The sequence below is a fragment of the Paenibacillus sp. 01T424 genome, assembly GCF_056398745.1.
The window spans coordinates 1-50,824 of record NZ_JBFTPZ010000050.1; the positions used below are offsets into that span (position 1 = coordinate 1).

The following is a 50,824-nucleotide window of genomic DNA, read 5'->3' on the forward strand; positions in this document are numbered from 1 at the left end:
CAGCTCATTCTCATCAAAGCCGTCCGTAAGCGCATGCGTAGAGCTATAAAAAATTTCCCAAGCCGTTTTACATATTATAATACCTACAGCTATTGCCGCTACAGGATCAAGCCATGGCAAGCCAAATTGTGATCCTATAATACCGATAGCTGCCCCTATGCTCACAAGAGCATCTGACAAGTTATCCTTAGCTGCCGCTAATAAAGCTTGATTGTTAATTCGGAGGGCCAGCCTTCGATTATATATATAAACCCCGCCCATACATGCCGCAGCAAATAAAGCAATCCATGCTGTCATTAGATTAGGTATATGATGATTAGCAGCAAACAATGATTTTACAGCACTGATCAATACTTGGATGCCCACCGTCGCCATAATGAACGAAGCGATAAGTGCTGCAATGGTCTCCGCTCGAAAATGTCCGTATGGATGATCCTTATCCGGCGGCTTCTGTGAAATTCGCAATCCAATCAGTACGGCTACTGACGCAACAATATCAGTAAGGTTGTTATAGCCGTCTGCAACGAGTGCTCCAGATACGAACCAGTAGCCTGCTCCGAGTTTGATGGCGGATAATCCCAAATAAGCGCCTATACTGACCCAAGCACCCTTCTCGCCTTGTTTAATCTCATCATACTGATTCAGCTTAAATACCCCCCAAGCAATAAAAGTATGTATTTTTGCACCCATGCAACAATCCAGTGTATCGATTCGAACGATCATATCCTAATTAACTTACCCGTTATTATAAGAAAAAAACAGCCGGTATAAGAACCGACTGCTTTAAAAAGCGACTATTTAGTTAATTTCATAAATCTTATAAATTTCATCAAGCATTAGATTAGCTGCAATGACGCCGCCGGCTGTATTCCAGATCGCATCGCTCACTCTAATCGCTTTATTATTTTTTACAACTTGAAGGCTTTGCCACAAAGGATCCTTCAACATTTCTTCTTCCATCTTCGTTCCTTTGCCATCACCCGTTTCATAAGTGAAGTAGAACAACATGTCAGCATCTACTTCCGGCAAACGTTCTTTCGTAATTTCCTCAACGAATGTATCTTTATATTTTTGATTGTCTGGACGTGTAATTCCAAGCTTCGAGAATGCAATCCCTGTAAAAGTATCCTCTAAGTAAATGCGCGTTTTGCCCGCCATAAACCGAACGACTGATACCTTCTGGTTGAGCTTGTCGCCAGCTTTACTTTTAAAGTCTGCTGCACGGTTGTCATAGTCGGCAATGATTTTTTCGCCATCAGCTTTCTTGCCGATCGCATCAGCATATAGCATGAAATTAGACTGCCAAGCACCACGAAGCGTTTCAGAAAACACAGTAGGTGCAATAACCTTAAGCTGATCATAAACTTTCTCTTGGCGCAATTTATTACCAATAATAAGATCAGGTTTTAGGCTTGCAATCAGCTCGATGTTAGGCTGACTCTCTTCACCTACAACGGTAACACCTTCCATATCCGCTTTTATGTGGTCATACCATGGGTCGCCTGTCCAAGATTTCACCGCGCCTACCGGTTTAATGCCAAGTGCCAGCAACGCTTCTGTTCCTTCGTTAGATAATACGACGATACGAGTTGGATTGCCTTCTATTTTGGTCTCGCCCATTGCATGCGTAATTACTCTCGTGTCTTCTGTCTTTGACGCGTTTGTTCCTTCTGTCGCCGATGAATTGCCTTCGTTATTTTTTGAACCGGATTGGCCGCATCCCGAAACAATTACGGCTAGTGCAAGCAATAGGGCGGATGCTGTCCAAGTAAATTTCTTCTTTAATACATAAGACATTTTTTTCTCCCCTTCATGTTGAAAATCATTCTCAGTTTTATTACAAACGAAACTATACCAGCCATATAAAACAAAGTCAATAACTGTTGATAATGATTTTCAACTTCATTGACACTATGTACATGATCCCCTAAAATGTTTTAGTAGTCCTAAATCATGAATACCCTTCACAATTGACATCAAGGAAAGAGGAAATTATGAGTACATTATTACATACACGAGCCCAGAAAATAATAGGGCTGATAACCGGCTTGCTCCTCTTTGCTGCTGGTATCGTTTGCAGCATAGCATTTGGAGTAACGAATATTAGCTGGCGCACGATTTTAGCTTCATTTACCGCATTTGATGGCTCTCAGGAGCAGCTCATCATTCAAACGGCAAGAGTGCCGCGCGCGTTTATCGCAGCCGCAGTCGGAGCGAGTCTAGCTGTAGCAGGCTCACTCATGCAGGGAATTACCCGCAATCAGCTTGCTTCTCCGAGCATATTCGGCGTGAATTCAGGAGCCGCTTTCTTCATCGTCATCGGCTCTGCCTTTTTCGGAGCTAGCGGCATGACGACTTTTGCAACTCTGGCGTTTGTAGGAGCAGCCTTTACAGTGACTCTCGTTTACTCGCTTGGCTCGATCGGCAACGATGGTTTGACTCCGCTGAAGGTTACGCTTGCTGGCGCTGCTATGACTGCTTTCTTCTCTTCGCTCACGCTGGGCGTATTGCTTACAAGCGGCCAGACATTTGATCAGGTGCTTTATTGGTTTGTCGGCTCCGTCTCAGGACGCGACATGAACATCTTTACAGCCGCTGCTCCATATATGGGTATTGCCTTGATAGCGGCCATCGTGCTTGCAAGACATATGAACGTGCTGGCGCTTGGAGAAGACGTTGCTGTAGGATTAGGTCAAAAAACCGTCTATATCAAATTAGCAGCTGGAATTATTATCGTTCTGCTCGCAGGCGGCTCGGTCTCTATGGCTGGCCCTATTGCTTTCGTTGGCATTATTATTCCTCATCTAATGCGTTATTTAGTTGGCATTGACTACCGTTGGGTTATTCCATACTGCGCGGTGTTTGGCGGCATATTGCTGCTTGCTGCTGATATCGGATCAAGATATATTTCATTTCCGAAGGAAGTTCCCGTGGGAATCATGACAGCGATTATTGGTGTTCCTTTCTTCGTGTTTATCGCTAGAAGAGGAGGCCAATCCTAATATGAATAAATGGATCACACTCAGGGGCCGCAAACACTCCTTTCAACTTGACCGCCGAACATTAATGGTGATTGTTATGTTGCTAATTGCCAATTTAGCAGCAGTCGTCATTTGTGTTGGGCTTGGCAGCAAAACCATTAATCCTATCGATGTTTTACTTACTTTTGTGGGACAAGGTGATTCGTCAGATGCGATGATTATTTTTTCACTTCGTCTGCCACGCGTGTTGATTGCTGTAATGGTAGGCTCAGCACTCGCTGTTTCAGGGGCGCTGCTGCAAGGTATTGTGCGCAATCCTTTGACATCTCCCGATATTATCGGCATTACGGGCGGAGCCTCACTTGGCACCGTTATATTCATTTTGTATTTTTCGCATATAAGCATCCGGTTCATGCCGATCAGTGCTGTTATTGGAGCTTTTGCCGCCGCGTTCCTCATTTATTTATTTGCTTACCGAAAAGGAATCACGCCGCTCAGGCTCGTCCTAATTGGTATCGGAATGGCTACCGCATTAACTGCGGTTACCTACATGCTTATCCTTACGTCATCCTTCACGCCTACTGCGGTAGCCGTCAAAGCCTTTACTTTTATGACTGGCAGCATCTACGGCGTATCATGGAACAGAGACTTTTGGACTTTGCTTCCATGGCTTGTCGTTTTGTTTCCAATTGCGCTTATCTATGCTCGGCATCTTAATGTCCAGGAGCTTGGCGATGAGGTTGCTACAAGCGTTGGCAGCTCCGTCCAAATCAAAAGAACGATACTGCTCATCATCAGCGTTGCGCTCGCAGGTGTTGCGGTTGCTATAGGTGGTGCCATTAATTTCATCGGGCTTATGGCGCCACATATTGCCCGGAAGCTTGTTGGCCCGTCTTATGGAGGCGTAATACCTGTGTCCGCTTTAATAGGGTCGCTTGTATTGCTGCTCTCTGACCTTATCGCAAGAACTGCGTTCCTTCCGCTAGATATTCCAGCAGGTGTCTTCACTGCAGCGATAGGCGCACCGTTCTTTATCTATTTATTGTATCGCCATCGCAACCGATCATAACGCACTGCGCGTTTATAATTAAACAATAATAAGCAAAGGGGAGAGATTATCGTGTCCTCCATTCAAGCGAAAAATCTTACGTTATCCTACGGACAAAAAGCGATTTTCAATAATCTTGATTTGCTGATCCCTCCCGGCAAGATCACAGTATTCATTGGCAGCAACGGCTGCGGCAAGTCAACGCTGCTCCGTTCCCTTGCCCGCCTTTTAAAGCCGCAAGAAGGCTCTATTCTTATTGATGGCCATGAGATTGCCAAACTCTCTAGCAAGGAAATCGCAAGGCGCCTAGCGATCTTGCCTCAAGGTCCAATTGCACCGGAAGGCTTAACCGTCCATCAGCTCGTCAAGCAAGGCCGTTATCCTTATCAAAGCTGGCTGCAGCAATGGTCGCATGAAGACGAGAAGATGGTCAAAAAAGCACTTGAAGTGACGCATATGGACGAACTGTCCTCGCGCTCACTGGACTCGTTATCCGGCGGTCAACGTCAACGTGCTTGGATAGCAATGACGCTAGCCCAAAACACACCGACTATTTTGCTTGATGAGCCGACAACCTATTTGGATATGGCCCATCAGATCGAAATTCTTGATTTGCTTTTTGATTTAAACGAGCAGGAGAATCGTACGATTGTGATGGTGCTGCACGACATTAACCTAGCTTGCCGATATGCTGATCACATTGTAGCTGTGAAAGACGGCCAAATACATGCGCAGGGCAAACCGGAAGCCATTATGAACGAACAGCTTATACGCACCGTGTTTGATATGGAATGCCAAATCACAGCAGATCCCATATTTGGCACTCCCCTTTGCATCCCTTACGGGAAAGGCCGCAAGCTGCCATTAAAGCAAGAAAGCGTGCGTTAAGCACATAATAAAAAAAATGGTGGGGCAGGGTTTATTCTGCTCCACCATTTCTTTATAATCGCACGCTCACGCGGAATTAGGTGATTACTTCATAGATTCGCGCTTCAAATGGCCTCAGCTCGATGCTTCGCCCTTCGTCATTCCAAGTGCTTAATGTATTCTCATACGTACCAAGCACCAGCTTCAGCTTCAAAGCTTCCTCTCCAAAAAACGAATCCGAGAACGTAAAAGTTTGGGCCTCTTCTCCGTGATTCAAAAGCACAACCCATTCGGTTCCTTCCAGCTCTCGTACATAAACATATAGATTAGGATCATCTTCACTTATATCGGTAAAGTCGCCATAAACCATGACTGGATTGCTCTTTCTAAGCGCAATGAGCTTCCGATAAAAAGCTAATACTGAATTTGGATCTTTTTCCGCTTGTTCTACATTAATTTCTTCATAATTTGGATTAACCTTAATCCATGGCTCGGCGCTGCCAAAACCTGCATTAAGCTCCGTATTCCATTGCATTGGCGTTCTGGAGTTATCACGGCTAAGCGCCTGCAATGAACGAAACACTGCGGCAGGATCTTGGCCTTTGCCGACTTCCTCCACATATCTGTTAATCATCGCAATATCTTTATAATCGCCGATCGTTTCATACCTTACGCCTGTCATACCGATTTCTTCGCCTTGATAAATGTATGGAATGCCTGGAAGCGTATGGACCATCGTAGCAAGCAGCTTAGCTGATTCTTCGCGGAATTCCTTGTCATTCCCATAACGGGATACTTGCCGCGTATGATCATGGTTATTTAGAAACTGCGAGCCAAACCCTCGGCCAGCCAAAGCCTCCGCCCACTGCTTCTGGATCCGCTTGTAACGAACCATATCCCATTCCGGCATTTCATCCGCAACTTCAAAATGGAACAGCGTATTCAGCTCCATACGCTCCTCTTCAACGAACAAAGGACCTGTCTCCGGTGTTGCGAACGCGATTTCGCCAACGGTCATCATATCATAATGCCGGAAAACCTCACGGTTCATTTCCTGCAAATAATCATGCAGTCCCGGATTATGTGTTAAATACCTGATGTCATGTGGATCTTCTACATCGCTGAAGCTGTTTGGCTTAGCCAGCAATGCCAGAGCGTCGAGCCGAAGCCCGTCTACTCCTTTATCCAGCCAGAAACGCAGCATGTTGTAGATTTCCATTCTCATTTCTTTGTTTGCCCAGTTTAAATCCGGCTGCTCGATCGCAAAGGAATGCATATAATATTGCTTCGTCGTCTCATCAAATTCCCAGCTTGAAGGGTTAAAATAAGAACGCCAGTTGGTAGGCGGCTCGCCCTCTCTACCATCCTGCCAAATATACCAATCTCGCTTCGGATTATTGATCGAGGAACGAGATTCGATGAACCAAGGATGATGATTCGATGTATGATTAACGACGACGTCCATCATCAGCTTCATGCCTCTTGCATGCGTCTCCGCAACGAGCTGATCAAAGTCCTCCATCGTACCTGCCTTTTTCATTACCGTATAATAGTCGGACACATCGTAACCATTGTCCTTGTCTGGGGATTCATTAAATGGATTAATCCAGACCATTGTCACACCTAACGATTGAATATAATCCAGCTTTTCAATAACACCTCGAAGATCACCAATACCATCCCCATTTGTATCTTTAAAGCTGCGCCAATAAACCTGATAAACAACTGATTCCTTCCACCAAGCCGGTTTTATCTGCACTCTAAACTCTCCTTCTCTCTATACAAACAAATGGCGCGCGAGGGGACACCGTGTCCAGACGCTTCGCCATTCTTTTGCTGCTGTTAACCTTTGATGGAGCCGCCAAGCATCCCGCGAACAAAGTATTTTTGAAGTGCAAAAAATACGGTGAGCGGCATGAGCATCGAAACAAATGCTGCTGCTGTAAGCAAATGCCAGTCATTTCCTCTGGAGCCTACCATGTTTGCAATATTCATTGACAATACTTGCACTTCAGGCTGGCTTCCGAGAAATATAAGGGATATCAAATAATCATTCCATACCCATAAAAATTGGAATATGCTGATCGATGCTAGCGCAGGGACGGATAGCGGCAGGATGAGCCTGCTGAAAATTGTAAAATTCGTTGCCCCGTCCATAAATGCCGATTCGAACAAATCCTTGGGCAGCTGACTAATTGATGTGTACATAAAATATGTGATCAATGGCAAACCAAACGCCGTATGTGCAAGCCAGATCCCAAAGTATGTGCCGTTCAGTCCAAGCGATGTATAATCGCGCAAAATCGGAATGAGCGCTACCTGCAAAGGCACGACAAGCAAAGCGATGACAATAACAAACAATGTCTTTCTCCCTGGGAACTTAAGCCAAGCAAAAGCATAAGCTGCAAAGGATGCGATGAAAATCGGAATTACGGTAGCTGGTACTGTAACCGCAATCGTATTCCAGAAGGAACGCGACATACCGCTGCCCTTCTCTGTCTTGGTCGTACCATCTGGCATCGTGATGGAATATGTTTTTCCACCCAGCACCGTCTCATAGTTCTGAGTTGTAAAATTTGARATGATCGTCCACTGCTTATCCTGTACGTTCAGAAGTCTAGCTCTCCGGTTTTCCCAGATCAATCGTTCGCCGTTAAGCTCCACACCCGCACGCAGCTGATCATCGGTAAACGTTGTTCCATTCACCTTAATTGGCTCACGAAGATCGGTGTCCTTGGGCAGCTGAATTTGCTCTGTTGTGCTCCAATCTCGATGAGGCAGTATATTCCACCAGCCAGTAGATAATATATCTGCTGCAGGCCGGAAAGAGGAAACGAGCAGACCGAGCGTCGGGATAGTCCAAATGAGACATATGACAGCTAGCACTGTATTCACGAGCCACTTGGACTTACGGGATTTTTTGTTCCTGCTCATATTAGAACCCTCCTTCTCTACGGAACTGCCGCAGATTGATTATGATGACTGGAATGACAGCAACGAGAAGCACAATGGCTAAGGTTGAACCATAACCTGCATTTTGGTACATAAACAGCTGGCGATAGAACTGTGTTGCCACAACGTCCGTCTCATATTGTCCGCCTGTCATGATCATAACAACGTCGAAGATTTTGAGTGTAAACACAATAATCGTTGTTGTAACGGATAACAAAGTTCCCGCAATGTAAGGAATCATGATTTTGAAAAAAATGCGAACCTCGCCTGCGCCATCCATACGAGCGGCCTCCAGCATATCCTCTGGGATGCTCTTAATCGCAGCTGAGAATATAACCATCGCAAAACCTGTTTGCATCCAAATGAGAATAACGATAAGAAACAGGTTATTCCACGGCTGAATCATACTGAGCCATGCCTGCGGTTCCCCGCCAAATTTCACGACGATCGCATTCAGCAGTCCAATTTGCTCCTGGCCTGGCTGATAGTAATAAATAAATTTCCAGATAACACCTGCCGCTACGAACGAGATCGCCATCGGCATAAATATGAGACCCTTAGCCAGCTTCTCGAAGCTGCTTCGATCAGCAAGTATCGCAATTAAAAGACCTAAGCCAACACAAGCCAGTGTGCCAAAGAACACCCAAAGCAAGTTGTTGCGCAGCGCCATGATGAGCAGGCGGTCCGTAAATACAGCTACATAGTTGGCGAAACCGACAAAATTGACCGAGCCGGCATCAAAAAAGCTTAAGTATAGCGTCCGCAATGTCGGAAAGACAAGCAGCCAACCAAGCAGCAGCACCGCTGGGCCAACAAATACAAAAGGCAATATTCTCCGCTTCCATTGATCCGGATACTTTTCAACTACCCAGTTAAACGAATAGTATATCGAATAAATACCAACTGCTCCCCATATGACTGCAAACACCGCATTGAGGATAGGCGGAAGGTTGGAGTCGCGGAAAAGTATAAATATGCCCCCGTGAATGACAATATTGATAACTGGCACGAGTATGGATAACAACAGTAGCCGCAGAGCATTGCCTTTCCTAGCCTGTAATTCCATATGAATCCTCCTCCAAGGTTTGCGAAGCAAACCTTTCTTCGTAAGCGTAAACTTAGGTTTGCGTAGCAAACCTATCTTCGTAAGCATAAACTTAGGTTTGCGTAGCAAAACTTTCTTCGTAAAAGCCACCAATTTCTGCGCTGATTATAGAGGGGCTTTCCCCTTGCGGCGAGAAGCCCCCGAATCACTCAAGCAGCAGTCAATTATTTTTTCCAGCCAGCTTGAATTTCTTTTAGTGCTGTATCCAAATCTACTGTTCCACTTACCCAGTCTGTCATACCTTTCCAGAATGTACCTGCGCCAACTGCGCCTGGCATAAGGTCAGAACCATCAAAACGAATCGTTTCTGCTGTTTTCACGAATTCTGCCATTCTGCGTTCTTGATCGTTCGGGTACCATGAAGGATCAGCATCATTCATAGGAGCTGTTACGCCGCCTGTTTGAATCCAAGCTTTGAGCGACTCGCCCGTTGTGAAGAATTCCATTACAGCGCGAACCTCTGGACGATCATTAAACATAGCATAAATATCTCCTGAGATTAGAGCTGGTTGACCATATTTCTCATCAATGGCTGGAAGTGGGAACCAATCGTAATCATCAGCTGTCAAGCCTTCTGGGAAGAAGCTTGTAATAAAGCCAGCTTGACGGTGAAGCCATGCTTTTGGCGGATTATCGAATAGCGGCTTAACTGCATCACCAAACGATGTTGTAGCGATCGATTTTTTTCCACCGTACACATAGTCCTCGTTGAACCAGATTTCAGCCATTTTTTCTGCTGCATTTTTGACTACAGGGTCTGTGAATGGAAGCTCACCCGATACCCATTTGTCATAATTTTCAGGCGTAGTCGTGCGGAGCATAATATCCTCCATCCAGTCTGTAGCCGGCCAGCCAGTCGCTGTACCGCTCTCGATGCCGATGCTCCAAGCTGGATCGCCGTCTTTCGCGATTTGATCAGTCAGCGCCATAAGCTCTGTCCATGTTTTTGGAACGGTATAACCTGCTTCTGCAAATGCTTTTTTGTTGTACCACACTAAGCTTTTTACGCTGCTGCGTGCCCAGATGCCGGACATTACGTCTCCGCTAGTACCTTTCATCGTAGCCATGTCAAGCCAGCTTTGGTTGTATTGTTTCTTCAAATACTCATCGCTAAGGAATGATTTTACATCAATTACCTTACCAGAGTTCACAAAGCCCTTCAGCAAACCCGGCTGCGGGAAATCCGCAATATCAGGAGCGTTTCCGCCGTTTACACGTACCGAAATCGTTGCTTCGAACTCTTTAGAGCCTTCATACGCGATGTCGATTCCAGTCTTATCTTCGAACGCTTTAATGCTTTCGTTAAATTTCACTTCATCCGCATCCGTAAACGGACCGAACATCGTAACCTTTTTACCTTTAAAATCGCCGTTTAATGCTTTAGCCAGCGCGCTGTCGCCCGCCCCTGCTCCTGCATTCGTTCCGCCCTCTGCTGGCTTCTCTGTCGGCTGGTTCGTTGTATTATTATTTTTCCCTCCGCAAGCCGTAATCGTCATCACAAGCGCTAGCGTTAGAATAAAGACAGTCGATGCTTTTTTTGTTTTTCTCGTGTACATAGACCTCATCCTTTCATGTTTAAGTAATCAGTAATTAAATTACACTTACTCGGCCCTTTTGAAACGTTAAATTAACGTCAGATAACAAGTTGTTGCCTCACCTCCTTTAAAGTGCCAATGTAGGTTGTTTTTATGCTCAACAGGTATCGAAAACGAAATCTTTTAAATAGATAACGCTTCCATTGCTCTGAAAAGCTTTTCAGAGAGGAGTTAAAGCGAACGACCAAAGCCAAAATTTAGAGGCAAAGCCGTTTCGCTATTAATATTCTAATCTAAGTATTATCGTTTCACGCCTATGATGAATAGGACTTGGTTGACTCCCGTACAATTAAATGATGTGGAAGCTTTTCTCTGAGCACTTCAACTTTCCCCGTTGTAATCAGCTCATGCAGCTTCTCAACGGATCGATACCCAATATCATAGGTTGGCTGGTCTATCGTCGTTAGCTTAGGTATAAACATATTAGCCATTCGGATATTGTCAAAACCTACGACAGACATTTGCTCAGGTACGGATTTGCCATTGTCGCGCAAATATGAAATCGCACCCATCGCGAATTCATCCGAAGCTGCAAAAACGGCCGTTAATTCGGGACAACGAGTGAACAGTCGTTCAGCTGCATCATAAGCATGCTCAAATCGATGTATAGCAAATTCAATGCAATTCTCGTTCTCTGAGAGGTTATATTCCTGAAGCGCCTTCTTAAAGCCCGTATATCGCGGCTCACCGGAGATTGTGATTCCTAAAGGAAAACCAATCATACCTATGCGGCGATGTCCTGCTTCAATTAAATGTTTGACCGCATCATACGCACCCTGCTCATCATCAATATCAACGGAAGGAATATCATACTCCGGAGCATTGGTAGAAGCTAGAACGAATGGCAGACGATAGCGCTGCATCTCCTCGTAATATTCTTCATGCAAAGAATCACTCGTAAATATGATGCCATCTACCTGCTTCTCAAAAAAGCTTTGCACATAGGCGATCGTCCGCTGCTTGTCGCGGTCTGTATTACAGATCATCAGACTATGGTTCAGCATAACAGCCGCATCCTGCATTCCGCGTATTAAGCCGGCATAATACGGATTTTCTATATCCGGAATCATAACGCCAAGCGTGTCTGATTTTTTGTAAATCAAACCTCTGGCAAATCCATTCGGCTGGTATTGAAGCGCCTCAATAGCTTCCAGCACCTTGATACGTTTCTCTTCCACTACAGTTTCCGGCGCATTCATGACCCGGGATACGGTGCTTATGGACACGTTAGCGTATTTTGCTACATCGCGTATAGTCGATTTCATAATGGCACGCCTTTCTTGATGAGTAAGAATGATGTAACATGCGCTAGTTTGAATTTTATTATAATGAGTCATGTTTCACATTTATGAAAGTGCTTACTGAAAAGCTTTTCTGAAAACCTTTTCAAACGTAGTATAACTCCCTTTTGCGCATAAATCAACCTAAAATTTTGCATGTTTGTCCATTTTATTTATGCCAATTGTTGCATAACTTTAGATAAGACGGCTGCTTTCGAGCTTAACGGTATCTTTTAAAATAGTCATTAATGTAAAGCTTCATGCTGGTTATCTTAAGCAAGTGGCTAGACATTTAAACTAAATTTCATAACCTTATCTAGACAAAAAAAGCGTCAATCAGCGAGACTATCCTCACTGATTGACGCTCTATAGTAATTAAACAGCGTACATACGTTCACGAAGCGCTTTAACCTCAGCACTTTCAAGGTACTCGTCATAAGTCATCATCCGGTCGATTACACCGTTCGGCGTAATTTCAACGATGCGGTTAGCGATCGTTTGTACGAACTGATGGTCATGCGAAGTGAACAAAACCGTACAATCCGTATCTGTCAAACCATTATTCAGAGCCGTAATGGATTCAAGATCCAAGTGATTCGTTGGCTCATCCAAAATAAATACGTTCGCGCCCTCAAGCATCATCTTGGAGAGCATGCAGCGAACTTTCTCGCCTCCGGACAACACGCTTGCTTTCTTCATTGCATCATCGCCCGAGAAGAGCATACGGCCAAGGAATCCGCGAATAAAGGTTTCATCCGGATCTTTTGAATATTGACGAAGCCATTCCACAAGGTTCAAATCAACACCATCAAAATATGGTGAGTTGTCTTTCGGGAAATAAGCCTGCGATGTTGTTACACCCCATGAGTAGCTGCCAGCATCCGCTTCAACTTCACCAACAAGCAATTGGAAAAGCAAAGTCTTAGGCAAGCTGTTCGGTCCAACAAATGCAACTTTATCGCCTTTATTAAGAGCGATCGTCAGATTGTCGATCACTTTCTCGCCGTCGATCGTTTTGGTCAAGCCATCAACAAGCAGGAGCTGCTTGCCCGCTTCACGCTCACCTTTGAAGAGGATAAACGGATATTTACGGTTAGATGGACGAATATCATCAAGCGAAATTTTCTCAAGAAGCTTCTGTCTCGAAGTTGCTTGTTTCGCTTTCGATTTGTTCGCACTAAAGCGTTGAATAAACGCCTGCAATTCCTTGATCTTGTCTTCCTTCTTCTTGTTCTCACCGCGCATCAACTGCAAAGCAAGTTGGCTGGATTCGTACCAGAAGTCATAGTTGCCGACATACATTTGGATTTTGCCAAAGTCGATATCCGCAATATGTGTACATACCGTATTCAGGAAGTGCCTATCATGGCTGACTACGACAACAGTTCCTTGGTAATCGGCAAGGAAATCTTCCAACCAGCGAATGGACTCAATGTCCAAGTGGTTGGTAGGCTCATCGAGCAATAGAATGTTCGGTGTGCCAAACAATGCTTGAGCCAGCAATACGCGGACTTTCTCATTGCCGCTTAGCTCAGCCATTTTCTTATCATGCAGGTCAGGAGTAATACCAAGTCCATTTAGCATCTCTGCTGCTTCAGACTCAGCTTCCCAGCCGTTCATGTCTGCGAAGTCAGCTTCAAGCTCACCTGCACGCATGCCGTCTTCATCAGTGAAGTCTGCTTTTGCATACAAAGCGTCCTTCTCCTTCATTACTTCATAAAGACGCTTGTGACCCATCATTACCGTCTCAAGTACAACGGACTCGTCGTATTCATAATGGTTCTGCTTTAGAACGGCTAGCCGTTCACCCGGCGTTATATGCACTTCTCCGTGCGATTGCTCAACTTCACCGGATAATATTTTCAAAAAGGTCGATTTGCCCGCGCCGTTAGCGCCGATCAAGCCATAGCAGTTGCCTGGCGTGAACTTAATGCTAACATCTTCAAAAAGCGCCCGCTTCCCGTAACGGAGCGTTATGCCACTTGTACTAATCATTCGTTTAATCCCGTCCTTCACTACAAAATCACTTTATCTTGATCTATTATACCACAGTATGCAAGGAAACCGAACCTTCTTTTGCCTTTGCCTTAGCATTTGGATAGACAATCCAGCAACGAGGATTACTTTTAATTCATAGATCTCACGATAAAAAAACCTTCCTCCATGCGACTTTGATACAGTTGTCGCATTAGGGAAGGTTTTTAGCAATACACTATGAAGCAGTGATGTCTTTTTTTAAAAGATTAATCCCACTTCAGCTTAACTTCATTGCCCGTGCGGGATGATTCATATATTGCGTCAAGAATACGGTTATTTGTATAACCTGAAAGTGCAGACGTAATCGGCTGCCTGCCTTCGCGAATGCAATCGACAAAATGACGGCTCATTAGAATCCGATCCTCTTCGCCCTCTAGCGGAGTGATGTCGCTTTCAACGACTTCATTGTTCTCATGCGTAACATACTTGCCGTTATTGCCAATGATCGCTACGCCGCCCTCTGTTCCCATCAAATGAATAAATGGATCTTCCGGCAGGAAGGCTGAATGTGCAGCCCAGCTAACCTCAAGCGACAAGGTTGCTCCATTATCAAGTTTAATAAGCGCCGAGGCAAGGTCCTCAACGTCATAGTACCCGTCCCAATTTGGCGTACCCCATGTTCCTGTACCAAGACGGTTAGGACCAAATTCTGCATAAGTCGATCCGTATACGGAAACAGGCTTCGGATTGCCCATGAGATAAAGCGAAAGATCGAGCATATGAACTCCGATGTCAATTAGCGGGCCGCCGCCTGCTTGGTCTTTGCGAGTGAACCATGAGCCCCAGCCGGGAATGCCCTTTTTGCGGAACCAGCCTGCCTTTGCGTTATAGATGTGGCCTACATCGCCGTTATCAATTCGCTGCTTAAGTGCGCGGCTTAGTCCAGTCCAGCGCATTTGATGCGACATCATTAGTATTTTACCTGATTTCTCAGCTTCCTCTACGATTAGCCGCGCTGCTTCGGAATCAATGGCCATCGGTTTCTCCAGTAGAACATGCTTGCCTTGCTTCAGTGCTTCAATAGCAAGCTCGGCATGAAATTGGTTAGGCACACCAATAACAACTGCATCGATCGATGAGTCTTCAAGCAGCGATTGCGGGCTTGGATGTACCGTTTCAATACCGTACTCAGCAGCACGCTGCTCAGCAAGCGGAAGGTAAGCGTCCGTTACAGCAACAACATCGATACCTTCGACTTTATTGAATGTCTGCATATGTATACTACCGATTGCACCTGCACCGATAACGCCTAGACGAATGTTTGCATGAATCATTCCTTGCTCCTCCTTATAGGTACCTTGCTTCGTAAGATAAGCTTAGATTTGCGCATGCAAACCTAAGCCCCCTAAAATTATTCCACTATGCATACTTATACTTAGCAAGTATAACGGGTTCTCTTACCGTCGTCATTGCTCGAATTTGGCAAACCTTTGTCCTCGTTTGTTATTTCCCGGACATACGCCAAGTCTCGCCATGCGGCAGAACTAGAATTCGCTCGTCAGAAATACATCGTTTTCTGCGTTCAGCCTCCAAGCGATCAAGCGCTTCACGAGGCGTATCATCCGCAAGCTTAAACGCACCATAGTGCATGGGAATAAACCACTTGGCATCCAAATCATCGAAGGCTTGGAGCGCTTGCTCCGGCGTAATATGCTGCGGCGCCATGAACCATTCCGGCTCATAAGCTCCAATCGGCAATAACGCTACATCAACCGGGAAGCGGCGGCCGATCTCCTTGAAGCCTTGAAAATAACCGCTGTCCCCCGCGAAATAAATAGTCGGAAAATCAGATATGACTGGCCGCTCGACGGAAGCTGTACCACTAAAAAACGGACAACTCCGAGCAGCTGCCGGCTCGGACGCGCTTGCGATTTGCGCTCGCGACTCTGCAGCTGATTCCATTCCGTCACCGGCCTCAAAAGTATCACGAACATGACTTACAAGCTTCTCGCTGCGTGATGCTGGACGCTCAATGACAAAGCCTCCCCAATGCGAGCTATTCGTATCCCATGGATTGCGGCGAGTCGAATGCTGTGAAGGCACAAAAGTGAATTTTACGCCGTTATACATAACGGATTCCCACCAGTGCAGCTCCTTAATTCTAAGAAAGCCCTTCTTGCGAAGCTTGGCACCTAGTCCTGCAGGCACAAGCAATTGTCTAGCGCCAACCAGCCTGCGCAGCGAATTTATATTTAAATGATCATAATGAGAATGCGATATTAGCACGATATCAATAGGCGGAACGTCCTCTACCTTGATACCCGGCGCTGAAAGTCTTTTTTGAAATGCCATTTGAGTCGACCACACAGGGTCTGTAATAATGTTCAATCCGCCGAACTGAATAAAAAAAGTGGAATGCCCTACCCAAGTAATAGAAGGCCATTTTCGGTTATTCTCCAAGTATGCGATGTCAGGTTCAACATTCGGAACGGTGAATGAATAATCTTTCATTCTCAGCTTGCGAATGCGTTCCTGACGCCATCTTTTGAACTGCTTCATTGAAGTGTGCTGCTCGATAGGATCTATATTAGCAAATCGTTTTAACTTCAACCGTCCATCCCTCCTTCGCATTCATTTCTTGTTTTATTAAGATACCAAGCCAGCGGTACTCAATGCAAATATGTTATTTATGCGAAATCATCCACGCACTCGTATGACAGTCTATCCAGAAATGTGAATTAGAGACAATCTCTCGTTTCATCGTTCGCATCCTAACATAAAATCAGTTACACTTGGTTATAAAGCATTTACACATAAGATTACGCTTTCGACGCAGCATTTGTTACATAAATGAAGCAGATGAGCGTCTAAATATCAATTAGCCCAGGAGGTTTCCTTATGAAACTAATTTCAATAGAACCAACGCCGAGTCCCAATTCCATGAAGCTGAACGTCGATGAGATGCTCCCTCGCGGACGCAGACTCACCTACAAAGCGAATGAAGCAAGCGACGCTCCTGAGCTGCTTCAGCAGCTTTTGCAAATAAACGGAGTGAAAAGCTTATTCCGTACAGCTGACTTTATTGCGCTTGACCGCAAGCCTGGAGCAGATTGGGCAGCTATACTCGCTGAAGCAGGACAATTGCTGCAGAAGGTTGCTGATGGCGACAACGGCGAGAACAGCGGGAAAGGACCTTCAACAAGCTTTGGCGAAGCACAGGTGCTCGTTCAAATGTATCGCGGCATTCCGATGCAGGTGCGCGTAAGAATGGGAGACATTGAGGCACGTTCAGCGCTCCCGCCACAGTTTGGCGAGGCGGTTAACCTTGCCGCTGGCTCTGGCATGATTCGCGAGCGCAAGCTGGAGGAGTTTGGCGTTCGCTACGGAGAGCCCGAGGAAATTGCAGCTGAAATTGTACGCGAGCTGGAAGCTTCCTATTCGAGTGAGAGATTGGACACTCTTGTGCAAGCAGCTATTGAGCAAGGGAATGCTGGTGCTGAAGGAGAAGCTCCAGCTGTCGTAAGGCCAGCTCCGCTAACTTTTGAACAAGCGCAAGAGCAGTTCGCCTCACCGGATTGGCAGGTTCGTTACGCAGCATTGGAGCGATACGTTTCCGCTATAGAAGGTTTGCCTCTGCTTGCACAAGCGATAAAGGATGAGAACACATCCATTCGTCGTCTTGCCGTTATCTATCTTGGCGATCTGCGAGCGCCTGAAGCGCTGCCGTATTTGTTTATGGCGCTGCGTGATTCCTCAACTTCCGTTAGAAGGACGGCTGGCGACACGCTGTCTGATCTTGGTGATCCCGCTGCGGTTGGACCGATGATTGAATCGCTCCGTGACAAAAACAAGCTTGTCCGCTGGCGCGCGGCACGCTTCCTCTATGAAGCAGGAGATGAATCTGCGATCGATGCGCTGCGTGAAGCTGCTAACGATAATGAATTTGAAATTCAGCTTCAAGCCAAAATGGCGCTTGAACGGATTGAACGCGGTGAAGAAGCAGCCGGCTCTGTATGGCAGCAAATGACCGCGGCGAGAAAAAATGAGCAATAATTGATTTACTCCAATAGGAAAGGGGGTGCAGAAATGCACCCCCTTTCCTATTGGAACAAAATGAGGTGCAGCCCTCTGCACCTCATCCTATTATTTCGTATATTCCAGCTGAAGATTAACAAGAAGTGATTGATCGCCAGCATAAGGCTCATAGCTTGCCCGATAGCCAACTGCTACGTTTATACGTTTGAAGGCAGCCTTTAAAGCTGCTGGGAATTGATCACCTTGCTCATATCTGAATGACAGGCTCCCTGCCTTGGAATCAAGCGCCGATTGTATAACTTGATTCAGCTGCGCTGAGCTTGATACCGTATATTCCGGTTCAAGCCAGTGCAAGCCAAGTGCGATCTTCAGCCTGCTGAAGCGGCTGCGCTCCGCCTTTCCCCCTTGCTTCTCCAACTCACGAATCGTATCCGCATAGGAGACGTTTGCAGCAGGATAAGTTCTAGTCCACTGGTGATCAACGCGCAGTTCCTCATCCGTTCTCAAATAATAGTTATAACGAATCGTACTCTCGCTTGGCGAAACTTTTTGTGCCGTGATTTGGCTTCCTGCTGATGCTGCTGCGACCGGATCATCCCAGGTTAGATCCAAATGGTACCAAACACCGTCTACCTGCACCATATTCCATGCATGCTCGCCCGTATTCACAGTACCCTCTGCGATTAAAACCGTCAGTCCCGCTTGCTTCAGCATTTTATAGCCTAGCAATGAGTATCCTTGACACACGGTTTCTCCGAGTGTCACCGCATCATAAGCAGTGTAATGCTTCAATGTTTTATCATACTCCACATGGCTAACGACCCAGTCGTGAATGGCTTTTATTTTCTCATGCTCATTCATTCCCGGCTCTATTATAGATTGGAGCGCCTTTGCAACGGTGCGATCTACAACTGCCGTTTGTTCCAGTGTCTCGCGGTATCTGGCTTCCAGAGCAATCGTCGATTTATTTCCCCAGCTGCGAATGGTGTAGATGTAGGATTCAAGAATGTAGGCTGAATAATCATCATGCTTTAAAGCAGCACGAATGACCTCTGTCATTTTCTTCGATAGTTCCTGCTTGTCCCCCGTGTATGTCACTGAAAACCGCTCGGACCTGGCTTTGAAATGTTTAGCAAGCTCGAGCTCCAAGCGCTCCATCTTATTCGTTTCATCCAAGGCGGCCACCTCCTCCGACTCTGCTGCCGCCGGAAATAAATCCAGCTTGAGGTCAAGACAAAATGCAGCTACTACGATAACGACAACCACCAACAATTTAGAAGCTACTCTACGCATTCGAACCTCCTTAACAATAAGTGAAAGAAAGCAACCATTTATCGGAAACTTCTTCACATTTATATTTTCAACTAGAAGGGATGCCCGCTTATAAGCTAGCAGCCTTGTAATCAAACTGTAATATTTCTCTCATCTTGGTTTCATCTTATGCTTATATAATAAATTCATGACCCCCCTTTATTATATATTCTCTCTTGAAGCCTGCAGCCTCGTGCCGCGGGCTTCCTTTTTGATAGAAGCATACTCCATGGATTCCAGCAAAAAAGGGATAACCTTCTCCCAAAAGCTAGAATCTTGCTCGGAAGTGCTATGTCCTTTGGTCGATACGAACAGTGTTTGAATCAGATGATCTGGCAATTGCTCTTTCAGCTGCTTCAGATCCTCCGCACTAATAAACTCATCACCATTCGAATGAACCATCATAATCGGTGTACGGCCAATGTCGGAGCTGCCGGCATGTTTAGCTATTACAGCAGGAATGCTGGCCTCTTTAAACTGCGACCACGATATGCGTGAACGAATAAGCCATATCATCGGAATCAGATAGGCTAGCGGGAAAAGCGGCAGTTTTTTGCGTCGCAATTCCGATTTCATCATCGTATCGAAATGGACGGGCATTGAATCCGTTACGACCGCTCTCACCTTCATACCTTGATCAAGGGCAAGCAGCGCTCCAAATCCGCCAAGGGAATGACCTAGTATAGCAATTCGGTCTGGATCCATACCTGGCAAACTTTTGGCTGTATCAAGAGCAGCGAGCACATCATCCCGAAACATGAGCGCGGAAGGCGCAGAAATCGAATCGCTGTTGCCGTGGCTGCGTGCATCATACATCAATATAGCGAACCCTGCTTCATAAATCGGACGCGTATACCTAAGCACTCTCGTCCGATTCGATCCCCAGCCATGCGCAATAATAATTAGAGGTGCAAGTCCGTTCTTTAACAATTCGTTGGAAGCAGGCTGAAGCAGCCAGCCTTCCAGCTTAGAGCCATAATTAGTGAACGTTAAGGATTGCCACTGCGTGTCGACAAGAGGAGTCTCCGCATTCATAATCTTTCGAGGCTTCTGGCTGCGCGCGCCCATTTGCCAGATTAGCGCAGCAAGCAGCAAAACAATAATAAAGAAGATGATAACGATCCATAAGACAACGTCCATGAGATAACCTCCTTGCTCTATAACTTGCTTACGATATCTACGAATTGCCGTGCTCGTTCCGTTACTTGAGCGAATTTCCCTTCGCGAACCCATTCCAAATTAACGAGCTTGCTGCCCATTCCAACAGCATTTGCTCCTGCTTTAAAATAATCTGCAATATTATGTAAATCCACTCCGCCAGTAGCAATCATCGGAATATCGTTTAAAGGTCCGCGAATTTCCTGCAAGTAACCTATGCCGAGCGTGCCCATTGGAAAAATTTTTACAGCATCCGCTCCTGCCTTCCAAGCTTTCACAATTTCAGTCGGTGTCATAACACCGGGCCATACAGAGAGGCCGTGCTCGCGGCCATATGCAATAACTTCCTCATCTAGGTTAGGCGATATGAGATATTGGGCACCTGCCGCCACAGCCTCCTTAGCAAGGTCTACATCCGTTACTGTGCCGGCACCTACTGCAGCTTTTCCATCAAACTTCGAACGCCAACGCTCTATCATAGCCGCTGCTCCGCCCGTGTTCATCGTAATTTCCATCATATGAATGCCGCCGTCTATTAAAGCCTGCGCTGTATCATCTGCATGCCGATCTTCAATTCCTCGTAAAATGGCTACAATTTTGTGCTGCAAGAGCAGCTCCAGCATATTGCTCATTTGCTTCTCCTCCGACTCTTATAATCATTTATTCCCAAAATTGCTTTAAAATGCGCAAAAATAAATTCGGAAACGGCAGCGTGTCCATATCTTCCTTTGAAATCCATCGGTAAGTGCCCGGCTGCTCATTATGTTCCTCAGTAGAAACATCTATAGCTGCCGCCTTTTGATTCCCTTCATAAGAGGACGCTGCCTCCGCAGCAATAGCTGCGCTGCCCGATGCAGCTGCGATGTCTGCGTCTAAAGCTGAATAAGACGTTTCACCCAAATCGGCTAAATAAAAACGCATTTTCCAATGAATATGACTAAAAATATGATCAGCATCTGTAAACCAGCTGCGCGGACGAATAAGAAGTCCTGTGTCCTCATCAAGCATGCGGCTGATCATCTCGGCGAGCTCGCCCTGCTCCTTCGGCGCTGTTTCATCCAGCCAGTTCACCTTATCCGGCGGCAGCAGCAAATGAGGAAGCTCCCACATTTGGGCTAGAAGGCCTGTAGCTGGACGCTGCCTTACGAGCACTTTGCCTACATTTTCTCCGCTGCCAACAACGATCGCTGCCGCCCTAAACTCTGGACGAGGAGGCTTCGCCTTCGTCTTGATCGGCAATTCCATTTCTCTGCCTGCTAGTCTCGCCTCACAATGCTCCATTACAGGGCAAGGCAAACAGCTTGGCGATTTCGGCGTACACACGAGAGCACCCAGCTCCATCAGCGCTTGATTGAAGTCGCCAGCGGCGCCTTCTGGAATAAGCGAAGCAGCCAGCTTCTCAATGCCTACTCGCGTAGAAGCTTTTGCGATATCATCCTCCAAGCAAAAATATCGCGAGAGCACACGCATCACATTACCATCCACTGCCGGCTCTGGACGATTAAATGCGATGCTCATAATAGCTCCGCTAGTATAAGGGCCAACGCCTTTCAATCCAGCAACGGACGCTTTATCATCTGGGACGATTCCCCCATAACGCTGAGCGACCTCTTTGGCACCTGCTTGCAAATTGCGGGCACGCGAGTAGTAGCCAAGCCCCTCCCAGCTTTTGAGCACTTCCTCTTCAGGTGCTTCAGCAAGTGCTCGCACCGTTGGGAATTTACTCATGAATTGATTGTAATATGGAATAACAGTGTCTACCCTCGTCTGCTGCAGCATAATTTCCGATACCCACACCCGATAAGGATCTTTATTAATCCTCCATGGCAAATCGCGTTTGATAAGCCGATACCAATTTAGCAGCTCTGTACTAAAATATGTCTTTACATCTATTTCTCCCATTAGCTTTTCTCCTCGTTCATTCTTGTTGTAAGCGTCTTTCGATTGGTTCCGGTATTTTTTCCAATCCGTCTATACTGAACCGGCGTGATGCCTGTATATCTTTTGAACAGCCGTGATAAGTAATGATTTTGCATGCCAACCTGCTTCGCAACAACGGCTACAGGAAGCTCCGTTTCCATAAGCAGCTGCTTTGCGATCGCAATGCGGCGATTCGTCACATATTGGATCGGCGAACAGCCCATGATGTTTTTGAAGGATGTTATAAAATAGTTTGGATGGAGAAAAGCAAACTTAGCTAGCTCCTCAATTTGTATGTTCTGATGCAAATTTTCTTCAATATAGGCGAGCACTTCATTCCATTTTACCTCAAAATCCGATTGCTGGAATGTTGTTCTCTGCACATGGCTTTCTTCTAAATAATAGGCAAGCAGCTCCAGCAGCACCGACTTTAACCGCAGCTCTCGTGTAATCGATTTACGATGCTGATATTCGTTCATTTTTATAAAAAGGTTCTTCATCATTTCTTTGTCTTTCACATAAACAAATGGCGGAAGCTGCAGCGCATTTATAACTTGAAAATCGCTAAGCTCCAAACGGAAATGGCACCAATAAAGCCCCAGCTTCTCATTTCCCTCTGTACCAAAAGATTGTTTTGTACCCGCCGGCAAAAAATAAAGCGTACCCGGCTGTACGAAATAAGTGTCATTTTGTATGTTAAGCCGGGCTTCTCCCTTGACTGTATAACCGAAACGGAAAAAATCCGGCTCGGTTTTTTGCTCGAACCAGCCCGGTTCAAACTCGTTATAGGCAGTCATAATAACCTCGGCTTGAATGTTGTTCAACTGATTTTGCAAAATACTTTCTATTGTCGGTTTCATGAATTCTCCTATAAGTAAAACTGAGATATAATAGTTATATCTTCTCTCGAGTGGTTAACATCTTCTCTATTATACGAACTAACGATTCAAATTCATATGGAAGTCTTATGAATATCCTAAACAAGACCGAATCTTCCATAATAAAGAATAAACGAAAGGATTGCTATATATGAATCGGAACCGAGGTTTTTCTATTGCAACAACATTCTTTATAGCCGTGTTACTGCTGGCAGGCTGTGGAAGCAAAGAGAACAGCTCTCCTGAGAAAACCAACGCGCTGATTGGGCCGGAGGAAGTTATTTCGGTTTATAAGGCCAATTGCGTCAGCTGTCACGGAACCGGGCTTCAAGGCAGAGTAGGCCCGGCAACAAATCTCCAAAAAGTTGGAGAGCGCATGAGTGCTGCTGATATTACGAAACAGATTGAAGAGGGCGAAGGCTCGATGCCTGCTTTTAAAGAGCGTCTGACCGCTGAAGAAATTGCTGGGCTCTCTAATTGGTTGGCAAGCAAAAAATAACAAAGGCTTAGCGAAAAAAAAGGATGCCTGAGCAGATTATGCTGCTCAAGCATCCTTTTTTTCTTGTTCATGTTCGCTTAATAGCCGATATGATGGCCGTTTATTTTTGGAGAGCTCATGAAATGAAGTGCCGCTTGGCCGGCGTAGGTCCAATGCGTTTCACCCATTTGGGGATGCATCGGAAATAAATCACCCTGTACAAGCACTAGATCTCCGCCCCAATCGTCTGAATACAACCCGTCGAATTCAACCCATTGTCCGGTTTTAAACCGACGCTTCGTTTTTTGCAGCCGCTGCTCCTTCATTGTCGACATCCCCTCTCGACTAGCTAACTTGGTATATTACATTCCAAGTATAGGCAAAAGGTTACTCCGATATCCGTTCCGCAACAGCAAAAGCTGAAGCCAGCTTTCGTTCATGTGTAATCGTAACATGAATTCGAACAGCCTCTCTGCTAAAGCCTAGGCGATTCCAAGCTGCCACCGTTAAGCTGCACTCGGGTTTGCCGCAGCTTCCCCGCAAAATTTCGATGTCTGTGAATCCTAATATATTCCCTATTCCACAGCCAAAAGCTTTCACAACCGCTTCCTTCGCAGCGAAACGTCCAGCCGTGAACTGATAAAGCCGCTCGCCTGTATACTCCGAAGCCAGCTCTCGCTCGCCCGCAGACAGCACCCGCTCCAAAAACCTTCTGCCTGTGCGGCCATCCACTATTTTCGCGATTCTTGTAATATCTGATAAATCATGTCCGATGCCGATGATCATGCTAACACCCGCCTTTTCCCTGATGGTGAGATTAGCAGAAGCATGAAGCGAAGTCAAGCATGGACATGTCTTTCCCTCTTATTTTGCAGTAACAACTATTCCGTTAGCGAGTCGCCTATCACTCGCTCATAATGGAAGTTGTTTCCTTTCTCGTCTTTTACATCAACTGTAATTAACCCTTTTTTCTGATCATCGATAAACTCACCTGATGAACGATACGTATATTTCGTAAAGCCTGGAAATTCAAACATCTCTTTCCCCATCGGCTGCAATTCCAGCGGAATCATAATTTTGTTTCCTTGCTCGGTTTCCTTTTCCGCTTCCGCTTGATTCGAGTCTGTCTTAACAGCTACTTCCGCGGATAAAGGCGTTCCCTGATCTTCAGGAAGCCACAAATCAAGGCGTACAGCCTGATCCCCAGTCTGATCATTCTCCGAAATACGCAAACTCATATGCGCCTGCTCACCCATCACATGCCAATAGATCGGTTCAGCCAGCTTTGACTCCACGCGTGCTTCCGGCGGAGAAGTTGTCGACAACCAGCCTGCCAGCACGAATAGAGCAACAGCAAGCAGCATCTCAATTCGGATGCCAACCAGCAACCCTCTTGCGGCGCTCGCTTTCGCGATTTGCGGCATGAATACGAGCTTATGAAGTGCTGCAATGACGACGACAAGCAGCATGAGAATGGTTTTGGCGAGGATTAGCTTGCCATACGCTGTAGTGAGCAATTGTCCCCATTCTGAGAGCCTAGCAGCCGAAAGCCATATTCCGCTAATCAAAATAACGATCATGCTTGGCAGCGCCCACTTTGCGAAACGCACAGCCGCTTGGTTCAAGAGCTCCACAGCATTTCTATGGAAAGTTAATGACAGCAAACCCGCAAGGCCACCAAACCATATTGCGGCAGCAGACATATGGACCGTATGGGTCACTATTCCAAATACGACATCGGTTAAAGCAGCATTCGCATGGCCTGTGAGCGGGAAGCTCACTATCAATGCCGCTGCAGCTATCCATTTAATCATATTCGCCCATCGTCTCTCCCGAATAGGGGCAAATGCGAGAAGAAGTGCGATTAAAGCAAGCCCAACTCTTAATGTCGCTATCTTTCCAATCATTGTTCCATTAGCTAATGCATAGATGGATACACCGCCGAATTGGTCTGCAAGCATCGACAAGCGAAGCAATCCGGAAACCAGCCAAATAAGCGCCGCGGCTCCCATCACTAGTCTCTCGGCTCGGACGGAGAAACCAAACGGTGCCTTAGATTCATCATCTCTCCAGATGACATATCGGAAAAACAATATTCCAGCGAGAATAACAGCCGTCAAAATATCGAGTATGCGCATCAGCACCATGAAGCCTTGGCCACCCGTATGATCGTGCTCGGCCTCTCCAGCGCCACTGTCGCCGCTGTGATTGCTATGGCTGCTGTGATCATTAGCCGTATCCTGTTCGATCTGCGGAGCAGCATTATCATCTTCCACAGCATCCGCATCAACATCTTTTGTATTTGTATTTGTATTTGTATCCGGCTCTGCTGTCTCCACCTCTTCACTGCTTGAAATCGTGGGAGACGGGGTAGCTGCCGTCCCTTCACTGACTTCTATAGCAGTCGGAGTGGGCGATGCAGATGGCGTAGGCGTTATATCCGGCTTCTTTGTAGGCTTAGGTTTAATTGTGGGCTCTGGACTCTTTGTAATTACTGGTTTGTCAGTCACTTTTGCTTCATTTCCAGAGCTGTTCCCTGTATTACCAGCAGAAGCACCGTCCAGTGAAACCGTATCATCCGGTTTCACAGCCTCAAGCTTCACGCCTACCGCAAATTTAAAGGAACCGTCTGTTATATGAGAATCAAGCGACAACACCTGCCAGCTTACTTCATAAATGCCCTTATCCAGCTTAGGAATGGTATAAACAAGCGTAAGATCATCATCACTGCTTAACTTGCCAGTAATGTCAGTGCCGCTACTGCTTTTTAGTGAAATATTACTTAGCTTCGTATCGATTTTCTCTGTAAATTTTATTCGAATGGCAGGCGGAGCTTCCGCCAGCTCCGCATCCCCATAAGGTGTCGATTGCGCAATATAGGCATGCGCCGAGACGAAGCTCGGCAGGCATGCCCATATTATTACTATTGCAAATATCAATCTTATTTTTTTCATCTGCAATCCTTATTTCGTATAAATGGCGACAGCTGCTTGATTACCGCCTACGGCAGGGAAGTATTCAACAGAAGCACCAGCTGCCTCAGCTGCGGAACGAAGGGTTACAGCACCTGTGCCTTTATATGCTGCGTCTACGTATTGCTTAATGAACGCTGCATCTACTTTCGTCGTACCGTTTGAAACGGTCAAACTGCTTACAGCTACTACGTTTCCGTTTACGTAAATTTGTGGTTTAGCAGACACGGCGCTGCCTGGGAGCTTCACTGATTTATTTTGAACCGTGAAAGTCATTGTAGCTTCGTAATTTGTTGCGCTGTATTCGCCTTCCTTAGCTTCCGTAGTGCTTGGCTTCGCACGTACTAAGTAATAATCGGCAGCACCCGTCGTAAATGAAACCACGCCCTTATCATCGGTCTTCAGCTCCACTGCTTCAGAATTGCTGCGACGAATAATATCAACGGCTGTATTAGTAAGCGGTTTGCCCTTTAGAAGCAGCTCAATCGACACTTTTTCACCCGGTGTAACTGCAGCAGGATTGAACAAAGGGATGAGCTCCGCTCGATCCGGGCTTACTTCCTTAAAGAAACCTGTAAGTGCTTTAACCCGATCAATAACAGGAATATCGCTAATCGCTACGAATGATTTGGCACTGCGCAGCGTACGAGTAGCAGCGTCTGCACCTTTGTACACGCTGTCTGCTTCGGTTGATATAATATACGCGCCTGGAACATTTGATTTAAATGACGCAACAAAGTAATTATTTAGCGCTGGCGTTGTTTCCGTAGCCGGCTCTCCAGTGTAGAAACGAGTGCCTGTAATATCTGACTTCTGCCCTGCCGGCGTAGTCACATATACTTTTGAAGTGCTGCCCCACTGCCCTTCCAACCGATAGCTCTTGTGCTCGTTGGAGTGGTTTCCGTACATAAGCTCAACATAGGAAACTTGACCAGGCGCTACGATTGGTGCACTCGTCTGAGACCAACCGTCATGCGCGAATACTGGAGCCGCCGCTCCTAGTGTCAACATAGCTGCCAGTGCGACACCCGCGATTTTTTTCTTAAGCTTCATAAAAATACCCCCATCGATTTGGATTCACTGTCCAAATTGTATCAATGGGGGAGCTGCATCACATGACTCGTTAGAGCTATATAGTGGTGAACGATATGTGAATCATGACTATGCAATTATGGAAAGTGAAGCTTTCCTTCCGTCTGGAACGATACGCAACTCGTTTAAGTTCTATATTCACTAAAATCAACTGAAAGGCCATTGATCAATTTCTCACTGCTGCCTTCTCCATCAACATTTAGCTCAAGTACGCTCTTATCATGGCTCACATACTTCACACTAAGCCTTTCCTCAGCAGACCAAGCTGGCCTATTGTTTTTTGCCTGTTCCACAAATTCTTCATAACTGCTTATGCCATTCTTCAACGCATCGTTCTGGCTGATTACTTCGACAATTACGCCGTTTTCTGAGCCTTTGCTTGTCACGATAGAGCGATCCGAACGATGTTCCAGATCATAAGGCTGCATAACATAAACCGCCAAAAACACATTCTCTGTCTGACCAACAAGCATGCCCGGCTCTTGCAGCCAATCCATACATGGCAATAACCCGATAATCGTATTGTCTTTGTCAGAAGGAATCGGATATAGAGCCATTATTGTATTTTTGTAATAAAGAACTTCCGTAAACTCGGTTTGATGCCGCAAATCTTCAACCGCATTCGCCTCTGCCGGGTGGAAGAAGTAGAGTTGATTCACGCCGTTTTGCAGTCCCAATGGCAAAGAAATATCCCAGCGATGCTGCTCATTGTCAAACTCCGAGAATCGCTCCCACATTCCGCCCGCTGCAAAATCCGATGTAATGAAGGCATAGCTGTGAAGCATGCTTGCTCCTTCATCCGTTAGCTTCGTAATCGCCTTTTTCTCCTCAGTTGGCTCACTGCGATTAAGCGCTGTACGACGAGCTGTTTCAGGCGCCTCGTAAAATAAAAATCCTGCATACTCCGTCCGCGGCATTTGCTCTGGAAGCTCGAAATCACCGAATTGCACATAATCATGCAGAACGTTGCTATCAAGCGGGATGTCATGCTTCTGACCGCGGCAATGAGCACCGACAAAGGCGCCTTTCAAATAGAATGCAGCTCGCTCATTCCAGAGAAAATCAAGCATATCGGCGAGCTCTTGTTTAATGGCTGCGTCCTGTATTTCGTACCAAGCACAAGTGAATGCCTGCACCCAATGCCAGAACCAAGGCAAGCTGTTGTATTCGGACATGCCATACTTGCGAATATGGGCTAATGTAAGCTGAAGATTGCTGCGACCATCCTCCAGCAAATCAGCATCGGCAAACATTTGTCCAAAAATCAGCTTTGCAGCTGTATATTTTGCATCGTGATGACCAAATACATTTTTATGATGGTAGAAGCCGCTTCGATAAATATGGATAAGGGCAGTATCAAATGCTTGGATTAGCTGCTTGTCAAAAAACGTCCTATAGCGTCTCGCAAAAAATGCCATCAAGCTCCCCATCAGCTCTACGGGCAACGTATTTGGCTTGGAGTCCTTCGGAACATCCTCTAGTCTAAGCGGCCAATGTCCATAAGTATCGCTTTCTACATCCTGATCTTGCAGCGCAAGCACCTCTAGAAGCACAGATTCCGCAGTTCGTTTAGCAGCCTCTCTCTCAAACGGCAGTTGTTCTGAGTTATCAACTGCAGCTGCAAGCAAATAGGAAGCATAATAAAAGTTATCGCGTAAATCGTGGTGGAACCATAAACCGCTGCTTAATAATGGCTGGTTATGGGCTGCAATTGCTATTTTTTGAATAATCTCTTTTTGCTTAGCTGTAAAGCTCATTATACGAATCTCCTCAATTTACCTTTTTTCTTCTAATCATATATAATTTGAATAATAAGAGATACCTCTTCATTATTTTTTTAGTTCAAAACTACAATCATTTTTTCGAATAAGGAGGACATTTTATGTTCAGAAAAAAAATCCCTCGTTAATCTCGTGGTCCGCCTCGACTCCTCTCTTTACATGATGAAGCTTATATAAATGGAGAGGATGATGGCAATGTGGCCAAAAATCGTTGATTGGAAAGAGCTGCGCTTTGGCGTGGAAATTGAGTTTGTAGGCGGAAATCCAGAAAGCTTGGAGCTGCTGCCTGGTTGGGTTATTTCTTTGGATGAGCGGCAAATTGATGCACAAGGTATGGAATCAGGCAGTGAGCTTAAGCCGCCTCCGATCTTGTGGGAAGACCGTGAGCAAATTCAGATCATGTTAAACAGGCTGAGGGAACAAGGAGCAACAGCCAATTGGAGCTGCGGACTCCATGTTCATATTGGTCTCGAACCATGGGGAGAAGATGCTGTCCTCCCGCTTATAGACGCCGCACTGGAATATCAACAAACGATTCAAGCGCTATTGAATACGAGCGAGCACCGACTGCAGTTCTGCCCGCCCGTTACTCCAGACATGCGTGAGAGCTATATTGCAAATCCAAGCGATGAAGCCGTTCTCCATGTAGGACGTCCGCAATCTCATCGTTGTGGAATAAACACAGCGGCTTGGTTTGATATAGGCACGGTGGAAATTCGTTATGCAAATGGCTCAGTGAATGATGAAGAAATTCTCCGTACCATTGAGCTGTGCTTGCGATTCGTAGCAGCGATAGGTGCCGGCCGTAAGCTTTCAACCGATCCCCTAAAAATGGCTCTTGAGCTTGAAGCACCTATTGATGGTTATCCTTCTGATTTACCACCGCCACAATGGTATCAAGAAAGGTGCTGGCTGGAGGAAGCTCTCATTCCCATCTTGACGCCGCTGGCAGCCGAACTTGTACCGGGTGGAGAAATTCATCATATCGTACCTGTTCAAGATGGTATTATGGTTGCTATTGAGAAATCTGGAGAACACCTATTTAAATTTGTGCTAAAGCCTGCTGCCCAGAGCTGGACAGTTGTACGTCAAGTTGAATCATAAATCAAAAACCCTTCCGCCGCGTTTCGGTGGAAGGGTCTTCTTACTTTTTAAAAATAAAATATCGATCAACAATTATGGCAAACATAACGCCTACGCTGTACCTGATCAAATCCACGGTCAAAAAACCGCTCCCGAGCACTAAAGCTCCAATAAACGTCCTGCGAATCTCATTAATCCAATCCGCCTGGTAGAGCTGACTAAACTCGATGCCAAAACAAAAGATGAGGCTAGCGCCAGCAGCCCAAAACAAGTTTTTGTGCACCCCTATGGTACGGAAGCCATAATAAATCATGCATGCCCAAAGCGCATCGCCAAAATGCTCTGCAACAAACCCAGGCAGCGAATCTGCAAAGCTCCTTGAGCTGTAGCCAAGCACCATCGTTATAACAACCGCAATCGCGTATCGTATTCTCGGTTTCATTTGATAATCACCTGCTTAAACGATTTTGCAGATCGATTTGGATTTGGCTGTGGATCTTGTCCCAGTCCAAGCTGCTTTTATTAAACAGCATTTTATCGATCGGCAACTCGTTTAGTATCGCTAATTCATAAGTCTTTCGCAGCTCAAGCACCTCGAGAAGACCTTGAGTTCCCTTGAGCTCTTTACTTTTGCCGTAGCCCTGCTCCGTGTAATACCAAGTAATAAAGTTTAGCCATTCTGTTGGCCGTTCAGCAATTATTGCAGGAAATGCATGTTTAAAGTCATCCTGATACAAATAGAGCAATACCGGATTCAGCTGCTTAATCAAGCGATTCAGTTCATGAATATAGGTCGATATTTCAACCTCGGRACAATTGTCTCGTACAAGCATGACGGTTAACGGATTTTGCAAAAAACAGCATTCCATTATGTACACTTCATCCCCGTTAATAGCCTGTCTCGAAAAATCGCTCCACTTTTCAATAATGAGCTGCTGATGCCTCTCCAAAGGGAGGTTATATACATCATAATCCCCGAAATATTCACTATTAATCGAATCTGTTTCCTTTAGCAGCTTCCCGTAATATACGATATATCCGTCCGCCTTAGCCTCGGAATGCTTAATGATTAACTGCTGTTGCTCCGTATATTTTTGCAGCATTTGCTTATATTGTTCTTCTGTAAAATAAGCCGCGGAATCATAATCGGCTGGGTGCTCCAAATCCCCCTCCAAAAACAAGCGATTGGCAATATTCTGTTCATCTAATAGCTGCTTCACAAAACGTGCCGTACTCGTTTTCCCTGATCCGGGCAATCCTTCAACAAGGATTAACTTCGTATTATTCATGGCATTCAGCTCCTTTCACAACTACTATATTCTATCTTCCAGCCGTTTCTCCTCCATCATTGGCGTCCGCTTAGCTAATCAAATGCTGCTCCACTGCAACAAAAAAAGACTGTCCCCTGCCGAATTCTCGGTTCAAGGGACAGTCTTTTTACTGCTCGAAGCTTAAAGCAGCTCATTAAATACCCGGAATCGGGGAGCGCTTATGCTCGGTTTTCAAATATTGCTTTTCAAGCTTCTCGCGAGCCTCGTCGCTAATGGACTTGCCTTCGAGATAGTCGCTGTTATCACCATAAGTGATGCCTAGCTCGCCCTCGTCGGTTTGTCCGTCCCATAGGCCTGCCGTTGGCGCTTTGTCGAGCACGCTTTGCGGTACGCCGATATGGGAGGCCAGCTCACGAACCTGCCGTTTATTAAGCGTACTAAGCGGAGTAACATCAACCGCTCCGTCGCCCCATTTCGTGTAAAAGCCTGTAATCGCTTCAGATGCATGATCTGTACCAACGACTAACAGATTAAGGTCGAATGCAAGCGCGTATTGCATAACCATCCGCGTTCTCGCTTTCACGTTGCCTTTGCCGCCGCGGCTCAAATGACGCGGAATGCCTAACGACTTAAAGCTATGCTCCACTTCAATCGCGATTTCATCCACAGCTTCTTCAATATTCGTCTCCGCGCGGTGCTTTAGCTGGAACGCTTCCGCTACTGCATAACTATCCGCAATATCGGATTGCTCGCCATAAGGCTGAAATACGCCAAGCGTCATATACTCGCGGCCTGTTTCAACGCTAAGCTCATCTGTTGCCCGCTTGCAAAGACCCGCTGCGACTGCGCTGTCAATTCCGCCGCTAATCGCAATAAGCAAACCCGTTGTTCCCGAGTTCGTTACGTATTCCTTCAAGAAATCAACCCGTTTGCGAATTTCCTGCTCCGGATCGATTTGCGGCTTAACGCCAAGTCTTTGAATAATGGATTGTTGTAAGCTCATAGTTACCTTCCTAATTAGCGGCAAAACCGATCGAAAGCGTCTGTCAGATCGGCTGCAATGTCCGATGCGGAACGATTTTCGATCTGGTGGCGCTCGATAAAGTGTACTAGCTCTCCATCCTTCAACAAAGCGATTGAAGGGGAAGATGGCGGATATGGAGCGAAAAACTCACGAGCTTTTGCTGTTGCTTCTTTATCTTGTCCTGCAAATACAGTGTATAAATGATCAGGAGTAATATCGTGTTGAAGCGCATCAGCCACGCCTGGACGGCATTGGCCTGCTGCACATCCGCAAACGGAATTGATAACAACAAGCGCCGTACCTTTTGCATTTGGCAATTTTTCTTCTACTTCTTCAGGTGTGCGAAGCTCCTGAATACCAATTCGAGTAAGATCGTCTCTCATAGGCTGCACCATATCTAACATGTATCGTTCGAATGACATCGACATCGAAACACACTCCTTTAATTACTTTATTTTAGCTACTATTATACCTTCCGTAGTCAAAATAAAGCAACCGGAGCGCTCGCACTCCGGCTGTTCTTTTTCAGCTTAAACAGGAGCGTCTTTCGGCTTGTCCAAACCAAATGCCGCATTTTTGTCAGGATGAGTAAATATTCCTCCTTGCGGCTGAAGGCCCTCCTCAAAAATATCTCGATTTTCAGCGGTTAGAAAACCTACATCCTTAAAAGGATGCACCCATTCATCGCCAGCCATTACAGCTGGATCTGTTTCCTCGCTCCACTGCGACAATGGTGAATCCGGAGACTCATATTCATGATCGCCTATAACGATGCCGTGTGAGTTCACAAACGGCGCACGGCTTCCTCGCCCTTCGCGAAACTGAGGCAGAAATTCGATTTCAAAAGGATCTAAAGCGGGATCATCTTTAAGCATTTCATCTTCATTCTTGTGCTCATGATCTGGCATATGAACACCTCCGCACTAAATTGAAGGACGATTAGGTCCATCAAGCTTTTTGTCAAAACCAGCGGATTCGGGTGATTTGCTGTCAGCAGCCGTATTATTTTTTGCCTGCTTTGCTTGCTCAGCCGAACGACCTTTTTCCTCATTATGCTGCGTCATTGTGAGCGCTCCTCTCGTCATAAAATGTAACCGCAATTGCCGGTTATCTTTCAGAGGTAGTATGCTCAGCTGGCGCTTTCCTTATAAATCCTGAGATAAACGAACCATATCAACAACCTGTATTCCGTTCTCATAAATCGCTTCCGGATAATGTCTAACAAAGAAGTCTCGGTCAATACTCGTCATTCGAAAGCCGCATTTCTGATACAATGCAAGCTGGCTGACCCCTGAATTGCCCGTTCCAATTTCAATCGTTTTGTAGCCTAGAAGCTTTGCATATGAAATCGCATAAAGTACCATTTGCTTTCCAAGCCCTTGGCCTTGCTTTGACTCCGCTACTGCTACATTTACGATCTCGATCGTCTCGGGCCTTGTTGGCAGCAGTACAAATACTGCAATAATTTCATTGCTTATAACACCTACAAAAACTTCCCCGCGTTTTATGTATTCTTCTACGAGCTTAATCGAAGGATCTGCTAACAAGAGCAGTTCCATTGGGGGTTGTTCGTTTGCTAACAACTTACGCATTTCCATTTCCACTCTAATAAGCTCCTTCATTCAACTCGCGCGTTCCTCCGGCACTGTGAAAGTAACGATAAACGCTGTACCTTCACCTTCCTTCGACTCAACGTCAATCCGGCCATTATGGCGCTCAGCGATGCTTAGGCATAACGGCAGGCCAAGCCCTGTTCCTTGCGTCTTCGTCGAGAAAAAAGGCTCGAACAAATGCTGCATTTGCTCTGGAGGTATACCGACACCCTGATCGGCAATCCGCAGCTCAATTTTATTTCCATTATTACGAGTACTAATATGTAATGAGCCCTTATTGCCCATAGCTTCCATTCCGTTACGGGCAATATTAAGAAATAGCTGCTTAATTTCTCTGTCGTTCATCATAATTAAAGGTATATCTTCGCAAAGGCTCACTTCAATAGATTGGCCTCGCAAATTCGCATCCGCACTAAGCAGAGGTATAAGTTCATTAACAACATCATGCAGGGAAGTCAGCTCCATGGCTAGTTCCCTATTTTGAGCAAGCGATAGAAAATCACTAATAATCATATTCGCACGATCCAGCTCATCGATCACAATCTGAAAGTATTCCTCTTGATTTTTTGGACTGCGCTCCTGAATCAATTGGACAAAGCCGCGAATAACCGCCATCGGATTGCGTATTTCATGAGTGATGCTTGCAGCCATTTGACCTATCAGGCTTAATCGTTCCATTCGCCCAACCTCACTCTGAAGTTGACGAAGCTCCGTTACATCTTGAACGATAAGTGATGCGCCTGCATTTTCAGCATTAACCGATGTACGCATCGAAATCGTCGACAAGAGCAGCATTTTATCGCCGCTAACGTACGGAACGAGTGTGTTCTTCCAGCCGTTTAACGCCTGAGAAAGCAGCTTTATGCAGACATCGCCATGTCCGTCCTGAAAAATAAGCGGGAAGGCTACGCCTAGCAAGTCCTTCACTTCCGAATCCTTTGAAGGAAGACTGAGAACTGTTTTGGCTATATCATTAAAATGTGTGATTTTCCCTTCACGATCAACAATGACTACCCCAAATGAAGTCTCATCTATAAATTGCTGAAGCTTCTCCACTTCATTGCTATAATTAACCGACATTCGTTTCACTTCATCATAGAGCTGCTGCTTCTCTTTAACATTTTCGATCATAAAGATAGAGAGCCAGGTTGCCATTAATGATGCACAAACAGAGATCAACTGCACGTAAATCATCACATTCGACCACCAAATACCATTAAATAACATAATTCCAGTAACGGAAATAATGTAGTATAGGATCAAAATGGACATGATCACTAAGCCCCTGCGTTTTTTCTGTTCTTTGCCTAAAACAGAGGTACGCTGGAAAGATGGAATCGCATACAACATCAGCGGGACAAAACCAATGACAAAAATGATAAAGTTAATGACTTCCAAGCTGCCTTCGAGCATAGATACTCTTACTGCAATGTAGATGACGGTTAAGACGGCTAATGTTGGCACGCCTCCATAGAGAGAACCTATTACATAAGGAATGAGACGAAAATCGACTTCATAACCTAATAAATCAGGAGCAGTCACCATACACAATACCATCGATCCACCGCAAAATAGGCTCATGAAAATAGGTATTCCCTTCCATCTTTGGTCTTTATCATACCAAAGCTGAAAGGCGAAAACAGGCAATAAGGACACAATGAATTGTAAGAGCAATTCCTTTAACACAGACGTCACGTCCGATCCCCCTACTACACTCTGAATCTATTCCATATTATGTTTTTTACGTAGCTTTGTATTTGAATCAATCTATTAATCCGATTAAAACATAAAATACCTCTATTTACAATTGTTCTTCTAACCAATCAATTAGCTCTTGAACAGCCTCTTTCCCCTCCAAGTCATTGTGCAACTCATGATACCCGCCATCCCAGCGTCTAAAATAACATTGGTCTCCGATTCGCTCAGCAACAAGCGCGCTTGCTTCAAAGGATGTTACGCGATCAGAAGTGCCATGCATAAGCAGCAGTGGAACCTGCAGGCTGGATGCATGAGCGATCGCCCACTCGCCGGCAGCGGTAATCTCCATATAGGTTTGGAGTGTAATTTTGGTATGACATAACGGATCTTCCACGATTGGCGCAGCAAGGTCATAACCAGGACGAAATAAATCGGCAGGATTTAAGCCAGTAGATTGGTGCATCTTCGGGACAACCGCTGCCAATTTGCGTCCAAACCACTCCACAGCTGGATGCGGTTTGAATGCAAGCTGAAGCCAAGGGCTTGTCAGTATGAGTCCACGAATTGGAGGCTGAAGTCGCAGCGCACAATTAAGCGCCACATTGCCGCCCATACTGTGGCCGTATAAGAAGATCGGCGTTCCCGGGTGCCGTTTGCCAGCCTCTTCAATCATAAGCGCTGCATCGCTTACAGCTGCGCCAAGTGAATGCAGATGCCCCCGTTTGCCTGAAGAGCGGCCATGGCCTTGCTGATCCAGCGCTATAAGTACAAAGCCAGCAGCAGTAAGCTGAGCAGCTACATGTCCATAACGATCGCCATGCTCCCCCATCCCGTGTACGAGACAGACGACAGCTTTTGTCTCTATCGTTTCTGACTTCCATTCCCGCAAAAATATTTGCGACCCCTTAGCGCCAGTTATGACCCATTCATCTCGCAGCATTCAAACGCCGCCTTTCTTTTGTGGTATTATAATACTACTAATAATATAGCAGGTGGAAAGCGATGCAATATGATGCAATTGTAATTGGTGGAGGCTCCGCAGGACTAATGGCGGGTATTGCTGCAAGCAAGGAAGGCGCTAAAGTGCTTCTCCTAGACAAAGGCGATAAATTAGGACGCAAGCTCGGCATATCCGGCGGCGGCCGATGCAATGTAACGAATAATAAAGAACTGGATGAGCTGATCAAGCATATTCCCGGCAATGGGCGTTTTCTTCACAGTACCTTCTCCAATTTCAACAATAAGGATATTATCGCCTTTTTTGAGAACCTTGGCATTGCTTTAAAGGAAGAGGATAACGGGCGCATGTTCCCCGTATCAAATAGAGCTAAAACGGTGGTAGATACGCTTGTTAACCAGGTACGCAAACAAGGTGTCAAAATCATACTGAACGCTCCTGTCGATCATATCATGTATGACAATGGAAGGGTCACAGGCGTGCGTACAAAAGCTGGTGAAACATTCCGTGCCCGCAGTGTCATTGTAGCTTCCGGCGGCAAGTCCGTGCCCCAGACCGGCTCAACCGGCGACGGTTATGCATGGGCAGAAAAAGCCGGACATACGATAACTGAGCTTTTTCCAACTGAGGTTCCGCTTACGTCTAATGAGCCCTTCATTGTAAGCAAGGAGCTGCAAGGGCTATCTCTGAGAGACGTTGCGCTGTCGGTTTGGAACCCGAAAGGGAAGCAGATTATTGAACATCAAGGCGATATGCTATTTACGCATTTCGGTATTTCCGGACCTATTGTGCTAAGATGCAGTCAATTTGTAGTGAAAGCTCTTAAGCAATTTAAGACGGGCAATATTGAGGTTGCGATTGACTTAGTGCCTGATAAAAGCAAAGACGAGGTCTATAAGGAAACGCTAAGACTTTCCGAGCTTGAACCGAAAAAAACGATTAAAAATGTCCTTAAAGGTTATTTGCCGGAAAAAATGATACCCATCTTGCTTCAAAAGGCAGGTTTGCCGGATAGCCTTACTTATGACAATATTCCAAAACAGGACTGGATAGCCCTTTCGCTGCTGATCAAACATTTTCCGATTAGAGTGTATGGCTCTTTATCCATTGAAGATGCTTTCGTAACCGGCGGAGGCATTCAGTTAAAGGAAATCGATCCAAAGACGATGCAATCCAAGCTCATGAGCGGTTTGTTTTTTTGCGGAGAAATATTGGATATTCATGGCTACACCGGAGGCTACAACATTACTGCGGCTTTCTCCACAGGCTATACGGCAGGACTTAATGCTGTCATTCAGTAAGGATATAAAAAGGCTGTCAAACGTCGTTAAACGTTGTGACAGCCTTTTTTTATTGCAATTATGTACGTGAAGTACGGCTAAATTCGAACATCTCCTGAAAAATGATCATACGTCCCGGGATCAGGAAGAAATTCCTCGGAATAATCCGCAGCTTCATCCCGATTGTGCAGCTCCTCAGCATCATGGCCTTGTCCATCGGTTGCAGCCCAGTCCTCATTCACAAGATGTGCCGGAATTGCAATCGCATCAAGCGAGTATGCAGTGCCGGTAACTGCGTCGGCATCGATACTTGCTTGCTCGACGAGCTGACCGCCATGTGATTGTGCAATTTCGAGTGCTGAAGTTAGATCGCTTCCTTCTAAATGAACATGCATACTGCTTCCTTCATGAAGAACCGTCTCATATCCGAGCTCCCTCAGCGTCTCGCAAGCAAGAGCCGCACTTTGAGCATCGTTAAAATCAAACAATAAGGCTGAGTTCGTAGACAATAGCGATCATCCTTTCTAACGTTTTGTTTAACATGCCCTATTCATACAAAATCATGTAAAAAAAGAATACGGCAAGGCGTCATGATATATAATTACAAATAACTATTTTATTATGTTATGTTTTGTGACATAATCATTACATAAGTGTGCAGCTAGGCTATTGATAAGGAGGATGTCATCGATGAACCATTTATTTTATTTACTTTCAGATCCTATGCTTATCGTCGAGTGGGACGAATCCCGTTGGTCTATTGTAGACGTCAATCAAGCTTTTGCAGCTTTTTCCGGTTTTAAGAAATCAGATCTTATGCTCCTCGATCCAGCTACTATTATATCGACGGATGAGACAACTCTCTCCTTTGATGAAGCCGTACATCAACTTGCTGATGAGCAAGCCCTATCACCGCTTCTTGAATGCAAACTTGTCACGAAGTCATCGACTCCTGCAGATATACGTTTGTCCTGCCGCAAGCTCCAGCTCGAAGACCGCATTGTTTATGTCATCATTTGCAAGGATTTACGGGAAGCCAAATGGATTGACGAATATATTTTGCATCATAAAATAATGGTATCTGCTGTTGTGAATGAGCGCTATAACATTATGAGCTTTAAGCATTATTATGCTCCTGTACAGCAGCCCTCCTCTTCCTATTTGAACAAATCCATATTTGAGCTTGTTCCAGACCATGAACGAAGCAAGCTTAAGCGGGTATTAGAATATGCGAAAAACAACCGAACGGCTGAATCCGTGGACTTTCATCTTAAGCTTGGGGATCGTTGCTATAATGCTGATGCGGTTGTTCAGCCGTTTTACAATGGCAATCGGACCTTAAAAAACTTTGTTGTCATATTAACCAGCCTTCATATGAATAATCAGGATGAGGACCCCTCCTACAAGCTTCGTATGCTTATGCTCAGTAAAAATATATCCGTCACTTCACTCGCTCAGTCAACGCTTATCTCTCTTACGACCATTTCCAAAATTCGCAATGGGAAAATAAAAAAGCCCCAGCGTCTAACGGCAGAATTGATCGCCGGAGAGTTGGGTGTTAGGCCCGAAATGATATGGAGCAGCTATAAACGATAATAGCTGCTCCACGTTTTATTTAAAGCTTGAATTTTTGAGCCACTTCGTTCATTTCCATTGCAAATACACTTAAGCCTTTAGCTGATGATGATATTTCCTCTGCTGACGCATACTGCACTTCCGAGAATGCAGAAACTTCGCCGGCAATAGCGGAGTTTCTAGAGGCAATTCCTGTCATTTGGGAAATGGATGAATTGACCTCCCGTGCACTTGCTGCCAGCTGCTCCGAGGAGGATGCTGCCTCCTGAATTTTTTCAAGCACATCTCTTGAAGCATGTGCGATTTGAATGAATGCATCTCCCGCATCTGTTATGCTTGCCAGTCCTTCTATTGATTCAGCTTCACTCATTCTCATAGCCTTCACGGCAGTTTCTGTATCATTCTGAATTTCATTGATCAAATCTTTAATTCTCACCACAGATTCCGCTGACTGTGTTTAGAGCTTGCGCACTTCTTCCGCTACAACCGCGAAGCCTCTCCCATGCTCTCCCGCTCTTGCCGCCTCAATCGCAGCGTTCAGCGCCAGCAGATTTGTCTGCTTTGAAATATTTCCAATCAGCTCAGATATGGTTCATTTCGGATGTGCGCTGCGAGCTGCTGTACTTGCTGAGTTGACTGGCGTACTGCCATATCAATCAACGTCATCTTGTTAACCACCGTCTCGATTAACTCGCCGCCCGTCCGTGAACGATCTACAGCAGCGACTGACAGCTCAGATACATAGGAACTTGATAGCAAGACCGCTAATGATTTCAATGTTGTTCTGCTTATGTATATCCCCGCTAACGTTTACCGCTCTATCTGCTCCTTCACGATAGAATGTTAGTTTAAATGTTTTAATAAAAGGCACTTTTCTGAATCACTGGTCCAAAAAAAAAGAAAGGACCGTCACCCTCAATTCGAGGATAACAGTCCCTTCTATTGTGTACGACTAGCCGCGATAAGGCGCTAGCGCCTCATTCAAGCCTTTTGTTTGCTCATAAACCTGCTGGTACACTTTGAAAATGCCTGCATAAGCAGCAACCGCTTCAGGCTGCGGCGAATACGAATCTGCATGCTTAACGAATTTATTTGCACAGGACTCCAAGCTATCAAACCAGCCTGCACCATATGCAGCTAGCATCGCAGCGCCTAAACCAGGTCCTTGCTCATTCTCTAATGCGACAACCTTTGCATCAAAAATATCAGCCTGCATTTGCAGCCATACTGGGTTTTGCGCGCCGCCGCCGATCGAAATGATCGTATCGACCGTCTTGCCGGCGCGTCTAAACATATCGACTGACTCATTAAGGGAGAAAGTAATGCCTTCCATCACCGCACGTGCAAAATGAATGCGTTCATGTGAGCCGTCAACGCCGATAAAGCTTGCACGAATGAGCGGATCCGCATGTGGGGTGCGTTCGCCAACGAGATATGGCGTGAACACCAGTCCGCCAGCTCCCGGCTTCACTGCACCTACACCTTCGAGCAATTGATCAAAGGATTCATTTGGAGCGAATGTTTTCTTAAACCAGCTTAAGCTGTAGCCAGCAGCAAGCGTAACACCCATTGCATAAAACGAGTCCTCTTTGCCGTGATTAAAGAAATGCACCTTGCCTGCAAAATCCTTCGTCTTGTCATTCTCGTAAGAGAGAATAACGCCGGAAGTACCAATGCTGCAAAGCGTTAACCCTTCGGATAAAATGCCTGAGCCAATCGCCCCGCATGCATTATCCGCTCCACCCGCGAACACCTTCGTCGTGCCTGGCAGCCCCGTGCTGTCAGCATACTGCGGCAGCAGCGTACCTACGAGTCCATGCGACTCAACAAGCGGTGGACAAAATTGTGCCGGAATTCCAAACGCTTCAAGCACTTCTTCGCTCCATGCTTTGCCAGCCACATCAAGAAGAAGCGTTCCCGCCGCATCGGAATAATCCATATGAAGCTCGCCTGTTAAGCGGTAGCGAAGATAATCCTTCGGCAGAAGGAACAGCTTTGCCTTTGCGAAGGCATCCGGCTCGTTCTCGCGAACCCATAAAATTTTCGGAAGCGTAAAGCCCTCCAAAGCTGGATTGCGAGTAATGCTAAGCAGCTTGTCTCCAAGCGTGCGTTCGATTTCACGGCATTGCCCCGTTGTACGCGTATCATTCCATAAGATAGCGTTGCGAACAGGATTTCCTTCACCGTCCAGCAGTACAAGTCCGTGCATTTGACCGGAGAAGCTAATCCCTTCAATTGACTGGGCATCGATGCCTGCTGTTGATGTCAATTCACGCAAAGCCTCAACTGTACCTTCTACCCAATCATCTGCCCGCTGCTCGCTCCAACCGGAGTAAGCATGAAACAGCGGGTAGCTGCGGGAGACTTCCCCAGCTACCGTGCCATCACGGTCAACAAGCAGCACTTTAACGGCGCTCGTTCCTAAATCTATACCGATTACATAGCTCATTTGTCAGAGTCCTCCCGACTTAAACGCTAAAAATAACTTCGCTCAACATAAGGCGGATTCGTTCTTGACGTCCGGACTCATTTTTAATTGGATTGTTTTGAAGCGCATATTGCTCAAGTGAAGCAAGCGTTGCTTTGCCAGACACGATATCCGCGCCGATGCCTTCTTTAAAGCTGCGGTAACGGTTGTCAACGATGTTGTCGAGAATTTTCTCTTCCGTCAATTTGGCAGCTGCTTTCAAGCCCCAAGCGAAGCTGTCCATACCAGCAATGTGAGCAAGGAACAGATCATCCGTTTCGAACGATGCACGGCGAACCTTCGCATCGAAGTTAACGCCGCCGCGGCCAATACCGCCAGCTTTCAATACTTCAAACATCGTTAGTGTAGTTGAATATAGATCGGTTGGGAATTCATCTGTATCCCATCCAAGAAGCAGGTCGCCTTGGTTCGCATCAAGCGATCCAAGCATGCCGTTAATTGCAGCCGTACGAATCTCGTGCTCGAACGTATGACCAGCAAGCGTAGCATGGTTCGCTTCAAGGTTAAGTTTGAAATGATCCTTCAAGCCGTATTTTTGCAGGAATGAAATCGTTGTTGCTGCGTCATAGTCGTACTGATGTTTAGTTGGCTCTTTTGGTTTTGGCTCGATCAGGAATTGCGCGTCGAAGCCAATTTCCTTCGCGTAAGCGATTGCCATATGATACAAGCGTGCTAGGTTATCAAGCTCAAAGCCCATGTCCGTGTTAAGAAGTGTTTCGTAACCTTCGCGGCCGCCCCAGAAAACATAGTTTTCCGCACCAAGCTCTTTACCCACTTCAAGACCTTTTTTGAGCTGCGCACCAGCATAAGCATAAACGTCAGCATTGCAAGTTGTGCCAGCGCCATGAACAAAACGCGGATTTGTGAACATATTAACAGTGTTCCAAAGCAGCTTTTTACCGGAGGATTTCATGTTGTCCTTCAATAAAGCTACGATGACATCAAGATTTTTGTTCGTTTCTTGCAGCGTTTCGCCTTCAGGTGCAATGTCCACATCGTGGAAAGCAAAGAAAGGAATATTCAATTTAGTCATGAATTCAAAGTTAGCTTCAACACGCGCTTTCGAGCGGTCAAGGCCTGTATATTGATCCCAGCCGCGAACCATAGTAGCTGATCCGAATGGGTCCGAACCATTCGCATTAAATGTATGCCAGTAAGCAACTGCGAAGCGAAGATGCTCTTCCATCGTTTTGCCCATAATAACTTGGCTTGGATCGTAATGTTTGAATGCAAGCGGATTGTCTGAGCCCTTACCTTCAAATTGGATTGTGTTAATATTTTTAAAATAAGTCATCGTAATCAAAATCCTCCTTCATGGATTAGAAGTTTATGATAGTGCTTACATAAAGAATAACATGCCTCCACTTAGTTTGTCTATTAAACAAACTAAGTTTTTGTGTTAAAATAAATGCAGTACTTATTTGGCTTAGCTGTCTCAAAATCCGCATCCCCATCTAGTAGGCTCTAGATTAGGCTTTTCATGATACAATAATAAATATTTTCATTTGGACGGAGGCATTCTTTTTTGAAAAGGAAACCAACAGGCGACTTAGCGCTCATCAAAAAAATAAATACAGCCATCGTGCTTGAAGCGGTGCTTGGTTATGCCCCGCTCTCTCGAGCTCAAATATCGGAGTTGACCGGATTAAACAAGGCGACTGTTTCCAGTCTCGTTCAGGATTTGATCGACACCCATCTCGTCGTTGAGAATGGTCCCGGACTATCCAGCGGCGGGCGCAAACCTGTCATGCTGCTCTTTAATGGTACGGCTGGTTATGCTGTCGGCATCGATCTTGGTGTCAATTATATTCGCGGCCTGCTCGTAGACCTCGAAGGCAATGTGATTGCAGAGCAGCAGCGCAGTCTGAAGCAGCAGGATGCTGATCATGTCATTGGGCAGTTAATTTCATGTATTGAGCTGCTTATTAATGATGCGCCGGAGAGCTCGTACGGGATTGTCGGAATCGGCGTCGGCGTACCAGGTATCGTGGATGACAATGGCACGATTCTTTTTGCACCAAACTTAAAATGGCGGCAAGTTGAGCTGCAGCGGCAGCTCGAAGAGCGCTTCAACCTTCCCGTTACGATAGACAATGAAGCGAATGCGGGCGCGCAAGGAGAGCAGAAATACGGGGCAGGACGAGGCATCGCCAACCAAATTTATGTCAGCGTCGGGATCGGTATTGGAACAGGCATTATTTTGAACAAGGAATTATATAAGGGCGCATCAGGATTCTCAGGTGAGCTCGGCCATCTCTCGATTGAGTATGATGGCAAACCTTGCAGCTGCGGCAATCGGGGCTGTTGGGAGCTATATGCTTCGGAGAATGCTTTGCTTGAGAGTACAGCATCGTTAGGCTTTAAGAACTTGGAAGATCTGCTGCTTGCTGCAACAGCTGGAGATGAACGCGTTATTGCGCATATACTCTCGATTGGCGATTATTTGGGCGCAGGCATTGCTAATATCGTCAACGTATTTAATCCTGACGTTGTCATTATTGGCAACCGTATGAGCCGTGCTGCTCAGTGGCTGGAGCCAGCCGTACAAGCTGCCGTCGATCAGCGCACACTATCGTATCATCGCGAACGTATGCGAATATTGTTTGCAGAGCTTCAAGAGCAGTCAGCTGTACGCGGCGCGGCATATTACGCGATTAGCACATTTTTCACGAAGATTAAGAGCGGGCAGTAGCTTCGTTATGCATTGCTGAACATTGCTAAACAAAATGTTTTTTTCTCATGGCCTGCAGCAGACTAACTCTGATGCAGGCTTTTATTAACAGGACAGCATAAAAATAATATTCACCCGGCTTGATCAGCTCCTTTTCACCCCCTCTTTATTTCTCTTTGCACGATACCTCTTGGAAATTATGAAGTGCTCACATTTAGGTTTAGTACGGCTACCTAGGTTATTGTACGGCTGTAACTTTGATCAGTATTTTTAATCAGTAATGGTACTCAGTAATGTTACTCATTAGTATTGATCAGTATTTTTATTAAGTATTTTCATTCAGTATTGTTAATCAGTTAATAGCTTCGATTTAATACCATCTTCTTTTAGATTGATGTTTAAATAGGCATTTGATTAATTTATAAGTTAATTACAAAATATTAAAATTAATTATTCATTGACAATCCGGTCTAATATTCATTAAAATCAATAATATAAGCATATATTATTAACTTTTAAATTAATATAATGGAGGAATGAAAAATGGAACAKCAGCAAATCCCTCGCCCTGAATACCCAAGACCTCAGTTTACTCGAAATTCATGGCTCAATTTAAATGGTGAATGGCAATTCGAAATGGATCCTGGAAAAAGTGGTATCTCGCGCGGATTAAACCAAGACGAGCAAAAGCTAACTCAACGCATCATCGTCCCCTTTTGTCCAGAAAGCCGGCTGTCAGGCATTGGGCATACAGATTTCATTCCAGCCGTTTGGTACAAACGAAGCTTCAAGCTTCCTGACAACTGGAACGGCGGACATACATTATTGCATTTTGGAGCGGTAGACTACGAGGCTCAGGTGTGGGTTAATGGCAAACATGTAGGAAAGCATCGAGGCGGTTACAGTTCTTTCTCATTCAATATTACAGATTCCCTCCAGCAAGGTGAAAATGTGGTTACCGTATATGCCGAGGATGATACTCGCTCTGGCTTACAACCGCGCGGCAAGCAGAGCGGTACCTACCATTCACAAGGCTGCGACTATACCCGCACGACTGGCATATGGCAAACAGTTTGGCTTGAGCATGTGTCGGAAACATATATAGAATCCTGCCGTTTCGTTCCAGACCCGGAGAACAGCTGCCTGCACGTAACTGCCAAGCTGTCTGGAAACACAAATGATGTACAATTCCGCTGTAATGCGCTGCTCGATGGCCTTTCGGTAGGAAAACAAACGGCAAATGCCGGCTCAATGACCGTTTCATTAACGCTGCCCCTCTCCAAAATCAAATTATGGAACACCGATTCACCTTTTCTTTATGATCTGGAGCTTGAGCTCATTCGAGATGGCGAAGTATTGGACTCAGCTTCTTCATATTTCGGTTTGCGTTCCATTCAATTGGATGGCAAGGCGTTCCGTATTAATGGCAAATCCGTATTCCAACGGCTCGTTCTTGATCAAGGCTTTTATCCTGAAGGCATTTATACAGCACCCACTGACGATGATTTAAAACAAGATATTGAAATGTCGCTCGCACTTGGTTTTAACGGTGCAAGATTGCATGAGAAAATGTTCGAGCCTAGATTCCTATATTGGGCAGATAAGCTTGGATATTTGGTGTGGGGAGAGCATGCTAACTGGGGTCTCGATATATCAACAGCTGCCAGCCTTGCTCAATTTCTACCGGAATGGATTGAGGGTGTGGAACGAGACTTCAACCATCCAAGCTTGATCGGATGGTGCCCATTTAATGAAACTTGGGACTCATCGCGCGGTACTCGTCAAGATAATGATGTACTTCGCGTCGTTTATGAAACGACTAAAGCTATTGATCCAACGCGACCGGTCATCGACACAAGCGGCAACTTCCATGTTGTAACGGACATTTTTGATGTTCACGATTATGATCAGAATCCTGTTACATTCAGGGAACGTTATCAGCCGTTTGCCGAGAAAGGCGAGGCGTGGGTCTCCTTCCCCGATAGACAAAGCTATAACGGCCAACCTTATTTCGTCAGTGAGTATGGCGGAATTTGGTGGAATCCCAAACAGTCCGATGAGAAAAGCTGGGGCTACGGGGATCGTCCACAAAGCGTCGAGCAATTTATTGAAAGATATGACGGCTTGACCAGTACTCTTCTTGAGAATCCTAATATGTTCGGGTTCTGTTATACACAGCTTTATGACGTGGAACAAGAAGTGAATGGACTTTATACTTACGATCGACAACCGAAGTTTGATGTTGAACGAATTAAAGCGATCAACAGCAAAAAAGCAGCTATCGAGGATTAGTGCTCATTAGTCTCAAACAAAAAATAGGCATGCTGCGATGGCAGCATGCCTGTTTTTATTGCTTTTCTACTTACAATTGACCTAATAACCCGCTCCATTATTGAACGCGATGTACGCCAACAATATCTAATGTTTGTCCATCGATCGTTATGTCTACTGATTTCGTTTTCACTGTGCCATTATTATAGTAAGCAGAGAATATGAATGTTAAGGTGCCTTTAGCAAGCTTTGTGAATGATGCATCCCAAAGTTCACCGTGCCAGCTGGTTTGCCCTGTGTTTAATGCGGTTAGAGACGTTTCGTAAGTACGCATACGCACCTCTACCCGATCCGCTTTTGTAGCCGTGCCTGTAATGGTTGTATCTGCCTCCAGTATAAATTTCTCTCCCGCCCAAAATACCGAATAACCGCGCGGCGAATTCTCATCTCCTGATTGTTTTAAATTAAARGCCTTACGATGCTGATCCCATAGCTCCGTATGCCGTACATAACCATTGACATGTAGCGGCAGCACCTGCAACGTTTTGGTCACGCTAACCGGCTCAGCTATACCGTCGCTAACCGTAAGCTTCATGCTCCAAAGTCCTACCGTTGTTAACCTCAGTGAAGGCCCTTTTACCGGATAGTTTGGACCATTAACGGTATAGAAATAGCTGTTCTTCACGCCGAGCGGACTTGTCAGCTCATAAACAATCGTAAGCGTATTGCCATCAGCATCTGTCACATTCGATAGAAAAGTTGTCATGTCTCTTTCATATACAGGTTTGGGCGTCCAATCAAAGTCAGCCGTCGGAGGTCGATTGGTAACGAAATAAATATATTCATAATGCCCTTCATTGCCGGCAACGTCATAATCGATTACGGTAAGACGATATGCTTGTCCAAAAATCAACCCAACAACTTTGTATGATTGCTTAGAAAGTGCTAAAGGAATGCTGTATTCCGTTTTACCGTCACCATTTAAATCAATATTCGTCACACTGCCGTCCGCGTTCACTTTTTGCAAATAGAAGGTGCGAGCAGCATGTCCCGAGGAAGGCTCGGCATCATAGAAGGTATTGAACTGAACCGTTACGGCCGTAGGTTCAACAGTTAGCTGTTCATTCACATCTGCTGGTTTAACCGTATCGACAAAGAAAAAACCGTTGCTTGAATACGGTCCCCATAAATAGCTGTCGTTCGCTCTCGCTCTCCAGTAATGCAGCCCCTCAGCTAACGCAGGTGTTGTGTAATTAGCAGCAGCCAAAGCAGAGTTCGTGTCCACTACCATAACACCGCTCGATGCTTTGAACACCTCATAGTCTATCGCTTTAATGGGGTGGTTCTCTGGATCAATCGTAAACGCGTGCAGCTGTGGACGATTTGAGTTTGTATAAATAGGATTATTAGCATCAAGCCCGTTAAATGAAAGTAAATAGGTTTGCGGCGGGAGATCCAGCACAAAATATTTAATATTACTTAAATTAGACCATACCCCTGCTGAATAAACCTGCCCTTGCACCTTAACGAAGCGACCAGGAACGATGCTTTCCTCAAGCATAGGATACGTAAGTGCATTTCCTTCATGCTCAATATACAAGGCCGTTTCATTGTTATCGACATACGTTAGCATTAGTCGATATTGCTCTTGTGGATCGTTCTGAGCATCATAATATGTCCATCGAATCGTCGGTTCTTTTATCAGCACTGTTGGTGTTGTTGGGGTTGTTCCAGCTGGAACCGTAATGGTCATAACAGGCTTCGTTTGGTTAACTGGCGGTATTCCTTCTTTATAGACAATCGTTTGCCCCCAATATGACCAAGCGCCATGAATATCTCGTACTTGCTCCTGTATGATCAACTCCACACCAGGACGATTATAGTACTCTCGTTTCCCGACTGTCCATGTGGTTTGGTCAGCCCACCGTGTACGGAATAACTTGTCTGATAAAATATGAGCAATATCAGGATCATAAGAGGTATCAAATGTTTCATAATCTAGTGCTTCACCTTCTGAAAAAACCTTGCCTGTAAACCTAACATCCGGCTGCGCGACCGGTCGTCGATGTACATAAAGCAGTTTTTTAACAGGCTCTGACCATTTGCTATAAGCAGAAAGACCAGGGTTGTCTTTAACTCGGAAGGTAATTTCATATACCCCAGGTTTCTCTAGCGCGTTTATGGTTGATCCATACGTTTTTCCGCTACGAATGCTCAACCCTTCTGGATTTTCAAAGAAGTTTGGATTATGGCTGTAGCTCCACTCTTCTGCTCCCATTGGATCTTTTTCAACGTCATTGAACAGTTTTTCATAAGAGATCGGATCATTGACGAGAACGGAATCATAGGTTTGTTCGGTGTAGGTGTCACCATAGTTCGTTTTCTTCACATTAGAGAATACAGCGTTGGATTGCCCAAGTGACATTAATCCCGCGTTGCCTCTTGTATACGTACCATCGGCAACCTCTAGTACTTTCACATAATTCACGTATACGCGCTGAATACCATTAACCGATTCTACTTTAATCGGATACGTGTTAAATGCAGTTCGTGTCATAGGTGCAGATTGCAATAACGTTTTCGCACCATTGACCACACGGAATAGCGACAGGGTGTTCTTGCTCCACTCCATAGCATACATATTCTTCTCATTCTGAATCTGAAAAGCAGCTCCGATAACCTTGTCGTTTCTTAAATCACTTACATTCGCATGAAATTCTAAGGCGTAGTTTTTCATAGAGCTTCCTGCATCATAGAGCAGTCCGCCCCAATCGTCGCTCGTAATTTCAACGGTATTTGCATCTATTTCCTTTAATGTTCCATTAGCGTTAGCTGAAACAAAAGGCATGACATTTTTTTCGTAAAAAACATAAATGGAGCCATCGGGTAAAATAGGGGTTGATGTTCCTGATTGCTTTTGATTATTTCCTGGTTCTGGTCCGGAATATGGCGTCTGGGCAATGACACTATTGGTTGTTGCGTTATACAGCGTGGCCCATATTTTTTTAGGTGCATCGGGATCACCCCAAGAGCTTCCCACACCCATAAACGATGGATAAATAATCTGATCGTATTGATTGATAAATATTTTACCAAGGTTTGCACCATAATCTACACCTTGAAAACCGCCGTGTTGGTCTCCATAGTAATTGAAAAATGCATTATACGATTCGTGCGTTCTACCTTGGGAATACGTCAATAAATTGGAAAATACGATTGGATTTGCATTGGGTGCTACATCTGAATAACCTAATGGATGTGAACTTTCGTAACTGACAATCCTTCTTCCAAAAGCACTCTTAAATATTTCTTCACCGTAATAGTTAGTACCGCTCTCAATTGCCTCAAACATAGTAGTACCTGTTTTACTGCTACCCATGGACACATAATTTACATATACAAATCTTTTTGAATCAGATATGGAAGCCGCAGATAGTCCAATTGCACCCCCTACAGTAACGG

Annotated in this window: 44 protein-coding genes and 1 pseudogene; 10 read left to right on the top strand and 35 right to left on the bottom strand. The window is 45.5% G+C overall.

Annotated elements, in window-relative coordinates:
- The coding region (locus AC1DPK_RS28545; RefSeq protein WP_477512366.1) for a cation diffusion facilitator family transporter at positions 1-690 on the bottom strand (690 nt) is incomplete at its 3' end.
- Between the two features lie 108 nt (positions 691-798).
- Positions 799-1,797: an ABC transporter substrate-binding protein gene (locus tag AC1DPK_RS28550; protein WP_477512367.1), complete on the bottom strand. Its 999-nt coding sequence runs from the start codon at positions 1,795-1,797 to the stop codon at positions 799-801.
- Between the two features lie 197 nt (positions 1,798-1,994).
- Here AC1DPK_RS28550 and AC1DPK_RS28555 point away from each other — a divergent pair, with 197 nt between their 5' ends.
- The 3 genes from AC1DPK_RS28555 to AC1DPK_RS28565 are packed head-to-tail and all read left to right on the top strand — an operon-like array spanning position 1,995 to position 4,917.
- The gene (locus AC1DPK_RS28555; RefSeq protein ID WP_339204605.1) at positions 1,995-3,002 is read left to right on the top strand and encodes a FecCD family ABC transporter permease; all 1,008 of its coding nucleotides are present in this window, start codon (positions 1,995-1,997) and stop codon (positions 3,000-3,002) included.
- Between the two features lies 1 nt (position 3,003).
- A complete protein-coding gene (locus AC1DPK_RS28560; RefSeq protein ID WP_477512368.1) occupies positions 3,004-4,050 on the top strand; it encodes a FecCD family ABC transporter permease in 1,047 nt (348 codons plus the stop codon).
- 51 nt (positions 4,051-4,101) lie between these two features.
- A complete protein-coding gene (locus tag AC1DPK_RS28565; protein ID WP_339204607.1) occupies positions 4,102-4,917 on the top strand; it encodes an ABC transporter ATP-binding protein in 816 nt (271 codons plus the stop codon).
- A 76-nt stretch (positions 4,918-4,993) separates the two neighbouring features.
- Here AC1DPK_RS28565 and AC1DPK_RS28570 read toward each other — a convergent pair whose 3' ends face one another.
- The 8 genes from AC1DPK_RS28570 to AC1DPK_RS28605 form a co-directional block, all read right to left on the bottom strand.
- A complete protein-coding gene (locus AC1DPK_RS28570; RefSeq protein WP_477512395.1) occupies positions 4,994-6,649 on the bottom strand; it encodes a glycoside hydrolase family 13 protein in 1,656 nt (551 codons plus the stop codon).
- Between the two features lie 89 nt (positions 6,650-6,738).
- The gene (locus AC1DPK_RS28575; protein ID WP_430059722.1) at positions 6,739-7,830 is read right to left on the bottom strand and encodes a carbohydrate ABC transporter permease; all 1,092 of its coding nucleotides are present in this window, start codon (positions 7,828-7,830) and stop codon (positions 6,739-6,741) included.
- 1 nt (position 7,831) lies between these two features.
- Positions 7,832-8,914, bottom strand: coding sequence for a carbohydrate ABC transporter permease (locus tag AC1DPK_RS28580; protein ID WP_076268933.1), 1,083 nt, complete (start codon positions 8,912-8,914; stop codon positions 7,832-7,834).
- Between the two features lie 203 nt (positions 8,915-9,117).
- Positions 9,118-10,509, bottom strand: coding sequence for an ABC transporter substrate-binding protein (locus AC1DPK_RS28585; RefSeq protein ID WP_477512369.1), 1,392 nt, complete (start codon positions 10,507-10,509; stop codon positions 9,118-9,120).
- A 293-nt stretch (positions 10,510-10,802) separates the two neighbouring features.
- The gene (locus AC1DPK_RS28590) at positions 10,803-11,813 is read right to left on the bottom strand and encodes a LacI family DNA-binding transcriptional regulator (protein ID WP_477512370.1); all 1,011 of its coding nucleotides are present in this window, start codon (positions 11,811-11,813) and stop codon (positions 10,803-10,805) included.
- 390 nt (positions 11,814-12,203) lie between these two features.
- Positions 12,204-13,823 carry an ABC-F family ATP-binding cassette domain-containing protein gene (locus AC1DPK_RS28595; protein WP_477512371.1) on the bottom strand — a complete coding sequence of 540 codons (1,620 nt, stop codon included), beginning with the start codon at positions 13,821-13,823 and terminating at the stop codon, positions 12,204-12,206.
- Between the two features lie 248 nt (positions 13,824-14,071).
- Positions 14,072-15,139: a Gfo/Idh/MocA family protein gene (locus AC1DPK_RS28600; RefSeq protein WP_441908444.1), complete on the bottom strand. Its 1,068-nt coding sequence runs from the start codon at positions 15,137-15,139 to the stop codon at positions 14,072-14,074.
- 169 nt (positions 15,140-15,308) lie between these two features.
- On the bottom strand, positions 15,309-16,364 hold the full coding sequence (locus AC1DPK_RS28605) for an MBL fold metallo-hydrolase (protein WP_445253948.1): 1,056 nt from the start codon (positions 16,362-16,364) through the stop codon (positions 15,309-15,311).
- Positions 16,365-16,703: 339 nt separating this feature from the next.
- Between AC1DPK_RS28605 and AC1DPK_RS28610 the strand changes: the two genes are divergently transcribed.
- A complete protein-coding gene (locus AC1DPK_RS28610) occupies positions 16,704-17,858 on the top strand; it encodes a conserved virulence factor C family protein (protein WP_477512372.1) in 1,155 nt (384 codons plus the stop codon).
- A 90-nt stretch (positions 17,859-17,948) separates the two neighbouring features.
- Here the strand turns inward: AC1DPK_RS28610 and AC1DPK_RS28615 are convergent, their stop codons facing one another.
- The 5 genes from AC1DPK_RS28615 to AC1DPK_RS28635 all read right to left on the bottom strand — a co-directional run bounded on the left by AC1DPK_RS28615 (position 17,949) and on the right by AC1DPK_RS28635 (position 23,089).
- Positions 17,949-19,133, bottom strand: coding sequence for a transglutaminase domain-containing protein (locus AC1DPK_RS28615; protein WP_477512373.1), 1,185 nt, complete (start codon positions 19,131-19,133; stop codon positions 17,949-17,951).
- Between the two features lie 180 nt (positions 19,134-19,313).
- Complete coding sequence (locus tag AC1DPK_RS28620) at positions 19,314-20,291, bottom strand: alpha/beta hydrolase (protein ID WP_477512374.1); 978 nt, start codon at positions 20,289-20,291, stop codon at positions 19,314-19,316.
- Between the two features lie 17 nt (positions 20,292-20,308).
- Positions 20,309-20,941, bottom strand: coding sequence for a bifunctional 4-hydroxy-2-oxoglutarate aldolase/2-dehydro-3-deoxy-phosphogluconate aldolase (locus AC1DPK_RS28625; protein ID WP_076268942.1), 633 nt, complete (start codon positions 20,939-20,941; stop codon positions 20,309-20,311).
- Between the two features lie 28 nt (positions 20,942-20,969).
- Positions 20,970-22,211: an A/G-specific adenine glycosylase gene (gene mutY / locus AC1DPK_RS28630; protein WP_477512375.1), complete on the bottom strand. Its 1,242-nt coding sequence runs from the start codon at positions 22,209-22,211 to the stop codon at positions 20,970-20,972.
- A complete protein-coding gene (locus tag AC1DPK_RS28635; protein ID WP_477512376.1) occupies positions 22,211-23,089 on the bottom strand; it encodes an AraC family transcriptional regulator in 879 nt (292 codons plus the stop codon). Before AC1DPK_RS28635 ends, mutY begins: the two co-directional genes overlap by 1 nt.
- 169 nt (positions 23,090-23,258) lie before the next feature.
- Here AC1DPK_RS28635 and AC1DPK_RS28640 point away from each other — a divergent pair, with 169 nt between their 5' ends.
- A complete protein-coding gene (locus tag AC1DPK_RS28640) occupies positions 23,259-23,606 on the top strand; it encodes a c-type cytochrome (protein ID WP_339204619.1) in 348 nt (115 codons plus the stop codon).
- Between the two features lie 77 nt (positions 23,607-23,683).
- Here AC1DPK_RS28640 and AC1DPK_RS28645 read toward each other — a convergent pair whose 3' ends face one another.
- The 5 genes from AC1DPK_RS28645 to AC1DPK_RS28665 form a co-directional block, all read right to left on the bottom strand.
- Positions 23,684-23,911, bottom strand: coding sequence for a hypothetical protein (locus tag AC1DPK_RS28645; RefSeq protein ID WP_076268946.1), 228 nt, complete (start codon positions 23,909-23,911; stop codon positions 23,684-23,686).
- A 61-nt stretch (positions 23,912-23,972) separates the two neighbouring features.
- Positions 23,973-24,371, bottom strand: coding sequence for a holo-ACP synthase (gene acpS / locus AC1DPK_RS28650; protein WP_430059712.1), 399 nt, complete (start codon positions 24,369-24,371; stop codon positions 23,973-23,975).
- Between the two features lie 95 nt (positions 24,372-24,466).
- Positions 24,467-26,539 carry a copper resistance CopC/CopD family protein gene (locus tag AC1DPK_RS28655; RefSeq protein ID WP_477512377.1) on the bottom strand — a complete coding sequence of 691 codons (2,073 nt, stop codon included), beginning with the start codon at positions 26,537-26,539 and terminating at the stop codon, positions 24,467-24,469.
- A 9-nt stretch (positions 26,540-26,548) separates the two neighbouring features.
- Positions 26,549-27,610 carry a DUF4198 domain-containing protein gene (locus AC1DPK_RS28660; protein WP_477512378.1) on the bottom strand — a complete coding sequence of 354 codons (1,062 nt, stop codon included), beginning with the start codon at positions 27,608-27,610 and terminating at the stop codon, positions 26,549-26,551.
- Between the two features lie 164 nt (positions 27,611-27,774).
- A complete protein-coding gene (locus tag AC1DPK_RS28665) occupies positions 27,775-29,406 on the bottom strand; it encodes a hypothetical protein (RefSeq protein ID WP_477512379.1) in 1,632 nt (543 codons plus the stop codon).
- A 219-nt stretch (positions 29,407-29,625) separates the two neighbouring features.
- Between AC1DPK_RS28665 and AC1DPK_RS28670 the strand changes: the two genes are divergently transcribed.
- Complete coding sequence (locus AC1DPK_RS28670) at positions 29,626-30,534, top strand: amidoligase family protein (protein ID WP_477512380.1); 909 nt, start codon at positions 29,626-29,628, stop codon at positions 30,532-30,534.
- Between the two features lie 40 nt (positions 30,535-30,574).
- Here AC1DPK_RS28670 and AC1DPK_RS28675 read toward each other — a convergent pair whose 3' ends face one another.
- The 9 genes from AC1DPK_RS28675 to AC1DPK_RS28715 all read right to left on the bottom strand — a co-directional run bounded on the left by AC1DPK_RS28675 (position 30,575) and on the right by AC1DPK_RS28715 (position 37,059).
- Positions 30,575-30,955: a ribosomal maturation YjgA family protein gene (locus AC1DPK_RS28675; RefSeq protein ID WP_441876224.1), complete on the bottom strand. Its 381-nt coding sequence runs from the start codon at positions 30,953-30,955 to the stop codon at positions 30,575-30,577.
- Positions 30,956-30,962: 7 nt separating this feature from the next.
- Entirely contained in the window at positions 30,963-31,802 is an 840-nt protein-coding gene (locus AC1DPK_RS28680; protein ID WP_477512381.1) for a P-loop NTPase family protein, read from the bottom strand.
- 175 nt (positions 31,803-31,977) lie between these two features.
- Entirely contained in the window at positions 31,978-32,787 is an 810-nt protein-coding gene (nadE, locus tag AC1DPK_RS28685; RefSeq protein WP_477512382.1) for an ammonia-dependent NAD(+) synthetase, read from the bottom strand.
- A gap of 14 nt (positions 32,788-32,801) precedes the next feature.
- A complete protein-coding gene (locus AC1DPK_RS28690) occupies positions 32,802-33,236 on the bottom strand; it encodes a BrxA/BrxB family bacilliredoxin (protein ID WP_076268955.1) in 435 nt (144 codons plus the stop codon).
- Between the two features lie 102 nt (positions 33,237-33,338).
- A complete protein-coding gene (locus AC1DPK_RS28695) occupies positions 33,339-33,716 on the bottom strand; it encodes a DUF3905 domain-containing protein (protein WP_441876213.1) in 378 nt (125 codons plus the stop codon).
- Positions 33,717-33,731: 15 nt separating this feature from the next.
- A complete protein-coding gene (locus AC1DPK_RS28700) occupies positions 33,732-33,872 on the bottom strand; it encodes a hypothetical protein (RefSeq protein ID WP_477512383.1) in 141 nt (46 codons plus the stop codon).
- 81 nt (positions 33,873-33,953) lie between these two features.
- On the bottom strand, positions 33,954-34,406 hold the full coding sequence (locus tag AC1DPK_RS28705; protein ID WP_477512396.1) for a GNAT family N-acetyltransferase: 453 nt from the start codon (positions 34,404-34,406) through the stop codon (positions 33,954-33,956).
- A 24-nt stretch (positions 34,407-34,430) separates the two neighbouring features.
- On the bottom strand, positions 34,431-36,116 hold the full coding sequence (locus tag AC1DPK_RS28710) for an ATP-binding protein (protein WP_477512384.1): 1,686 nt from the start codon (positions 36,114-36,116) through the stop codon (positions 34,431-34,433).
- A gap of 106 nt (positions 36,117-36,222) precedes the next feature.
- The gene (locus AC1DPK_RS28715; RefSeq protein ID WP_477512385.1) at positions 36,223-37,059 is read right to left on the bottom strand and encodes a lysophospholipase; all 837 of its coding nucleotides are present in this window, start codon (positions 37,057-37,059) and stop codon (positions 36,223-36,225) included.
- 62 nt (positions 37,060-37,121) lie between these two features.
- On the opposite strand from AC1DPK_RS28715, the gene AC1DPK_RS28720 reads away from it, so the two are divergent.
- Positions 37,122-38,378 (top strand): BaiN/RdsA family NAD(P)/FAD-dependent oxidoreductase, encoded by a 1,257-nt coding sequence (locus AC1DPK_RS28720; protein ID WP_477512386.1) that lies wholly within the window; start codon positions 37,122-37,124, stop codon positions 38,376-38,378.
- A 77-nt stretch (positions 38,379-38,455) separates the two neighbouring features.
- On the opposite strand, the gene AC1DPK_RS28725 is transcribed toward AC1DPK_RS28720, so the two are convergent.
- Positions 38,456-38,866, bottom strand: a complete 411-nt coding sequence (locus tag AC1DPK_RS28725; RefSeq protein ID WP_477512387.1) for a hypothetical protein — start codon at positions 38,864-38,866, stop codon at positions 38,456-38,458.
- 181 nt (positions 38,867-39,047) lie between these two features.
- Between AC1DPK_RS28725 and AC1DPK_RS28730 the strand changes: the two genes are divergently transcribed.
- A complete protein-coding gene (locus AC1DPK_RS28730; protein ID WP_477512388.1) occupies positions 39,048-39,953 on the top strand; it encodes a helix-turn-helix domain-containing protein in 906 nt (301 codons plus the stop codon).
- 19 nt (positions 39,954-39,972) lie between these two features.
- Here the strand turns inward: AC1DPK_RS28730 and AC1DPK_RS28735 are convergent.
- The 4 genes and pseudogenes from AC1DPK_RS28735 to xylA all read right to left on the bottom strand — a co-directional run.
- Positions 39,973-40,512: pseudogene (locus AC1DPK_RS28735) on the bottom strand (methyl-accepting chemotaxis protein); the annotation flags it as partial.
- Positions 40,509-40,709 (bottom strand): hypothetical protein, encoded by a 201-nt coding sequence (locus tag AC1DPK_RS28740; protein WP_477512389.1) that lies wholly within the window; start codon positions 40,707-40,709, stop codon positions 40,509-40,511. The gene AC1DPK_RS28740 and the pseudogene AC1DPK_RS28735, both read right to left, overlap by 4 nt.
- A 175-nt stretch (positions 40,710-40,884) precedes the next feature.
- Positions 40,885-42,381 carry a xylulokinase gene (xylB, locus tag AC1DPK_RS28745; RefSeq protein WP_477512390.1) on the bottom strand — a complete coding sequence of 499 codons (1,497 nt, stop codon included), beginning with the start codon at positions 42,379-42,381 and terminating at the stop codon, positions 40,885-40,887.
- A 19-nt stretch (positions 42,382-42,400) separates the two neighbouring features.
- The gene (xylA, locus tag AC1DPK_RS28750; RefSeq protein ID WP_477512391.1) at positions 42,401-43,714 is read right to left on the bottom strand and encodes a xylose isomerase; all 1,314 of its coding nucleotides are present in this window, start codon (positions 43,712-43,714) and stop codon (positions 42,401-42,403) included.
- Between the two features lie 231 nt (positions 43,715-43,945).
- Here xylA and AC1DPK_RS28755 point away from each other — a divergent pair, with 231 nt between their 5' ends.
- Positions 43,946-45,112: an ROK family protein gene (locus tag AC1DPK_RS28755; protein WP_477512392.1), complete on the top strand. Its 1,167-nt coding sequence runs from the start codon at positions 43,946-43,948 to the stop codon at positions 45,110-45,112.
- Positions 45,113-45,634: 522 nt separating this feature from the next.
- A complete protein-coding gene (locus AC1DPK_RS28760; protein ID WP_477512393.1) occupies positions 45,635-47,383 on the top strand; it encodes a glycoside hydrolase family 2 protein in 1,749 nt (582 codons plus the stop codon).
- Between the two features lie 97 nt (positions 47,384-47,480).
- Here AC1DPK_RS28760 and AC1DPK_RS28765 read toward each other — a convergent pair.
- Positions 47,481-50,824, bottom strand: a 3,344-nt coding sequence (locus AC1DPK_RS28765; RefSeq protein ID WP_477512394.1) for a hypothetical protein, incomplete at its 5' end; no start/stop codon positions are given.

Bases quoted from the DNA above. Each gene is read 5' to 3' on its own strand.
- AC1DPK_RS28700 (WP_477512383.1), bottom strand. From the start codon at position 33,872: ATGACGCAGCATAATGAGGAAAAAGGTCGTTCGGCTGAGCAAGCAAAG.
- AC1DPK_RS28690 (WP_076268955.1), bottom strand. From the start codon at position 33,236: ATGTCGATGTCATTCGAACGATACATGTTAGATATGGTGCAGCCTATG.
- AC1DPK_RS28655 (WP_477512377.1), bottom strand. From the start codon at position 26,539: ATGAAAAAAATAAGATTGATATTTGCAATAGTAATAATATGGGCATGC.
- AC1DPK_RS28715 (WP_477512385.1), bottom strand. From the start codon at position 37,059: ATGCTGCGAGATGAATGGGTCATAACTGGCGCTAAGGGGTCGCAAATA.
- AC1DPK_RS28585 (WP_477512369.1), bottom strand. From the start codon at position 10,509: ATGTACACGAGAAAAACAAAAAAAGCATCGACTGTCTTTATTCTAACG.
- AC1DPK_RS28635 (WP_477512376.1), bottom strand. From the start codon at position 23,089: ATGAAACCGACAATAGAAAGTATTTTGCAAAATCAGTTGAACAACATT.
- AC1DPK_RS28730 (WP_477512388.1), top strand. From the start codon at position 39,048: ATGAACCATTTATTTTATTTACTTTCAGATCCTATGCTTATCGTCGAG.
- AC1DPK_RS28615 (WP_477512373.1), bottom strand. From the start codon at position 19,133: ATGCGTAGAGTAGCTTCTAAATTGTTGGTGGTTGTCGTTATCGTAGTA.
- acpS (WP_430059712.1), bottom strand. From the start codon at position 24,371: ATGATCATCGGCATCGGACATGATTTATCAGATATTACAAGAATCGCG.
- AC1DPK_RS28620 (WP_477512374.1), bottom strand. From the start codon at position 20,291: ATGGACGTTGTCTTATGGATCGTTATCATCTTCTTTATTATTGTTTTG.
- xylA (WP_477512391.1), bottom strand. From the start codon at position 43,714: ATGACTTATTTTAAAAATATTAACACAATCCAATTTGAAGGTAAGGGC.
- AC1DPK_RS28720 (WP_477512386.1), top strand. From the start codon at position 37,122: ATGCAATATGATGCAATTGTAATTGGTGGAGGCTCCGCAGGACTAATG.
- AC1DPK_RS28555 (WP_339204605.1), top strand. From the start codon at position 1,995: ATGAGTACATTATTACATACACGAGCCCAGAAAATAATAGGGCTGATA.
- AC1DPK_RS28640 (WP_339204619.1), top strand. From the start codon at position 23,259: ATGAATCGGAACCGAGGTTTTTCTATTGCAACAACATTCTTTATAGCC.
- AC1DPK_RS28625 (WP_076268942.1), bottom strand. From the start codon at position 20,941: ATGAGCAATATGCTGGAGCTGCTCTTGCAGCACAAAATTGTAGCCATT.
- AC1DPK_RS28705 (WP_477512396.1), bottom strand. From the start codon at position 34,406: ATGGAAATGCGTAAGTTGTTAGCAAACGAACAACCCCCAATGGAACTG.
- AC1DPK_RS28665 (WP_477512379.1), bottom strand. From the start codon at position 29,406: ATGAGCTTTACAGCTAAGCAAAAAGAGATTATTCAAAAAATAGCAATT.
- AC1DPK_RS28580 (WP_076268933.1), bottom strand. From the start codon at position 8,914: ATGGAATTACAGGCTAGGAAAGGCAATGCTCTGCGGCTACTGTTGTTA.
- AC1DPK_RS28675 (WP_441876224.1), bottom strand. From the start codon at position 30,955: ATGAAACCGAGAATACGATACGCGATTGCGGTTGTTATAACGATGGTG.
- AC1DPK_RS28645 (WP_076268946.1), bottom strand. From the start codon at position 23,911: ATGAAGGAGCAGCGGCTGCAAAAAACGAAGCGTCGGTTTAAAACCGGA.
- AC1DPK_RS28595 (WP_477512371.1), bottom strand. From the start codon at position 13,823: ATGATTAGTACAAGTGGCATAACGCTCCGTTACGGGAAGCGGGCGCTT.
- nadE (WP_477512382.1), bottom strand. From the start codon at position 32,787: ATGAGCTTACAACAATCCATTATTCAAAGACTTGGCGTTAAGCCGCAA.
- AC1DPK_RS28695 (WP_441876213.1), bottom strand. From the start codon at position 33,716: ATGCCAGATCATGAGCACAAGAATGAAGATGAAATGCTTAAAGATGAT.
- mutY (WP_477512375.1), bottom strand. From the start codon at position 22,211: ATGGGAGAAATAGATGTAAAGACATATTTTAGTACAGAGCTGCTAAAT.
- xylB (WP_477512390.1), bottom strand. From the start codon at position 42,381: ATGAGCTATGTAATCGGTATAGATTTAGGAACGAGCGCCGTTAAAGTG.
- AC1DPK_RS28670 (WP_477512380.1), top strand. From the start codon at position 29,626: ATGTGGCCAAAAATCGTTGATTGGAAAGAGCTGCGCTTTGGCGTGGAA.
- AC1DPK_RS28600 (WP_441908444.1), bottom strand. From the start codon at position 15,139: ATGATTCATGCAAACATTCGTCTAGGCGTTATCGGTGCAGGTGCAATC.
- AC1DPK_RS28660 (WP_477512378.1), bottom strand. From the start codon at position 27,610: ATGAAGCTTAAGAAAAAAATCGCGGGTGTCGCACTGGCAGCTATGTTG.
- AC1DPK_RS28560 (WP_477512368.1), top strand. From the start codon at position 3,004: ATGAATAAATGGATCACACTCAGGGGCCGCAAACACTCCTTTCAACTT.
- AC1DPK_RS28550 (WP_477512367.1), bottom strand. From the start codon at position 1,797: ATGTCTTATGTATTAAAGAAGAAATTTACTTGGACAGCATCCGCCCTA.
- AC1DPK_RS28590 (WP_477512370.1), bottom strand. From the start codon at position 11,813: ATGAAATCGACTATACGCGATGTAGCAAAATACGCTAACGTGTCCATA.
- AC1DPK_RS28610 (WP_477512372.1), top strand. From the start codon at position 16,704: ATGAAACTAATTTCAATAGAACCAACGCCGAGTCCCAATTCCATGAAG.
- AC1DPK_RS28605 (WP_445253948.1), bottom strand. From the start codon at position 16,364: ATGAAGCAGTTCAAAAGATGGCGTCAGGAACGCATTCGCAAGCTGAGA.